45 protein-coding genes, 1 tRNA gene, 2 rRNA genes and 3 riboswitches (1 of these 51 running past the window's edge) are annotated in these 57,671 nt (G+C 37.5%); of the genes, 37 read left to right on the forward strand and 11 right to left on the reverse strand.

What is annotated here, in order from left to right; all coding sequences use genetic code 11:
* The 5 genes from rrf to DS745_RS10230 all read left to right on the forward strand — a co-directional run.
* Positions 1-109: ribosomal RNA gene (gene rrf / locus DS745_RS10210) — 5S ribosomal RNA — on the forward strand; the annotation flags it as partial.
* A 490-nt stretch (positions 110-599) separates the two neighbouring features.
* The gene (locus DS745_RS10215; RefSeq protein ID WP_129078160.1) at positions 600-1,202 is read left to right on the forward strand and encodes a YczE/YyaS/YitT family protein; all 603 of its coding nucleotides are present in this window, start codon (positions 600-602) and stop codon (positions 1,200-1,202) included.
* 127 nt (positions 1,203-1,329) lie between these two features.
* Positions 1,330-2,127: a FadR/GntR family transcriptional regulator gene (locus DS745_RS10220; protein WP_129078161.1), complete on the forward strand. Its 798-nt coding sequence runs from the start codon at positions 1,330-1,332 to the stop codon at positions 2,125-2,127.
* Between the two features lie 40 nt (positions 2,128-2,167).
* A complete protein-coding gene (locus tag DS745_RS10225) occupies positions 2,168-3,718 on the forward strand; it encodes a Na+/H+ antiporter NhaC family protein (RefSeq protein WP_129078162.1) in 1,551 nt (516 codons plus the stop codon).
* Between the two features lie 90 nt (positions 3,719-3,808).
* Positions 3,809-5,233, forward strand: a complete 1,425-nt coding sequence (locus DS745_RS10230; RefSeq protein WP_129078163.1) for an amidohydrolase family protein — start codon at positions 3,809-3,811, stop codon at positions 5,231-5,233.
* Positions 5,234-5,532: 299 nt separating this feature from the next.
* Here DS745_RS10230 and DS745_RS10235 read toward each other — a convergent pair whose 3' ends face one another.
* Positions 5,533-5,724 (reverse strand): hypothetical protein, encoded by a 192-nt coding sequence (locus DS745_RS10235; RefSeq protein ID WP_129078164.1) that lies wholly within the window; start codon positions 5,722-5,724, stop codon positions 5,533-5,535.
* A gap of 123 nt (positions 5,725-5,847) precedes the next feature.
* Here DS745_RS10235 and DS745_RS10240 point away from each other — a divergent pair, with 123 nt between their 5' ends.
* The 8 genes from DS745_RS10240 (at position 5,848) to DS745_RS10275 (ending at position 13,422) form a co-directional block, all read left to right on the forward strand.
* On the forward strand, positions 5,848-6,990 hold the full coding sequence (locus tag DS745_RS10240; protein ID WP_129078165.1) for a trans-sulfuration enzyme family protein: 1,143 nt from the start codon (positions 5,848-5,850) through the stop codon (positions 6,988-6,990).
* Between the two features lie 72 nt (positions 6,991-7,062).
* Positions 7,063-7,139: transfer RNA gene (locus tag DS745_RS10245), tRNA-Met, on the forward strand.
* A gap of 168 nt (positions 7,140-7,307) precedes the next feature.
* Positions 7,308-8,303, forward strand: a complete 996-nt coding sequence (thiL, locus tag DS745_RS10250; RefSeq protein WP_129078166.1) for a thiamine-phosphate kinase — start codon at positions 7,308-7,310, stop codon at positions 8,301-8,303.
* Position 8,304: 1 nt separating this feature from the next.
* Positions 8,305-8,763, forward strand: a complete 459-nt coding sequence (gene tsaE / locus DS745_RS10255) for a tRNA (adenosine(37)-N6)-threonylcarbamoyltransferase complex ATPase subunit type 1 TsaE (protein WP_129078167.1) — start codon at positions 8,305-8,307, stop codon at positions 8,761-8,763.
* The gene (gene tsaB, locus DS745_RS10260; protein WP_129078168.1) at positions 8,760-9,470 is read left to right on the forward strand and encodes a tRNA (adenosine(37)-N6)-threonylcarbamoyltransferase complex dimerization subunit type 1 TsaB; all 711 of its coding nucleotides are present in this window, start codon (positions 8,760-8,762) and stop codon (positions 9,468-9,470) included. Before tsaE ends, tsaB begins: the two co-directional genes overlap by 4 nt.
* 4 nt (positions 9,471-9,474) lie before the next feature.
* Positions 9,475-9,924 (forward strand): ribosomal protein S18-alanine N-acetyltransferase, encoded by a 450-nt coding sequence (rimI, locus tag DS745_RS10265; RefSeq protein ID WP_129078169.1) that lies wholly within the window; start codon positions 9,475-9,477, stop codon positions 9,922-9,924.
* Positions 9,924-10,937 (forward strand): tRNA (adenosine(37)-N6)-threonylcarbamoyltransferase complex transferase subunit TsaD, encoded by a 1,014-nt coding sequence (gene tsaD / locus DS745_RS10270; RefSeq protein ID WP_421721814.1) that lies wholly within the window; start codon positions 9,924-9,926, stop codon positions 10,935-10,937. Before rimI ends, tsaD begins: the two co-directional genes overlap by 1 nt.
* A 367-nt stretch (positions 10,938-11,304) precedes the next feature.
* Entirely contained in the window at positions 11,305-13,422 is a 2,118-nt protein-coding gene (locus tag DS745_RS10275; protein WP_129078170.1) for a hypothetical protein, read from the forward strand.
* A 52-nt stretch (positions 13,423-13,474) separates the two neighbouring features.
* Here the strand turns inward: DS745_RS10275 and DS745_RS10280 are convergent, their stop codons facing one another.
* Positions 13,475-15,403, reverse strand: a complete 1,929-nt coding sequence (locus tag DS745_RS10280; protein WP_129078171.1) for an ABC-F family ATP-binding cassette domain-containing protein — start codon at positions 15,401-15,403, stop codon at positions 13,475-13,477.
* 220 nt (positions 15,404-15,623) lie between these two features.
* Here DS745_RS10280 and moaC point away from each other — a divergent pair, with 220 nt between their 5' ends.
* From moaC to thiH, 5 genes are all read left to right on the forward strand, one after another.
* Positions 15,624-16,118 (forward strand): cyclic pyranopterin monophosphate synthase MoaC, encoded by a 495-nt coding sequence (moaC, locus tag DS745_RS10285; RefSeq protein ID WP_129078172.1) that lies wholly within the window; start codon positions 15,624-15,626, stop codon positions 16,116-16,118.
* 172 nt (positions 16,119-16,290) lie between these two features.
* On the forward strand, positions 16,291-16,926 hold the full coding sequence (locus tag DS745_RS10290; protein WP_129078173.1) for a redox-sensing transcriptional repressor Rex: 636 nt from the start codon (positions 16,291-16,293) through the stop codon (positions 16,924-16,926).
* A gap of 1,459 nt (positions 16,927-18,385) precedes the next feature.
* Positions 18,386-19,807, forward strand: coding sequence for an MDR family MFS transporter (locus DS745_RS10295; protein ID WP_129078174.1), 1,422 nt, complete (start codon positions 18,386-18,388; stop codon positions 19,805-19,807).
* An 83-nt stretch (positions 19,808-19,890) separates the two neighbouring features.
* Positions 19,891-20,002: riboswitch (TPP riboswitch) on the forward strand.
* Positions 20,003-20,125: 123 nt separating this feature from the next.
* A complete protein-coding gene (locus DS745_RS10300; protein WP_129078175.1) occupies positions 20,126-20,899 on the forward strand; it encodes a thiazole synthase in 774 nt (257 codons plus the stop codon).
* Positions 20,900-21,012: 113 nt separating this feature from the next.
* Complete coding sequence (gene thiH / locus DS745_RS10305; RefSeq protein WP_129078176.1) at positions 21,013-22,119, forward strand: 2-iminoacetate synthase ThiH; 1,107 nt, start codon at positions 21,013-21,015, stop codon at positions 22,117-22,119.
* Positions 22,120-22,153: 34 nt separating this feature from the next.
* Here the strand turns inward: thiH and DS745_RS10310 are convergent, their stop codons facing one another.
* Together DS745_RS10310 and DS745_RS10315 are read right to left on the reverse strand one after the other, a co-directional pair.
* A complete protein-coding gene (locus DS745_RS10310) occupies positions 22,154-22,345 on the reverse strand; it encodes a YdiK family protein (RefSeq protein ID WP_129078177.1) in 192 nt (63 codons plus the stop codon).
* Positions 22,346-23,059: a CPBP family intramembrane glutamic endopeptidase gene (locus DS745_RS10315; protein ID WP_129078178.1), complete on the reverse strand. Its 714-nt coding sequence runs from the start codon at positions 23,057-23,059 to the stop codon at positions 22,346-22,348.
* Between the two features lie 431 nt (positions 23,060-23,490).
* On the opposite strand from DS745_RS10315, the gene groES reads away from it, so the two are divergent.
* Both groES and groL read left to right on the forward strand, forming a co-directional pair.
* Positions 23,491-23,775, forward strand: coding sequence for a co-chaperone GroES (gene groES / locus DS745_RS10320; protein ID WP_129078179.1), 285 nt, complete (start codon positions 23,491-23,493; stop codon positions 23,773-23,775).
* A gap of 105 nt (positions 23,776-23,880) precedes the next feature.
* Positions 23,881-25,512 carry a chaperonin GroEL gene (groL, locus tag DS745_RS10325; RefSeq protein WP_129078180.1) on the forward strand — a complete coding sequence of 544 codons (1,632 nt, stop codon included), beginning with the start codon at positions 23,881-23,883 and terminating at the stop codon, positions 25,510-25,512.
* Positions 25,513-25,953: 441 nt separating this feature from the next.
* Here groL and DS745_RS10330 read toward each other — a convergent pair whose 3' ends face one another.
* Positions 25,954-28,245, reverse strand: a complete 2,292-nt coding sequence (locus DS745_RS10330; RefSeq protein WP_129078181.1) for a glycoside hydrolase family 65 protein — start codon at positions 28,243-28,245, stop codon at positions 25,954-25,956.
* A 402-nt stretch (positions 28,246-28,647) separates the two neighbouring features.
* On the opposite strand from DS745_RS10330, the gene DS745_RS10335 reads away from it, so the two are divergent.
* From DS745_RS10335 to betA, 6 genes are all read left to right on the forward strand, one after another.
* Positions 28,648-28,905 (forward strand): sulfurtransferase TusA family protein, encoded by a 258-nt coding sequence (locus DS745_RS10335; RefSeq protein WP_241657781.1) that lies wholly within the window; start codon positions 28,648-28,650, stop codon positions 28,903-28,905.
* Position 28,906: 1 nt separating this feature from the next.
* A complete protein-coding gene (locus tag DS745_RS10340; protein ID WP_129078182.1) occupies positions 28,907-29,269 on the forward strand; it encodes a DsrE family protein in 363 nt (120 codons plus the stop codon).
* Between the two features lie 19 nt (positions 29,270-29,288).
* On the forward strand, positions 29,289-30,005 hold the full coding sequence (locus DS745_RS10345; protein WP_129078183.1) for a sulfurtransferase TusA family protein: 717 nt from the start codon (positions 29,289-29,291) through the stop codon (positions 30,003-30,005).
* Positions 30,006-30,036: 31 nt separating this feature from the next.
* Positions 30,037-31,221, forward strand: coding sequence for a cobalamin-independent methionine synthase II family protein (locus DS745_RS10350; protein WP_129078184.1), 1,185 nt, complete (start codon positions 30,037-30,039; stop codon positions 31,219-31,221).
* Positions 31,222-31,225: 4 nt separating this feature from the next.
* Positions 31,226-31,666, forward strand: a complete 441-nt coding sequence (locus DS745_RS10355; RefSeq protein WP_129078185.1) for an OsmC family protein — start codon at positions 31,226-31,228, stop codon at positions 31,664-31,666.
* A 466-nt stretch (positions 31,667-32,132) separates the two neighbouring features.
* On the forward strand, positions 32,133-33,818 hold the full coding sequence (betA, locus tag DS745_RS10360) for a choline dehydrogenase (protein WP_129078186.1): 1,686 nt from the start codon (positions 32,133-32,135) through the stop codon (positions 33,816-33,818).
* Between the two features lie 219 nt (positions 33,819-34,037).
* Here betA and DS745_RS10365 read toward each other — a convergent pair whose 3' ends face one another.
* Together DS745_RS10365 and DS745_RS10370 are read right to left on the reverse strand one after the other, a co-directional pair.
* Positions 34,038-35,264: an ABC transporter permease gene (locus DS745_RS10365; RefSeq protein WP_129078187.1), complete on the reverse strand. Its 1,227-nt coding sequence runs from the start codon at positions 35,262-35,264 to the stop codon at positions 34,038-34,040.
* Complete coding sequence (locus DS745_RS10370) at positions 35,257-36,183, reverse strand: ABC transporter ATP-binding protein (RefSeq protein ID WP_129078188.1); 927 nt, start codon at positions 36,181-36,183, stop codon at positions 35,257-35,259. The genes DS745_RS10365 and DS745_RS10370 overlap by 8 nt, the downstream gene beginning before the upstream one ends.
* A 389-nt stretch (positions 36,184-36,572) precedes the next feature.
* Here DS745_RS10370 and DS745_RS10375 point away from each other — a divergent pair, with 389 nt between their 5' ends.
* The 3 genes from DS745_RS10375 to DS745_RS10385 all read left to right on the forward strand — a co-directional run bounded on the left by DS745_RS10375 (position 36,573) and on the right by DS745_RS10385 (position 39,264).
* Positions 36,573-37,406 carry an alpha/beta fold hydrolase gene (locus tag DS745_RS10375; protein ID WP_241657782.1) on the forward strand — a complete coding sequence of 278 codons (834 nt, stop codon included), beginning with the start codon at positions 36,573-36,575 and terminating at the stop codon, positions 37,404-37,406.
* A 567-nt stretch (positions 37,407-37,973) separates the two neighbouring features.
* Entirely contained in the window at positions 37,974-38,501 is a 528-nt protein-coding gene (locus DS745_RS10380) for an RNA polymerase sigma factor (protein WP_241657783.1), read from the forward strand.
* On the forward strand, positions 38,488-39,264 hold the full coding sequence (locus tag DS745_RS10385) for a hypothetical protein (RefSeq protein WP_129078191.1): 777 nt from the start codon (positions 38,488-38,490) through the stop codon (positions 39,262-39,264). Before DS745_RS10380 ends, DS745_RS10385 begins: the two co-directional genes overlap by 14 nt.
* Before the next feature lie 255 nt (positions 39,265-39,519).
* Here DS745_RS10385 and DS745_RS10390 read toward each other — a convergent pair whose 3' ends face one another.
* Entirely contained in the window at positions 39,520-40,392 is an 873-nt protein-coding gene (locus DS745_RS10390; RefSeq protein WP_129078192.1) for a glycine betaine ABC transporter substrate-binding protein, read from the reverse strand.
* Positions 40,393-40,547: 155 nt separating this feature from the next.
* Positions 40,548-41,099, reverse strand: a complete 552-nt coding sequence (cudC, locus tag DS745_RS10395) for a choline uptake/conversion transcriptional regulator CudC (protein ID WP_129078193.1) — start codon at positions 41,097-41,099, stop codon at positions 40,548-40,550.
* 251 nt (positions 41,100-41,350) lie between these two features.
* Between cudC and betB the strand changes: the two genes are divergently transcribed.
* Entirely contained in the window at positions 41,351-42,838 is a 1,488-nt protein-coding gene (gene betB, locus DS745_RS10400; protein ID WP_129078194.1) for a betaine-aldehyde dehydrogenase, read from the forward strand.
* A gap of 155 nt (positions 42,839-42,993) precedes the next feature.
* Here the strand turns inward: betB and DS745_RS10405 are convergent, their stop codons facing one another.
* Positions 42,994-44,310, reverse strand: coding sequence for a stalk domain-containing protein (locus DS745_RS10405; protein ID WP_161568232.1), 1,317 nt, complete (start codon positions 44,308-44,310; stop codon positions 42,994-42,996).
* 553 nt (positions 44,311-44,863) lie between these two features.
* On the opposite strand from DS745_RS10405, the gene DS745_RS10410 reads away from it, so the two are divergent.
* A complete protein-coding gene (locus tag DS745_RS10410) occupies positions 44,864-47,764 on the forward strand; it encodes a glycosyl hydrolase 115 family protein (protein WP_129078196.1) in 2,901 nt (966 codons plus the stop codon).
* A 647-nt stretch (positions 47,765-48,411) separates the two neighbouring features.
* On the opposite strand, the gene DS745_RS10415 is transcribed toward DS745_RS10410, so the two are convergent.
* Positions 48,412-48,924: a spore coat protein gene (locus DS745_RS10415; protein WP_129078197.1), complete on the reverse strand. Its 513-nt coding sequence runs from the start codon at positions 48,922-48,924 to the stop codon at positions 48,412-48,414.
* Positions 48,925-49,187: 263 nt separating this feature from the next.
* Here DS745_RS10415 and DS745_RS10420 point away from each other — a divergent pair, with 263 nt between their 5' ends.
* The 6 genes from DS745_RS10420 to DS745_RS10445 form a co-directional block, all read left to right on the forward strand.
* Entirely contained in the window at positions 49,188-50,138 is a 951-nt protein-coding gene (locus tag DS745_RS10420; protein ID WP_129078204.1) for an AAA family ATPase, read from the forward strand.
* Positions 50,138-51,367, forward strand: a complete 1,230-nt coding sequence (locus DS745_RS10425) for a DUF58 domain-containing protein (protein ID WP_129078198.1) — start codon at positions 50,138-50,140, stop codon at positions 51,365-51,367. Before DS745_RS10420 ends, DS745_RS10425 begins: the two co-directional genes overlap by 1 nt.
* A complete protein-coding gene (locus tag DS745_RS10430) occupies positions 51,351-53,609 on the forward strand; it encodes a DUF4129 domain-containing transglutaminase family protein (protein WP_129078199.1) in 2,259 nt (752 codons plus the stop codon). Before DS745_RS10425 ends, DS745_RS10430 begins: the two co-directional genes overlap by 17 nt.
* Before the next feature lie 135 nt (positions 53,610-53,744).
* Positions 53,745-53,846, forward strand: a riboswitch (purine riboswitch).
* Between the two features lie 293 nt (positions 53,847-54,139).
* A complete protein-coding gene (gene guaA, locus DS745_RS10435; RefSeq protein WP_129078200.1) occupies positions 54,140-55,678 on the forward strand; it encodes a glutamine-hydrolyzing GMP synthase in 1,539 nt (512 codons plus the stop codon).
* Between the two features lie 97 nt (positions 55,679-55,775).
* A riboswitch (purine riboswitch) is annotated at positions 55,776-55,877 on the forward strand.
* Between the two features lie 172 nt (positions 55,878-56,049).
* Positions 56,050-57,354: an NCS2 family permease gene (locus tag DS745_RS10440; RefSeq protein ID WP_129078201.1), complete on the forward strand. Its 1,305-nt coding sequence runs from the start codon at positions 56,050-56,052 to the stop codon at positions 57,352-57,354.
* Positions 57,355-57,649: 295 nt separating this feature from the next.
* A 16S ribosomal RNA gene (locus tag DS745_RS10445) occupies positions 57,650-57,671 on the forward strand; its annotated part runs 174 nt beyond the window's last position; the annotation flags it as partial.

The following is a 57,671-nucleotide window of genomic DNA, read 5'->3' on the forward strand; positions in this document are numbered from 1 at the left end:
GCGATAGCGAAGAGGTCACACTCGTTCCCATGCCGAACACGATCGTTAAGCTCTTCAGCGCCGATGGTAGTTGGGGGTTTCCCCCTGTGAGAGTAGGACGTTGCTAGGTAAAAAAACACATCCCATGTGGATGTGTTTTTTTTGTTTATATAAGAAGTTTAGGATAGGTTAGCTCGTATATGTGCATCTGCGTCTACTAGTAACGCTCCGAAGCAGGCTTCCTCGATGCAAAGCTGCCCGGAGTTAATCAAGGAAGTATCTCATGAAGTGAACGAGGTCAGTAGCTTTCCTGCGTCTACGAGCTATGCTCCGAAGTGTGCTTCCTCGTCGCAAAGCTGCGTTTAGGTATTCATTGAAGTTAACTCACGATGTGAACGAGGTCAGTAGCTTCGTTGCTAGGTAGAAAAAACACATCCCATGTGGTTGTGTTTTTTTATTGTTTCATATGTAATCATTTACTTTCTCTTACTTCGGCCAGTAAATCAAATACTGCTCAAAATACTTTTTCTGCCATGATCTGTCGAAATCTATTGTGCTTTTTTTGCTAGAAAAAAATATAAAATATAGTAGTCAATTACTACGAGAAAGAGGGTGAATAGGTGCAAGGATGGAAGCTAAAAGTAAATTGTTATCTAGTTGGGTTACTTATTGTTTCATTTGGGGTAAGTTTAATGGTTAACTCAAATTTAGGTGTAGGACCATGGGATGCCCTATTTGTGGGACTTGCAATGAAATTGGGGTTAACAGTAGGGAGCTGGTTAGTCATTATAGGGCTGATATTAATTTTATTAAATAGTTTCCTTTATCGAAATAAACCTGACTTTACAGCATTTCTCACAATTTTTGTACTGGGAGTACTTATTGACTTTTGGCTTATTTTCGTATTTTCAGAAATTGCAATAATTTCAATCATCGTAAGAGTAATCTTTTTACTGATTGGCATATTATTAATTGCGATAGGAATAGCTCTATACCTTCAAGCAAACTTTGCAAAGAATCCAATAGATAATTTGATGCTTGCTGTCCAATTTAGAACAGGAAAGAGCTTAACCGTTTCAAAAACAATTATTGAAGTATCTGCTCTGCTTTTAGCATTCCTTGTTGGTGGCCCAATTGGTCTTGGAACAATTCTAGTAACTTTTTTCATCGGTCCCCTTATTCAAATCTTCCATTCTCCAATCTCTAAAAACCTAAAATTCTGAATTTATAAAATTTTTTAAAAAATTAAGAGGAATAGATGTCTTAATGAAGAATATTTATTAGTAGGAGCCCCTCCTCATCAATGAGGAGGGGGATATAAATACTTAGGAGGTGTTAAGTAAAACTAAGATGAAAGGTTTATCGAAGAAAACTACTATTCTTGAGGAGTATGATTTTTTCTCTACAAAAGGTGAACTAACGGAGTTTTTATTATTAAAGAAGCTTTCTGAGACAAATGAACCGGTTGGTTCATGGGTACTAAAGACAATGTTAGAGGTGAATGGACTTGAGGTAAGCACTGCAACTGTTGGCCGAATATTAAAAACATTAGATGCGAAGAAGTATAGCAAACTTGTTGAAAATCAAGGAAGGCTATTAACTGCTAAAGGACAAACGTATATTAGTCATCTGTCCGATGAAGTAGAAAGGATGAGACTTCAACAAAATTTAATGGAAGCCTCAAAACCTGGAGATTTTGGTGAACTTCTTGATCTTATAATTGCTAGAAAAACGATTGAGTGCGAGACAGTAAGACTTGCAGCATTAAGAGCAACAGTTGATCATATTGAGGATTTATATCATTCTCTTGAAGATCATGATCATGATGTTTCCTGTAAAAAGGATCCTAATCCTGTCGCTTGTATATTTCATGAAAAGATAGCAGAGGCTTCTCAAAATCGCTTTCTGATTGCAACGTTAAATATTTTAATATATGAGGAGCTAAAACTTGAATCCAAAATCTCTGATTTAATTACCCGTGAGAAGGGTGCAGAGTATGTGCAGCACCACCGACTAATAGCGGATGCAATAAGAGATAGAAATGCAGATTTAGCTGTTCGGTATATGCAAGAACATATGGATGCCATGCTATCTGCAATTGAAGAGCAGAGTGGTGTGGTAAGTTACGGGAGTAAGAAACAAACCTAAATAAAAGGTAATCAAAAAAATCAGTGGGGTGATGATAAAAATGGAGTTCGGAATATTGGCATTAATTCCACCGCTCGTCGCAATTTTATTTGCTCTAAAAACTAAGCAGACCTTATTATCTTTATTTATTGGTGTTTGGATTGGCTCTACGATTATTTATAATTGGAATCCATTAGTAGGGTTTGTTAGTACAATTTCTGAATTTATTATTCCTTCTATTGCTGATCCTTGGAATGCTGGATTACTATTATTAGTTACTCTTGCTGGTGGATTTGTTCACGCTTTAAAAGTGTCTGGAGCAGCACAAGCATTTGCTCAAGCAGCAACAAGAAAAATTAATACAAGAAAGCGAGCACAGACTACTACTTGGGCTAGTGCATTTGCTTTTTCGTATACAGAGCCGGTTCTTATCCTAGGAACTATCATGCGTCCAATAACTGACCGGTTGAAGGTATCTCGCGTAAAGTTAGCATATATATTGGATTCAATGGGTGCCTCATTAGCTTCCATGTCTCCAATAAGTAGCTATGGTCCATTCATTACGGGTTTGATAGCTGTTCAATTAACTGCAATAGGCTTGTCTGATAATCCTTGGGGTTTATTTTTAGCGATGATCCCATATAATCTTTATGGTATTTTTGCAATGCTAACGGTACTTTTTGTTATTCGTACTGGATTAGATATCGGACCAATGTATCACGCTGAAAAGCGAGCAGTAGAAACTGGTCAGTTACTTGGGGAAAATGATAAGCCAATGATCATGGATTTAGATGAAGAAGAACTTCCAGCAGGTTATTCATTATCAATTAAAAACTTCTTAATTCCAATGGGATTACTCTTTGCTTCCATTTTTGGTGTCATTTTTTGGTCAGGCGATATCTTGGCAAATGGTTTTAGACAATCGTTTATTGAAGCAAACATCGTACTAGCAATTTGTACAGGGTTTGTGGTTGGTTCTATTGGGGCGGTCTTGGTTTCTGTTACTACTGGTCTACACAGTTTTCAAAAATCGGTTGATGAATGGACCAAGGGCATTAAAAACCTAGTAATTGTTCCTATGATCCTTATATTAGCTTGGTCCATTGGTAGTGTAGCAGGAAAGATGGGGTTAGGTGCGTATTTATCTGCCTTGGTTGATAATTATCTCGCAGCAGGAATGGTACCGGCATTAATATTCTTACTGGGGGCAATTATTGCATTTTCTACCGGGAGCTCTTGGGGTGTATTTGCAATTATGATGCCCATTGCAATTCCAATGGCAGATATGCTTGGTGTCCCACTGCCGTTAGTTATTGGTGCAGTGATTAGTGGTGGATTATTCGGTGACCATTGTTCACCAATTTCTGATACTACAATCATGGCTTCAACAGGTGCTGCCTGTGACCACATTGAACACGTAAATACTCAATTGCCATATGCAATTACTGTTGGTATTGCAGCTTTTATCGGTTTCTTAGTTGGAGGCTTTACATTACCGTGGTTAGGAATTGTTACTACAATCGTTGTCATTGTTGGTTCTCTATATTTCTTAAACAAACATGTAAGTAGAAGAGTCGACGACTCCAAAGTAGACAAAAACTTCACAGCGTAAAATCTTGTCGGAACCATATGATAGCTTGGTTCCGACTAGCTTACATAGGTACAAATATTATTAGAGATAATCTGGAGAGGAGAATTAGAAATGAAGGTCAATTATATTATTAAAAATGCTTTCGTGATGACTATGGAGGGAAAAGGCGTCGGTATGATAGAGAATGGTGCCATCGCTATAAAAGATAATAAAATTCAAGCTGTTGGTACATCAGACGATATTAGTCGTGATTATACAGCTGATGAAGTCATTGATGGAAAAAATAAGTTAGTCATGCCAGGTCTTATTGATGCACATATTCATACAGGCATTGGTATTTTGCGTGGCGTTTCTCAGGACATAAATAACTGGATGCAAGAAGGATTATGGCCATTTATGAAGCACGTTACCGTTGAAGATAACGTAAAGGGTTCTATGATGAATATTGTAGAGGGGATAAAAGCAGGAACGACAACTTTCTGTGATTATGACGGCAATATGAATCAGATTGTTGAAAATTATGTTAAGGTAGGGGCCCGTGCCCGGGTGGCAGAGCTTGTAAATGAAATACCAGAAGACATAGGTGATATACCAGTAGGAGAGTTGTATCCCTTCTACTCAGAGATTGGAAACAGAAAACTTAATAATAATATTCGCTTAATGGAAGAATGGCATGAAGCAGAAAATGGTCGCATAACTTGTATGCTAGGGCCTCATGGACCTGATATGATGAGTCTGGAATTAATGTTAGAAATGAAATCGTTAGCAGAAAAGTATGATACCAAATTGCACATGCATGTTGCACAAGGCGACCGTGAAATTGATCAAATGGTCAAACGGTATGGAAAAAGAAGTATAGCATTTTTAGATGAGATTGGTTATTTGAATGAGCGTTTACTTGCGGTTCATTTAACTGAAGCAACAAAAGAAGAGACAATGCAGGTTGCAAGAAGTGGTGCGAAAATGATTAATTGCTCGGGAAGCATTGGCATCATTGACGGCATCGTACCTCCAATCTTAGAGTTTCTAGAAGCTGGTGGAACAGCTGCTCTTGGCTCTGACCAAGCACCAGGAAATAACTGTAACAACATGTTTAACGAAATGAAATTTGTGTCTATCTTAAACAAAGTGAAAAGTCGTAATCCCTCAGTATTTCCGGCTCATCTGGCGTTACGCCTGGCAACAATTGAGTCTGCCAAAGCAATTGGATTAGAGCATGAGGTAGGTTCCTTAAAAGCAGGAAAGAAAGCTGATTTATTAATTGTAGATTTACAAGAACCGAGTATGTCTCCTATTATTACAGCACCAATTCGAAACATTGTTCCTAATCTGGTCTATTCAGCTAAAGGTAGTGAAGTAGAGGCTGTTATGGTGGATGGTAAATTTATCATGAGGGATAAGGAGATTTTAACAATTAGTGAAAAAGAGGTTGTTGAAGTAGCTCAACTAGCTGCTTACGGTATTAGTCAAAAAGCCCAAGGGGATATCTTCCCTAACAGTCCATTATTACAAAGAATGGAATCAGGAGAGCTATAATATTAAACCTCGGTGCATATACACGCACCGAGGTTTTTTGTACACAAGTATTATCCGATAACTTGGTTCAAATAGGAGTTAAATCTCAAGAGGACACCTATTCCGTTGTTTCGTCCGAATACGCCCTTTTTGAAATTTCGCGGTCACCAGTTCCGTTATTTAGCCCAAATAGCACCAAAAACACGGTTCAGAGCATAAATAAGAGGTCGTATGTCGATGAAACTCAAAATCGTCGTATTTTCATCAACGGAACTGGTGTCCGAAGCGATCATAACTACGTCATCACTATTATCGTCTAGCTACGAATTCTCATTACTCTGCTTTATTTCTTTTTCACTAAACATTTCATTCACTTCTTCAAGTTGTTTATGTTGATCAACGGAGTCGCCAGCATAATAAGGTGTAGAGTGAAAAATATCCTTAGAGTCAATATCACTTCGAATAGTAACTTCTTCTCTTTTTAAGTATTCGCCTTTATCCTTGGAACCCATTGTAAGAAAACCTCCCAATGATTATTTCTTTTTTAGTTATGCCCTATCCTTTTCCAAATACTTAATTAGTGGTAAAATCTTAATATTACATTTTAGGTTATTGATTATGTGGAGGAAGTTCATATGACATATAAATTTGGTACAAAAACTGTTCATTTTCAAAAAAAGGCTGAAGGAAGAAATGTTAGCAAAGCCCAGCCGATATACCAAACATCTGCTTTCTCATTCAAAGATTTAGATGATATGGAAGATTTTTATCAAGGTAATAAAGAATATTTATATACAAGATTTAGTAATCCTAATACAGACGATTTAGGTGAAGGTGTAGCCCAGCTAGAAGGAGCACCTAAGGGTGTAGCTACCTCTTCAGGGATGTCAGCAATATTAGCTGGTGTTTTGGCTGTTGTAAGCCATGGCGATCACATTGTTGCTTCTGAAGATATCTATGGTGGAACATACCAACTGTTTGCAAATGAATTAAAAGAATTTGGAATTGAAGTTTCTTTCGTTTCGATGAATAATTCTGATGAAATAGAGAATGCTATTAAAGTAAACACGAAGCTATTATATTCCGAGTCAGTGACAAACCCATTGTTAAGGGTTGAAGATCTACCAGCAATAATCTCACTGGCTAAGAAACATCATTTGACAACAATGATTGATAACACGTTTGCTACTCCGTTTTTACTTAAACCGTACGAATTAGGAGCAGATTTAGTTATCCACAGTGCCACAAAATATATTGGTGGTCATAGTGATGTTACAGCGGGAGTATTAGTTGGTAGGGAAGATTTAATTGCAAAAGCAAAAACAAAGGTTGTTAACTTAGGTGCAAATCTAAGTCCTTTTGAAGCATGGTTAGCATGCAGGGGTTTAAAGACGTTAGCCGTAAGAATGGAACGTCAGGTGAAAAATGCTCAAGCACTTGCTGACTTTCTAAGGCGTAACCCTTTATTAGAAAAAGTCTACTATCCAGAAGCTGTAGCTGAAAATGGCAATGGTGCAATTGTGTCAGTGGATCTTGGTGAGCAGTTTGACATTGAGACATTTTTTAAATCATTAGAATGGATTAAAATTGTTCCAACACTTGCTGGAGTTGAATCTACAGTTACTTATCCAATAAGGACTTCTCATCGTACGGTTCCAGAAGCGATCCGTAGTAAACTAGGAATTACAAGAGGATTAGTGAGAATTTCCTTAGGAATAGAGGATGCAGAAGATATTATTAAAGCTTTTGAAATTGCAATCGAAAAAGCTAAATTGTAAAAATTTGCATTAAGAAATTAGTTGTGGTATGATAACTATATATTAACCAGCTGATTAGTCAGTTGGTATTACCGCGGGGTGGAGCAGTCTGGTAGCTCGTCGGGCTCATAACCCGAAGGTCGTAGGTTCAAATCCTGCCCCCGCAACCAAAAATACATAAATCAAGCGCAGGAATGGATTATTCTTGCGCTTTTATTATTTTTGTTACTACTAGGTTTTTTAGATAAAATAAGATAAACTACTTATGATTGCCTTAGGAAGTGTTCTCCTAAGGTTTTTGAACATAATTAAATCTTTACATAGATAGGTGTGTCTTTGTGTTACGAGATGAATTTGATTTTATAAAGAAAATTAGACCTAAATATTCTTATCAATCTTCGTTAATACAAGGGATTGGTGATGATGCTGCAATTTATTGTAATGAACCTATGTTTGATGAGCTTATCTGTATGGATACAATGGTAGAAGGTGTTCATTTTACAAGACAAACAATGACTCCTTGGATGATTGGTTTTAAAGCTCTTGCAGTTAACATTAGTGATATTGCTGCAATGGGTGGAATCCCAACGTATTACTTAGTATCGATTGCCATACCAGAAGAATGGACGGAAGAGGAATTGACGCAAATATATGCTGGTATGTCTGATTTAGGCAGTAAGTATTCCATGGATTTAATTGGAGGAGACACGGTTTCTTCAAAAAAGGGCTTAATTATTACAGTCACAGTCCTTGGAAAAGTAGAGAAAGGAACTAGTCTTTTACGAAGCAATGCGAAACCAGGTGATCTTGTATTTGTTGTAGGGGACCTAGGAGCATCTGCTGCAGGTTTAGACTTATTATTAAGTACGGGCCTCAATCACCCATATACAGAATACGAAAAACATCTACTAAAAGCACATCAAGAGCCTATCCCTCAAGTAGAAGCAGGACGAATTTTAGCTTGTAGTGGTTTGAATATCTCGTTAAATGATATTAGTGATGGACTTGCAAGTGAAACAAATGAGCTAGCTGAGGCAAGCAGTGTTGATCTACATATTGAATTTGAAAAAGTCCCAAGAAATATATATTTAAATGCTTATCCAATTGAAAAACAAAAACAATGGTGTCTCTTTGGCGGTGAAGACTATCAATTGGTTGGGACAATGTCGGAAGCTGGGTTTAAACAATTAAGTCCAATCCTTAGTGAGAAAAATATAAAACTAACTGTAATTGGTGAAGTAACCGAAGGATCTGGTAACGTTTATTTATATGAAAATAAGCATAAAGAAAAGCTACTTAAAAAGGGCTTTAATCATTTTGATAAAGGTGAATAAAATGGATAACTTGAAAGTACATACATCGTCTCCTGAGCAAACCATGGAGTTGGCGGAGAGACTAGGACAATTCCTAGAAGCCGGCTCGGTGATCACGTTAGAAGGGGATTTAGGAGCAGGTAAAACACATTTTACAAAGGGCTTAGCCAAAGGTCTAGGTGTAAAAAGAAATGTTAATAGCCCTACTTTTACGATCATTAAAGAGTACCAAGGAAGAATGCCACTATATCATATGGATGTGTACCGAGTCTGTGAAGCAGATGAAGACTTAGGCTTTGATGAATACTTTTATGGTGAAGGCGTAACCGTGGTAGAATGGGCTAGTTTGATTAAAGAGCAATTACCGAAAGAACGCCTTGACATTGAGATTTACCATGCGGGTGATGATCGAAGAGAAATAGTTTTAAAACCACTAGGAGAACGGTATATCTTATTATGTAAGGAGTTACAAACAAAATGAAGGTACTTGCTATAGATACATCTACATTTGTCATGGGTGTTGCCCTACTAGATGAAGATAAGGTATTAGGTGAAGTGATTACCAACCTGAAAGAAAATCATTCAATTCGATTAATGCCTGCTGTGGAAAAGTTGATGAAGGATGCAGGAGTCCATCCGAAAGAATTACACAAGATCGTTGTAGCTCATGGACCGGGCTCTTATACAGGAGTAAGAATTGGAGTTACGACTGCAAAAACTCTAGCTTGGACATTAGGAATTCCTCTTATCGGAATTTCAAGTTTAGAGGCTTTAGCTCAAAATGGACGTTATTTTCATGGGGTTATCTCGCCTATCTTTGATGCCAGAAGAGGTCAAGTGTATACAGGACTCTACGGGAATAAAAATGGTCAGATACAGAACCTTAGGGAAGATCAAATTCTGTTACTTGAAGATTGGCTTACACAACTAAATAATGACTTTGAGAATATTCTTTTCTTAGGGAATGATGTCTCTCTGCATAGACAATTAATTATCGAGAAACTAGGGGGCAAAGCAACATTCGGATTAGTAAGTGATCATAACCCAAGACCTGCAGAACTAGCAAGGTTAGCTTTAAATATGGAATCTAAAGAGGATATACATACATTTACCCCTAATTATATTCGCTTAGCAGAAGCAGAGACAAACTGGTTAGCTAGTCAAAAAACTAAGGCCGAGCAAGGATAACTTTATGGAAGCTACTTATAAAATTCGTTATATGGTGAAAGAAGATATTGATGATGTGTTAGTAGTTGAAGAAAAGTCTTTTGCTACGCCATGGAGTCGTACAGCGTTTCTAAATGAAATTCTTCATAATCAATTTGCCCATTATCTAGTTATCGAGAATGAAGGTGAAATTATTGGTTATTGTGGAGTGTGGATCATTGTCGATGAAGCTCATATTACTAACATTGCTATTCATCCTAATTTTCGTGGCTTTAAGCTAGGAGAACAGTTGTTGGTTCATGCGATTGAATTAGCTCGAACATTAGGTGGTACGAAGATGACTTTGGAAGTTCGAGTATCAAACCATGTTGCCCAACGACTTTATAGTAAACTTGGCTTCAAGCCAGGAGGTATTAGAAAACAATATTATACAGATAATCAAGAGGATGCTCTTGTCATGTGGGTGGTCTTATAATGGAAAATAAATATATTTTAGCAATAGAAACAAGCTGTGATGAAACTGCAGCAGCTGTTATTAAAAATGGAAATGAGATCTTATCAAATGTTGTTGCCTCCCAAATCGAGAGTCATAAACGATTTGGTGGAGTCGTTCCGGAAATTGCTTCTCGCCATCATGTTGAACAGATCACGGTTATTATTGAGGAAGCAATGAAAGAGGCAGAGATTGATTATCCTGACCTGTCAGCAATAGCGGTAACAGAAGGTCCTGGGCTCGTAGGAGCTCTATTAATTGGCGTAAATGCAGCAAAAGCACTTGCATTTGCTCATGACCTACCTTTAATCGGTGTTCATCATATAGCTGGACATATTTATGCCAACCAGTTGATAACGGAGCTTAAATTTCCTTTAATGACCTTGGTTGTTTCAGGGGGGCATACAGAACTCGTCTATATGAAAGATCATGGTAGCTTTGAGGTAATCGGTGAGACGAGAGATGATGCGGTAGGAGAGGCTTATGATAAAGTAGCGAGAACGTTAAAACTCCCTTATCCAGGTGGACCTCATATTGATCGGCTAGCAGCAATTGGAACGCCTTCAATTGATCTTCCAAGAGCTTGGTTAGAGCCGGAGTCATATGATTTTTCTTTCAGTGGATTAAAATCAGCAGTTATTAACACCTTACATAATGCAAATCAAAAAGGCGTTGAAATTTCAAATGAAGATTTAGCTGCAAGCTTCCAGGAAAGCGTCATTGAGGTCCTTGTGGAAAAGTCGAAACGAGCGGCTAAAGAATATAATGTGAAACAGTTCCTAGTCGCTGGTGGAGTCGCCGCAAATAAAGGATTAAGAGAAAAGCTAACAGCTGAATTTGATAAATCGGCGATAGAGATAATTATCCCACCACTAAAGTTATGCACAGATAATGCTGCTATGATAGGTGCTGCGGCTTTCATAAAGCTAGAAAAGAAGCATTTTTCAGACTATCGATTAAATGGTAATCCAGGGTTAGATTTAGAAAAACAATAAAAGTTGTCGAAGGCTGTTCTTTAAAATTAAGGGCAGCTTTTTTATTGTCGAATTTGTCTTTATAAACAGTTTTTCAACAAAATGAGGATAAGTGTGAAGAACGTAAAGTTACCAAGGGTTTTATAAAAAAGGAAAAAGGGGAACGTAGGTACTTATTAACAACTCAATTGTGGATAATGTGGATAAGTGCTGCAAAGGGTGTCGAAATAAGGATATATAGTGTGAATAATTACTTTGGGGATAAAACTGTGGATATTGTTAATAACTTTTCATTAAGCTTGAAAATAAAGGTTTAAGTTGTGGGTAATGTTGTTGATAATGTGGATATGTCAGAAAATTTATGAATATTTCTATTCCGAGGGTGTTTATGAACATTAAAAGAAACTTGCTGTTGCTATTTATAATGTACCTGTTTATTTTATGTGGAAAACCTGTTTTTGCTGAAGAGTACTCGAAAAACCTTACAATCATTTTAGTACCAGATTTCTCTTTTCAAGAAGTTACATGGTTAATAGAGAATGGGCATGAAGATGAGTTGTGGAAAACTGGTGGAATGTCAGCAGTCAATATCCGCCCTGATGGTCCATACTCTTATTTAAATAATATTGTTAGTATTGCATCAGGCTCTCGAGGGCTAGGTGTTGAAGGCTGGAATGCGTTTGTGAAAGGTGAATTGGATAGTGGAGTATTAGTTGAAGAACTTTATCAACAATGGACGGGTAGAACTGTTGATGAAGGAAAAGTATTTCATCCCTTATTTCACAAACTTGTTGATAAAAATAAAGATACGACATATCGCACAAAAGTAGGCATACTTGGGCAAACACTAAAAGAGCATGGTGTAAACAGCTATGTTATTGGTAATAGCGACATTGGCCAAGAAAAAGTAAGATATGGACCTACGCTTATAATGGATCGAGAAGGATTTGCTCATGGTTATTTACTGGAAGGAACGAAACCGAGTAAAGGTTCTCCAGGTGGAGTGGTGATGGATGTAGATAATATCTTCACAGTTTTATCCACACCTAAAGCAGAACCGTCTCTTACTGTCATTGAATGGGGAGACTTGTATCGATTGTATAAGCAAAAAAGTAATATGGAGGCAGATTACTTTGAGAAACAATATGAAACAGCATTGTTAAACTTAGAGAAATTCCTGACGCTCCTAGTTGAGAATGGTTATACACAAAATATTATGTTGTTATCCCCAATGATGAATAGTGATGCTTACCAAAATAAAGAACGGTTAGCTCCACTATTTTATTGGAGTCATTCATCCACATTTTATTTACAGTCATCTACAACAAGACAACCGTTTGTCGTCAGCAATTTAGATATGGTACCAACTATCCTTCACTTTTTTGAGATAGAGGCTGAAGATAATTTTTTTGGGAAACCAATTCAAAGAGTAGCAACTATCGGGCCAACATTAGAAGAAGGTTTAACTAAGATTGATCTAATGTTTACAATTTTTAAAACTCGAAATGTAATCTTATCAAGCTATATTACCTTACTTGTTCTTTTATTAATTATTACTAGTGTTATTATTATGTTTAAAATACAGATTGCTTTTTGGAAAGAGATTGCAAAAATTTTGCTTATCGCCGGGATAAGTTCACCATTATGGTTACTTATCACCCCATATAGTTTGTATTACATTCAACCAAACGTCTATCTGATACTGCTAATCTTTTGTAGCTATATTACAGGTTTCCTCGTTGTAAGGTTTGTTCCTAAACCTATATTTTTCATGAGCATAGCTCTATTTTCAGCCATAACAATAGACTTGCTCATGGGAAACTTCTTTATGCAAAGATCCTATTTAGGGTATGATCCAATCATAGGCGCTAGATATTATGGGATCGGTAATGAATTTGCAGGTGTCTATTTAATTGCAGGACTTCTTCTATTAGAAAGGCCACTTTTTAGAAGATGGTTATTAGTAATCGTGTTAAGCATAAGCCAACTCTTTTTATTAAGTTCAACAAATCTAGGAGCTAACGCAGGTGCAACCATTTCTGCTGGAATTATGTTTGGTTATTACGGGTATCGCAACTATTTTCCCAATATGAATTGGCGAAAGCTTATGATGATTTTTTTATGCCTCCTAGCTGTGACTATTTTGTTTCTGTTACTTACGCAAATGAACGGGAAGGAATCGCATATTGGCTATGCATTTACAAGAATGTTCCAAGGTGACTTTCAATACATCGTTGATACGATTAAAAGGAAGCTCGAAATGAATTGGAAAATTTTTCGATTCAGTAATTGGACGCAACTGTTTGTGACAACATATCTTTTGATTGCATTATATTTATGGCGGAAAAAAGGGATTGTCAGTAGTGGGGTAAAGAGGCTTCTTATTCAAACAGGAGTTGTTGCTTCGGTTACTTTATTATTACTAAATGACTCTGGTGTCGTAGCAGCTGCTACATCGATGTTTATCATTGTTTGTACGAGCTATTATTGGGCACTAGATGAATAAAATTGTGTAAGTAGTGCATCGAAGCACTACTTACACAATTCAAAATTCACACTTATTCCTCTAGTTCACTCCACTCTTCCATGAGAGAATCTAGTTCTTGTTTTTGTTGTTCAATTTCATTGTTAAGTTGAGCTACTTGATTGTGATCTTGGTAGACCTCTGGGTCACAAAGAGCTTCTTCCTTTTCAGCAATTGATAGTTCAATTTTTTCAATGGTCTGTTCAATTTCCTCTAGACGCCTCTGACGTTGACGTTCTTTTCGTTTTGCTTCTTTGTCTTGAAGGAATGTTTGTTTATTTGGTTGTTCTTCTTGATGCTGAACCTTTACCTCTTGTTTTTCTTTTAATTCCTTGCGTTCAAGGTTCTCTTGTTTCTTCAATAGGTAGTAATCATAATCTCCAATGTAGTCGATTAGACCTTCGTAAGTCATTTCCACGACTCGTGTCGCCATCCGGTTTACAAAATAACGGTCATGGGATACAAACAGGATTGTGCCAGGATAATCTAGCAATGCACTTTCAAGAATTTCTTTGCTGTCTAGATCAAGATGGTTTGTTGGCTCGTCCAAAATTAAAAAATTAGCTTTTTGCATCATTAATTTTGCTAGTGCCACGCGAGCTTTTTCTCCGCCACTTAAATCAGAAACGCTTTTGAGCACATCGTCACCACTAAATAGGAAGTTACCTAAGATCGTTCGAATTTCTTTTTCGGGTGTAAGAGGATAATCATCCCAAAGTTCATATAATACCTGTTTATTAGAATTCAGCTTTGCTTGTTCCTGGTCATAGTAACCAATTGTGACATTACTACCGTACTTTATTGTTCCTGCTACAGGACTTAATTGCTCGGTAATGATTTTTAATAGAGTAGATTTTCCGATACCATTTGGTCCAAGTAATGCAATACTTTCTGATCGATTGACTGCCAAGGTAAGCTTTTCAAATAAAGGCTTACTATTTGGGTAGCCTCCGGAAAGTTGATCAATTCTTAATACATCATTACCAGTTTGCTTTTTAATCTCAAATGAAAAGCGAGCAGACTTTTCATCTCCTTGAGGGCGATCTAATACATCCATTCGTTCTAGTTGTTTCCGACGACTTTGTGCTCGTTTCGTGGTAGATGCTCGGGCAATATTCTTTTCAACAAATGTTCTCAGCTTATCAATTTCATCTTGTTGCTTTTCGTACTGCTTCATTTCAATTTCATAGCGCTTTGCTTTTTCATCCAAGTAATGGCTGTAGTTACCAACAAATTTCGTTGCTTTTGTTCTGGATATTTCATAGACAACATTGGCAACCTTGTCAAGGAAGTAACGGTCATGGGAAACAATTAAAATAGCGCCATCATAGTGAAGAAGATATTGTTCTAACCAGGCAAGAGTTTCTAAGTCTAGGTGGTTTGTCGGCTCGTCCAAAATAAGTAGATCAGGGCGGGTTAGTAATAGTTTACCTAATGCTAGGCGAGTTTTTTGGCCACCACTTAATGTTGAAACTTCGGTGCTATAGTCTTTATCAGAAAAGTGTAAACCCGATAGTATACCGCGAATATCAGCTTCATATTTATAACCGCCTCTTTCTTTAAAGCTCTCAGAAAGTAGATCATAATCTTTTAAAAGTTTTTCATATACTTTTTCGTCGCTAATACATTCAGGATCTGACATTTTGGCTTCCAAGTTTCGCAACTCTTTTTCCATTTGGATGAGAGGAGCAAATACGGTTAACATCTCGTCCCAGATAGAACGACTCGATTCTAAACCAGTATCTTGAGCTAAATAGCCTATCGTTACATCTTTAGGAATAATAATGTCACCAGAATTGTAAGATAGTTTTCCGGCAATAATTTTTAAAAGAGTAGATTTACCAGCACCGTTTCTACCAACGATCGCAACACGATCTTGTGAATGAACTTCTAATTTTATATTCGATAATATTGGTTCCACACCAAATGTTTTTGTTAATTGGACACACTGTAAAAGTATCATAAATTCATCATCCTAACATAAGTAGCAATCTAACGTTTATTCCATTATAATATACCGTTAGTGTACCGTAATTAATTATGGACAAGCAAATAATACTTTCAGCAATACCAATTGAATTTAAAATTAGATATTTCATTTGTGTTACAAAAAATGAAACGATTACAAATTTGACAAAATGGTGTACAATATACTTGTGACGGTTTGAAAGGGGACATTTAGTATGTCAGAATTTACTCATTTTAATGAACAAGGTCGCGCAAAAATGGTAGATATCTCAGAAAAAAATGAGACAATACGAACAGCATTAGCTAAGACTAGTGTCGAAGTAGGGAAAGAAATATACGAGAAAATTCGTCAAGGCTCCATAGGAAAAGGCGATGTACTAGCTGTTGCACAAGTGGCAGGCGTTATGGCAGCCAAGAAAACAGCAGATTGGATACCGATGTGTCATCCACTAGCATTAACAGGTGTTGATGTAACGTTTGATTGGCATACAAATGAAGATAACTATAAACTTAACATTTACGTAAAAGTAAAAACTAAAGGAAGTACCGGAGTAGAGATGGAAGCACTAACGGCAGCCTCTGCGGTAGCCCTGACAGTTTATGATATGTGTAAAGCTGTAGATAAAGGGATGGTTATTGGACCTACATACTTAATGGAAAAAACAGGCGGAAAAAGTGGAGATTTTAAAAGAGAAACAGAAATAGAATAATAAACTAAAAAAAATTTGTACCAACTAAAGGGAGAAACCAGGGGATTGTCGGTAGCATATGTGAATTGATAAACAAGAATAAGGTGTGGCTATAGAAAACAGGGGGTATAATTACTACCCTAGATTTTGTTTGCCCTTTATCCAGTTAAAAGGTACAGGTTGGAGGCAGAAAATGAATATCGATCAAACGAAAATTCCTCAAGCGACTGCAAAACGATTACCTTTGTATTATCGATTTTTAGAAAATTTACAAGCATCTGGGAAACAACGAGTATCGTCTTCGGAATTAAGTGAAGCGGTAAAAGTCGATTCTGCAACAATTCGACGTGACTTTTCTTATTTTGGAGCTTTAGGTAAGAAAGGTTATGGATATAACGTTAATTATCTACTAACTTTTTTTAGAAAAACATTAGACCAAGACGAGGTTACAAATGTAACCTTAATAGGTGTCGGGAATTTAGGGACAGCATTTTTGCATTATAACTTTTCAAAAAATAATAGTACAAAAATAGATATGGCCTTTGATGTTGATGTTAACAAAGTAGGAACAGAGATTGGTAACGTTCCAATATATCATTTAGATGATTTGGAAAAGATCCTGGATCCAAACGTTTCAGTTGCAATTCTAACCGTACCTTCTTCTGTAGCACAAAAAGTTGCAGATCGCTTGGTAGCTTGCGGTATTAAAGGTATCTTAAACTTTACTCCTGCACGTTTATCGGTTCCAAAAAACGTACGAGTTCATCACATCGATTTATCGGTAGAACTTCAATCGTTAATTTACTTCTTGAAGCATTATCCAATTTAAAGTTGAAAGGTTATCACTAAAGTGGTAGCCTTTTTTGTTTCTGGTTAGTCTTGTTAATCTAAGTGGGAAACCATGTTAAGGTAACGCAAGGTATTCTATCGTTCCCAAACCGAGCGGAGAGTGAAAGAAAAGGTAACGCAAGGTGTTCTATCGTGCCCGAACCGAGTGGAGAGTGAAAGAAAAGGTAACGCAAGAGGTGCTAACGTGCCCGAACCGAGTGGGGAGTCAAAGAAAAGGTAACGCAAGAGGTGCTAACGTGCCCAAACGGAGTGGGGAGTGAAAGAAAAGGTAACGCAAGAGGTGCTAACGTGCCCAAACGGAGTGGGGAGTGAAGGAAAAGGTAACGCAAGAGGTGCTATCGTGCCCAAACCGAGCGGAGAGTGAAAGAAAAGGTAACGCAAGAAGCGCTAACGTGCCCAAACGAAGTGGAGAGTCAAAGAAAAGGTAACGCAAGAGGTACTATCGTGCCCAAACGAAGTGGAGAGTCAAAGAAAAGGTAACGCAAGAGGCTCGATCGTGCCCGAACCGAGCGGAGAGTGAAAGAAAAGGTAATGCAAGAAGCGCTAACGTGCCCAAACCGAGCGGAGGGTGAGAGAAAAGGAACCGTAAGAAGTGCTAACGTGCCCAAACTGAGTGGGGAGTCAAAGAAAAGGAAACGCAAGAGGTGCTAACGTGCCCGAACTGAGCGGAGAGTGAGAGAAAAGGAAACGCAAGAGGTGCTAACGTGCCCAAACGGAGTGGGGAGTGAAAGAAAAGGAAACGCAAGAGGTGCTAACGTGCCCAAACGGAGTGGGGAGTGAAGGAAAAGGAAACGCAAGAGGTGCTATCGTGCCCAAACCGAGCGGAGAGTGAAAGAAAAGGAAACGCAAGAAGCGCTAACGTGCCCAAACGAAGTGGAGAGTGAAAGAAAAGGAAACGCAAGAAGCGCTAACGTGCCCAAACGAAGTGGAGAGTGAAAGAAAAGGTAACGTAAGAGGCGCTAACGTGCCCAAACGAAGTGGAGAGTGAAAGAAAAGGTAACGTAAGAGGCGCTAACGTGCCCAAACCGATTGGAGAGTGAAAGAAAAGGTAACGTAAGAGGCGCTATCGTGCCCAAACCGAGCGGGGAGTGAAAGAAAAGGAAACGCAAGAGGTGCTATCGTGCCCAAACGGAGTGGGGAGTGAAAGAAAAGGAAACGCAAGAAGTGCTATCGTGCCCAAACCGAGCAGAGAGTGAAAGAAAAGGTAACGCAAGAAGTGCTATCGTGCCCAAACCGAGCAGAGAGTGAAAGAAAAGGTAACGCAAGAAGCCCTAACGTGCCCGAACCGAGCGGAGAGTGAAGGAAAAGGTTACAGTAGGAGTCTCTACACCATTTTCAATTACCATCTGCAAGAAAATTGGAAGTGTTTTTCATTCTATTCACTAATTGAACGTGATATAGTAGTAATAGAAATTATTTCGGGAAACGAGGTATTTTTTATGAGCAAATTACTCCCTGAAAAGTGGCTAGTTGTCATAGCGGTTTTGTTAGGGACTTTTACTATTATTTTAAACAACAGTATGTTAAACCCAGCGATTCCCTATTTAATGGATGTCTTTGATGCTGATGCTGTTTCTACTGGCTGGGTAATTACTGTTTTTATGGTAACGATGGGAATTACCGTGCCGCTAACTGGTTATTTAGGCGATAAATATGGAAAGAAAAAGCTTTATCTTGCTGGCTTAGTCATTTTTATGATCGGTTCGATTTTAGGATCTTTTTCATGGGATTTAAGCTCGCTTATCTTTTTCCGTGGTATTCAAGGGATTGCAGGAGGAATTATGATGCCTTTATCAATGGCACTTATATTCGAAGTGTTCCCAAGAAATGAGCGAGGTCTTGCAACTGGAATTTGGGGAATTGCTGCAATGATGGCTCCAACGATTGGTCCTACGGTCGGAGGACTTATTATTGAAGCAGGAAGTTGGCAGTGGCTCTTCCTATTCAATGTACCAATTGGCATACTAGGAATTATCATCGGTGCCATGTATCTTAAGAACACAAATAAAGTTAGTGGAATTTCGTTTGATAAGTGGGGGTTTCTAACGGTCACAATTGGTGTGGGAGCGATATTGTATGGTTTAGGGAGAGTATCGGCGTTAGAACATCTAGTTCAACCTCTTAATCTGGTTTTATTTACTCTAGGTATGATCTCCTTACTACTGTTTGTGAAAATTGAAAATCGACATGATCAACCTTTGTTAGATTTATCAATTTTTGAAAATAAGGCATTCACATATAGTGTTTGGATAGGCATTTCTACTTCATTAGGGTTATTTGGAGCAATTTTCCTAATTCCATTATTGATCCAGCATGTGTATGGGTTAGGCCCCGTGATAACTGGGCTGGTTTTTCTACCTTCAGCTCTTTTCACCGGGATTTTTATGACCATTGGTGGAAGGTTACTAGATCGCCATGGTCCGTTATTCGTTGTAACTAGCGGTCTTGTCATTATGGCAGTCTTTACATTAGCTCTAGGATTTACGACCATGGAAACATCGCTCATAACGATCTTTGTTTTAATGGCGCTACGAGGTATTGGGCAAGGTTTCTCAACGATGCCAGCAACGACGGCTGGAATGAATTCCATTCCGGATAGGTTTATTTCTCGGGGATCAGCAATGAACAATGTTTTGCGACAGATGAGTTCTGCCTTAGGAATTGTCTTTATCTCCATTTATTATGAGGTTCGTAGAGTTCAGGTGTTTGCTACTGTAGATACGATGCAGGAAGCTAGTTTACAAGCAATACGAGAAGGGTTTTTTCTTTTAGGCATGATAGCCTTATTGACCATACCTTTGGGTTGGATGTTAGGAAAAGCTAGCAAAAATGAAGAAAGTAAAAAAACAATGACTGCGTAATGTGAGTAAAAAAAGCTTCACTAATGAAGCAATTCAGTATAGAAAATTTATTAAACTGTGTTATGATTAATACAAAGAATATGTATTACAGCTACGGGAGCCTAGAGGACTAGGCTGAGAAGAGGACTATTCCGTCACAGACCGTGTAACCTGATCTGGATCATGCCAGCGGAGGGAAGACTGTCTTGTTAATTGTTATCTTTACATGTCTTTAAGGCCGCATCTGTATGGTGGGGCTTTTTTGTTTTGTTTTCCCTGTTGTACACCGCACATTCCAGACAGAACTGTTGATATGTAAAATTAGGAGGAGAAGAAACAATGGCAAAAGATTTATTAACTATCGGTGGAGTAGAACTTAATAGTCGTTTATTAATCGGTACTGGAAAATTTAATGATGACGCCCTAATCCCAGACGTAATTAACTCTTCACAATCTCAAGTAATTACAGTCGCTATGCGTCGTGTTGATTTTAATACGAACCAAGAAAATATCATGAAATATATCCCAAAAGAGATGATTTTACTACCTAATACATCTGGAGCAAGAACAGCTGAGGAAGCAGTCCGTATTGCAAGACTGGCACGCGCAGCAGGTATGGGAAATTGGATAAAAATTGAGGTTATTTCTGACCAAAAGTACTTACTACCAGATAACTATGAAACAATTAAAGCAACTGAAATTCTAGCTAGTGAGGGCTTTATAGTCCTTCCTTACATGAGCCCAGATTTAATGGTAGCTAAAAAACTTGAAGAAGTTGGCGCTGCAGCTGTAATGCCACTTGGAGCACCAATCGGTACAAACCGTGGCTTAAAAACGAAAGAACTAATCCAAATTTTAATTGAAGAATGTGAAAAACCAGTAATCGTTGATGCAGGTATTGGTAAACCATCACAAGCGTGTGAAGCAATGGAGATGGGAGCAGATGCTGTCTTAGTCAATACCGCAATTGCTACAGCTGGAGATCCAGTGGTTATGGGGCAAGCGTTTAAATCAGCGGTAGAAGCAGGACGCCAAGCATATCTATCAGGAGTTGGTGGAGTTGCCAAACACGCGAGAGCATCATCACCATTGACAGGATTTTTACAGATCTAATTATGAATTAGGAATTTTGAATTATGAATGTTGTTTGCAGAACTACGAAGCATTACAAGCATCAATTCACAATTCAGAATTCAAAATTGACAATTAAAGAAGGGGGTTTTCCCATGAGTTTTTACTACGAATATGAAAAGTTAAAGGAACTACCTTTTGACGATATATTTCAAGGTATTACAGAAACAGATGTTAAGCGAGTCCTACAAAAACAAAGAATGAATACAGAAGACTTATTAGTTTTGCTCTCTCCAGCAGCGGAAAATCTACTTGAGGAAATGGCCCAAAAAGCGCATGAGCTAACAGTCCAACATTTTGGAAGAACAATTTTACTATTCAACCCTATTTATATTGCTGACCACTGTGTCAACGTTTGTACGTATTGTAGTTTTAGTGTTACAAACCAATTTGAACGTAAGAAGCTATCACTTGAACAAATTGAAATTGAAGCAAAGGCACTAGCGGATCAAGGGTTAAAACATATATTAGTGTTAACAGGTGAGTCAAAAACACATACACCAGTTTCGTATATAGCTGAAGCTGTAAAGGTATTGAAAAAATACTTTTCATCAGTGGCAATTGAAATTAATCCGTTAGATACTGAGGAATACAAACTATTAGCCGATGCAGGTGTTGATGGGCTAACTGTCTACCAAGAAGTATATAATGAAGAAATTTATAAATCAGTTCATGTAAAGGGACCAAAGCGTGATTATCGCTACCGCATGGATACTCCTGAACGTGGCTGTGAAGCTGGAATTCGTCAAATTAATGTTGGGGCATTATTAGGGTTAGACGAGTGGCGTAGAGAAGCGTATTTTGCAGCTATGCATGCTCACTACCTTCAATCAAAGTATTTAGACGCCGAAATTAGTTTATCGTTACCGAGAATTCGCCCACATTTAGGTGATTATCAGCCGAAATCAATCGTTGAAGATCGTCATCTCGTTCAAGCAATTACGGCGTTCCGTTTATTTTTACCGCGCTCAGGGATTACACTATCAACAAGAGAACCAGAATACTTACGTGATAATCTTATCTACTTAGGTGTAACAAAAATGTCAGCTGGCGCAAAAACTGAAGTAGGCGGATACTCTCAGTGTGAGACAGGTACAGCACAATTTCAGATTTCAGATGAACGTTCCCTTGTAGAAATTCAAAAAATGATTAGGGAAAAAGGATATCAACCAGTGTTGAAGGATTGGGAGCTGTTAGTTTAAAAAGCAAAAAGCTTGAGGGAAAAATCCTCAAGCTTTACTTTTTCTCTACTTTTGGTTTAAAAGTGAAATATCTTACTGCAACTAGAAGGTCATAAGCGGCAATGGCCATTAACACAATCGTGAACAAATCCCATTCACCGGTACGACCACGTTGTTGAATTGCAAAATAAACGAAGCTTATAGCCATAAAGAGATACACAATACCCCAAAATAATGGTGATTTCATCTAGAATAGTCCTCCAATAAACCCTTGCATTTCGTCTAACTTTCTTTGTAACTCCATTAAACGTTCACCAAAAACAACCTGAACGAGCATAACGAAGCTATTTAGAGCAACGTGTGCCATTATAGGCACGATAATTCGTTTTGTTTTTACATATAAAAAGGCAAAAACGATGCCCATAAACGTATAAACGAGAAGGTGCTCAAAGTCCATATGAACAGCAGCGAAAATAACAGAACTTATAATGGCAGCAATCCAGAAGTTAAAACGTTTGTATAGACTACCGAAGATAATCATCCTAAAAATAATTTCTTCTAAGATTGGTCCAATCACAGCAACTACTAAGATAAGGGCTGGTGTTGCCTTGGCTAACTCAACAATCATTTCTGTATTTTCCGAGCCAGGTTCAATCCCGAACACCGACATTTCAATAAGAACCGCTATGTATTGTGCCATAAACGCCATAAAGATACCGGCGATTGACCAAACGATGGCGTCACTCTTCGAACTACGTTCTGTACTCAAATGTCGGTTACTCATATCTTGTCTTAATAACAGTAAAATAATGATAAATCCTACAGAAAAACTAAATAACGTCCATACCCCAGGAATTTGTTCTCTCTCAAAGCCCAGTATCATTAATATTGGTACTCCAATAAAAGCTGATATCTGCATTAAAATGTAAGTTAGAAGCACTAACCAATATCTTTTTGTCAAAACAAAAACTCCTTTAAACTGAAGAATTTAGAAAGTTAAATACATGAACTACATTCTACATAGTACATTGTAGCATAGAAATCTATTCACTATGGTTTTGAACCCCTTACAAATATTAAATTCGCTCTGTATAAATATACTACAATAAGTCAAAAGTAATGAAGGATAATTTTTCTAGTACTATAACTATAATAGTATAAACAAAACTAGTTTATTTTCTAAATGGATGAGTAAACTTGTACGAAAAATGTAGGTTTTTCGTGGTACTTTTAGTCGAAATTCTTTTTGATAATAAACCCAAGTTTTTCTAAAAAAAATACTAAAAATACTTGCAAAATAGAATTGAAATGATTATTATAAGAATTGTGTTAGCACTCAAAGCAAATGAGTGCTAATAATAAAAATCATTTCGATGAGGGAGGTTGTTTTCCTTGTTAAGACCATTAGGTGATCGCATTGTGATCGAACAAGTAGAAACTGAAGAAAAAACTGCTAGCGGGATTGTACTTCCTGATACAGCGAAAGAAAAGCCACAAGAGGGTCGTGTTGTTGCTGTAGGTTCAGGACGTGTTCTTGAGAGCGGCGAGCGAGTTGCGTTAGAAGTAAAAGAAGGAGATAAAGTAATCTTCTCTAAGTACGCAGGCACTGAAGTTAAGCTTGATGGTAAAGAATACTTAATCCTTCGTGAAAACGACGTATTAGCGATCTTAGGCTAATCAAACGATTATTTTTTAAAAAACATAATAGCTATTCAAGATTAGTTTTTAAACATAGGTAGGGTGAGTTCCTACTACATAGAAAACTAGGAGGTAGAGTAGAAAATGGCAAAAGAAATTAAATTTAGCGAAGACGCACGTCGCTCGATGCTACGTGGTGTAGACGCTTTAGCGAATGCTGTAAAAGTTACATTAGGACCTAAGGGGCGTAATGTTGTATTAGAAAAGAAATATGGTTCACCACTTATTACAAATGATGGTGTAACAATTGCAAAAGAAATCGAATTAGAAGATGCTTTTGAAAACATGGGAGCAAAATTAGTTGCTGAAGTTGCAAGCAAAACGAATGATATTGCTGGTGACGGTACAACTACTGCGACTGTATTAGCGCAAGCAATGATCCGTGAAGGATTAAAGAACGTAACTAGTGGAGCAAACCCAATGGTTCTTCGTAAAGGTATCGAGAAAGCTACGGCTCGTGCAGTACAAGAGCTTCAAGCAATCTCTAAACCAATCGAGAGCAAAGCTTCAATTGCACAAGTTGCTGCAATTTCTGCTGCTGACGAAGAAGTAGGACAATTAATTGCTGAAGCAATGGAGCGCGTTGGTAACGACGGCGTTATCACTATTGAAGAGTCAAAAGGTTTTACAACTGAATTAGAAGTTGTAGAAGGTATGCAATTCGATCGTGGATATGCTTCTCCATACATGGTAACTGATTCAGATAAAATGGAAGCAGTTCTTGACAACCCATACGTTCTTATCACAGATAAGAAAATTGCTAGCATTCAAGAAATCTTACCAGTACTTGAGCAAGTTGTTCAACAAGGTAAGCCAATCCTATTAATTGCTGAAGATGTTGAAGGTGAAGCATTAGCAACTCTAGTTGTTAACAAACTTCGCGGAACATTCACAGCTGTTGCTGTTAAGGCTCCTGGCTTCGGTGACCGTCGTAAAGCTATGCTTGAAGACATCGCTACATTAACTGGTGGTGAAGTAATCACTGAAGATTTAGGTCTTGACCTTAAATCTACAAATATTACACAATTAGGTCGCGCTTCTAAAATTGTTGTTACGAAAGAACATACAACAATCGTTGAAGGTGCTGGTGCGTCTGATAAGATCGCAGCTCGCGTTAACCAAATTCGTGCTCAATTAGAAGAAACAACTTCTGAGTTTGATAAAGAAAAACTTCAAGAGCGTCTTGCTAAATTAGCTGGTGGAGTAGCAGTAGTTAAAGTCGGTGCTGCAACTGAAACTGAGTTAAAAGAGAAGAAGCTTCGCATTGAAGATGCTCTTAACTCAACTCGTGCAGCTGTTGAAGAAGGTATCGTAGCTGGTGGTGGTACAGCACTAGTTAATGTTATCGCAGCAGTAAGAAGCATCGAAGCTGAAGGCGACGAGCAAACAGGTGTAAACCTAGTATTACGTGCTCTTGAAGAGCCAGTTCGTCAAATCGCTCACAACGCTGGTCTTGAAGGTTCAGTAATCGTTGAGCGCTTAAAGAACGAAGAAGCAGGTATTGGTTTCAACGCAGCTACTGGTCAATGGGTAAACATGATCGAAGCTGGTATCGTTGACCCAACTAAAGTAACTCGTTCTGCACTTCAAAACGCAGCATCTGTTTCAGCTATGTTCTTAACAACTGAAGCAGTAATCGCTGATAAGCCAGAAGAAAACGCTGGCGGCGGAATGCCTGACATGGCTGGCATGGGCGGTATGGGCGGCATGATGTAATCTGCCCCTTAAACCCTTGGTATACAAGGATCCGTTGGTAAAGTGCTAACATTTTGCTAACAAAAAATAGGAAGCTTCTCATAAGTTCATTGAACTTTTGAGAGGCTTCTTTTTTCATTTCTTGGGTAACATGTAGATAGACATTTTTCGTTATTTGGTCATCCATATGGCCAAGTCGGTCCATGATTTGTTCGAGTGAGACACTTTTCTGAACCCCAAATGGTTTCTAAGGATAATGAGAACACTAAGAGAATATTCCTCATAAAAATCACCTCCTGTAAAAACATAATAAACACTGTTCATTGGCAATCTAGAAGACATTCTTCACTCAAGAGGCTTGTTCTTCTACATCCGTCAATGTACAGAGTCCTTCCTTTTTCTTGTTAAAAGTCCCGATTTTTACCTCTTTTTAAAAATCTCATGTAAATCGACTTTCCGTCCTTAGGTAAGAAGTGGTACATGAAATGATTGATTTGGGCTTAACTTTACTATTTGGTCATAAACTCTTACAGCAACATGGTCTCCTTTGTTAAGAGTAAGGGTGATTTGGTCCACGTGAATTTTTATATGTATAACCTGTTCAATGTATTTTATATTGAACTCGTATCCTGACCAATTTACAGGAAGCGACGGAGCAAGAGAAATGCCTTCTTCTTTTAGACGCAAACCAGCAAATCCAAATACGATTGCCATCCAGGTTCCTCCCATATTTGCCATATGAAGTCCGTCTTTCGTATTACCATGTGTATTGTCTAGGTCAAGACGAGCTGTTTCAATAAAATACCTATAGGCTTTATCTGCGTAACCAATCTTTGCTGCCATAATACTAAATACTGCGTAAGAAAGGGATGAGTCATGCGTTGTAACCTTCTCATAATAATCGTACGATCTTTGAATCGTGTCAAAATGTTGCTCATCCTCTAACAAGAAATGAGCAAGGACAGTATCAGCTTGTTTACAAACTTGATAACGATAAAGAGTTAGAGGGTGGTAGTGTAACAACAGAGGGTACTTTTCCCTAGGTGTATTTTCAAAATCCCAGATTGCTTTATGTAAAAATGTATCGTCCTGGGGATTAATTCCAAGTTTTTCATCATAGGGGAGATACATATCATCAGCAATCTTCTTCCATTCTAAAACCTCTTCATTTGTAACTTGTAAACGTTGTTTAAGTTCATGGAAGGTATCTTGACTCTGCTTACTTAATAAATCATAGGCCTTAAAAGCCCAACTAAGATTATGCTTTGCCATAACGTTTGTATAGTAGTTATTATTAACAAGGCAAGTATACTCATCAGGTCCTGTAACCTCATCAATTTTGAAAGCTCCTTGATCATAGTGTCCTGTATCGATCCACAAACGAGCGGTTTCAATTAATAATTCTGCACCGTATTTTTTTAGAAAATCGAAATCATTTGTGGCTAGATAATATTGAATAAAACTGTAAGCAATGTCAGCACTTATATGATATTGTGCCGTACCTGCTGGAAAGAACGGAGAGCACTCTGTGCCTGCTATTGTTCTCCACGGGAAAAGCGCTCCTTTTGAATGTCCCATCTCTCTAGCACGAGCTCTTGCCCCGTCTAATATGTAATAACGATATAGTAATAAATTTTTTGCAATCTCAGGATGGGTCATAATAAATACAGGATTTAGGTAGATTTCAGTATCCCAAAAATAATGTCCTTCATATCCTTCACCAGACAAACCTTTTGCAGCTATATTACTCTTTTGATCCCTACCAGCTGACTGTAAAAGATGATAAAGGTTAAAGCGAATTCCTTCTTGAACATGGTCATCTCCATGAATTTGAACATCAGCTGTACTCCAAAAATTATCTAGATACTGTTTTTGTTGTTCCATTAAGGAAATTACATTTTCTTCAATTATCCCATTATGAATTTTCAGTCCGGCTTGAAAAAGATCATTTTCATGCCGAAGAGTATCAGTGTACACGTTATATTTCGTTAATTGTACAGGCTTGCATAAATCAAAGGTATATACTACTTCTATAGACTTTTCTCTAGTATGTATCTTTTCCTTGTAGTCTGTATTTAAATGGTGAGAAGTAAGGCAAGATGAACTTAAATTAGACTCCATGGTTTTTACTTCAATATAGCTATAGATATCTTTTTGTTTAACCTGTTCAACAGTAAGTCGCTTTGCATGTCCAGCAGATACTCTAGGATCTTTAGGATTCGTATAATTTGCTACATCGCCATTAATAATAGAACCCAGCTCAACCTTTCCTGTAAAGTTAACCGGTTCAATTTGAATATCAATAACAAATAATTCTTTAATAGCAAAGGAAACAAATCTTCTAAAAAGAAGTTTAATTTCTTTTCCTTTTGGTGTAAGAAAATGTACTTTTCTTTCGGTAAACCCTCTATCTAGATGAAGCATGCGTTCATAAGATAAAATCTCTCCGTCAAATAAAGAAAAGAGTTCTCGGTCATCACCTTCACCTAAATAAATATAAATAGTTTGGGAGTCAATAATATTTAAAAGCTTTTGTTGAGTCTCAGGGAATGCATATAATTTTTCCCCGTATGTAATTTTTGTCACATCATGAAACGCATTAATATATGTACCCCGAACAGAGCTCATGTCATCTCCGTAGCCCTCCTCAAAATTTCCTCTTACACCTAAGTATCCATTTCCAATTGAAAATAAACTTTCTATATTCAATAATTCAATGTTTGTTAAATCATTTCTAGTGATAGTCCAGGTCATACTCCCACTCCTTCTAAAGGGTTAAATGAAATTAAGTTACTCAGTAATAAATTATCCAATGTTTACAAATGTTATTATATAGAAAACTATTATCAACCAATCTATATTTTTTAAAAGATATCTTTACAAAGGCGAAGAGACAAGTTTTCTCTTCGCCTTAAATTGTTGTAATTTCACCCTCGATTTTCTGGGAAAAGTCCAAATCATTTCTTACTTATATTACTGTTTTTAGGATAGGGTAAAGTTCCTTGTCCCCTCCCAAGTAAACTAGTGTCAATTTTGTGTCTTATTATTATAGTTATTTACTCCACTCTTTTTATAACTTAATATTATAGGTATAATTAAATTAAGTTATAAATAGTAATAAATTGGAATAATAATAGTTTAGCTTCTTTATGAGGGGTGAGAAAAATTCAGCAACAGGTAAAGGTAGACTATGTTTATGATGCAGGGCCAGCTAGTTGTGGAGAGCTTATTATGAACATCTTTTTGAAGATGAAGGGCCTACATAAAGGAGAAATCATGGAAGTGATTTCCTACGACTTAGGGGCAGTGGAAGATGTTCCGGCCTGGTGCCGCATGCAAGGACACACATTGCTTCACACTGAAGCAAAAGGCGTAATCCAAACACATTTTTATATTCAAAAGGAGAGAGATTAACATGACAAACAAATTTCTAGTAAGTTTAACAAACGGGAAAAATGATACAGACAGAGCAACAGTAGCATTTGTCGTCGCTAACGCAGCAGTAGCCTCGGGGAAGGAAGTAGTTGTATTTTTAAATATTGATGGCGCTTACTTATCTGATAAAGGTTATGCCGACGATATCCATGAAGGTGGTTTTGCTCCATTAAAAGGTTTGATGGACCAGTTTGTTGAAGCAGGTGGACTAATTTGGGTATGCAGCCCATGTCATAAGAAGCGTGAACTAAGTGAGGACAACTTGATTGAAGGAGCAACCATCGTTGGTGGTGCAAAAGTAGTGGAGTTCCTATCCGAAGGTGCGGCATCTATTACATACTAAAATAAAGGAGCAGTTTAATATGTCTCAATTTTTTGCTCATGGTATGTGTGATGGAGGAGACCTGGATTGCGGTTCGGGACTTCTCTTAATAATTAAAAAAGCAATGGACCCATTAGAGCCAGGTGAGATACTGGAGGTTCGCAGCCGAGAACGAACAGTGGCGGACGATCTTCCAGCCTGGTGCAGGATGGTCAAACATGAGTTTTTAGGATCAGAATTAGGAGAGAACTGGACGAGTTATTTTGTACAAAAAGGTGGCAAGACCGAGACCTTGGAGAAGGACTTAGAAGCGGCTAAAGGCTATCGATGGGTAGTACGAACAAGCAACGGTAACGGATTGACAGCAAAAGTCCATTCTCGCAATCACAGCTTTATTGCTGGACAACCTGCAGAATTTAGCGTAAAGGTAGAGGCACCAAGTGCTGTAGACTATCTATTAGCTTCCCTATCCTCTTGCCTTTTGGTAGGGTTTAAATCCCACGGTTCACGGCGAAATATTGTAATTGACCATATGGAACTGACTTTAAAAGGGAAACTGGATAATGTTTTATACCATATGGACCTAGATGATGTTGGAAGTCCTCGTATCATTGAGGTTCACGGCAGTTTTTATATAACTTCCCCAAATGAGGAAAGTGAATTAATGAAAGTTTGGGAAAAAACGTTAGAACGTTCTCCTATCTATCAAACGTTAAAAAATACAGTAGATATTCAATTAAAGTTTTCTATAGTATAAGATTTTCATCAAATAATAAGGTGTGATCTTCATGACTTTACCATTAATCCCAACAACGGTGGTGGGAAGTTGGCCGCGTTCTAAGGCTGTACTAAATGGCTTACGAGAAAAACGTGCTGGCCGATTGACAGAAGAGGAGTTTCATAGAATTGCAGACATAGCTGTTATCGAATGCATAAAGCTTCAAGAAGAGGCGGGTGTGGACCTCATTACCGATGGGGAACAACGTCGTGACAACTTCATTTCCTTTGTTGCTGACAAAATTGAAAATGTGAAAATGCTCTCAGTTGCTGATCTTCTTGAATATGTGGAGGATAAAGCGAGTTTTGAAGAAATACTTGGAACGTTAGACGTTCCTGCATATTCCTTAACAAACCCTGCTGCAGCTGGAAAGATTAGTCGCAAAAAGCCGATCGCATTGGATGAATATTTATTTGCCAAGCAGCATACAGACAAGGCAGTAAAAGTAGCCATTCCTGGACCTTATTTATTAACACGGTCTATGTGGGTAGAAGGTCTATCTGTGGCAACGTATCCAACGAAGGAAGATCTTGCTGAAGATATTGTGGCAGTGTTACGGGAAGAGATCGAAGAATTAATTGCCGCAGGTGTGCCGTTCATTCAATTAGATGAACCGGTTCTGACAGAACTTGTATTTACGCAGAAAAATGCAAATCGTACGTTTATGTGCGGTGCATTAACAGCAAAGGCTGATGCAGAGGAAGAACTTGCTTTTGCCATGGAACTTATTAATAAAGTGACGGACGGTATGCTCAACAAAGGCTCGAAAATCGGTCTTCATATTTGCCGCGGGAACTGGAGCACCCAAGAAGATACGCTGCTTCGTGGACCGTATTATCCATTGATGCCATACTTAGCAAAACTCAATGTGAACCAGCTAGTTCTAGAATATGCAACCCCTCGGGCTGGTGAACTTCATGCATTAGAAGTCTTTAAAGATAGAGACATGGAAATTGGTCTAGGGGTTGTGAATCCACGCATTCCTGAGGTGGAAAGGGTAGAGGAAATCATTGCTCGTGTGAAGGAAGCAGCTAAGTATATTCCTTTGGAGCGTTTGTTCCTAAATCCGGATTGCGGTTTCGGTACTTTCGCCCAACGCCCAATGAACACCCCAGAAATTTCGGTCGAAAAATTGAAAAATATAAAGAAAGCAGCAGAGGTTTTACGTACCGAACTGCAAACCCAGGAGGTTTAAAATAATGTCAACGCAGCTAACAGTGAACATCACAGGTGTAGGTGAAGGTATGAAAACGGAAGTAAAGGCGAAACAATTCGATTTCATCATAGATGAGCCACCTAGTTTCGGTGGTAAAGACGAAGGTCCAGACCCATTGTCTGTATTATTAGGTTCGTTAATTTCGTGTAAAAACGTTTTGATTAACCTTGTAGCAAAAGAAATGGGCTTCCAATTAGCGGGGGTAGCCTATGAAGCTGACGGAAACTTAGATTTGCGTGGATTAATGGGTGATCCATCAGTACGTACTTATTTTGAAACAGTCTCCTTGAAAGTGGTAGTGGATACGGAGGAACCAGAGGAGAGGTTAGCTGAACTTCAAGAGAAGGCGGAAGCCCGCTGCCCAGTATTTCAAACGTTATCAGCAGCAGGAGTCGAGCTTAACACCGAGTGGCTGAAGAAGTAATATTATAAGCAATTAAACTTGCCTGATAGGGGAAGCTTCCCACAAGTTCATTGAACTTGTGGGAAGCTTCTTTTTTACTTTCCAGTTACACGAGAGGGAAAAATATGTAAAAAAATGTTAGAGTTATAGACTTCGGTTTACAAATATGATTTGTTGTGTTAAATTTAAAATATTAAGAACGTTAAATAAAAATTTAACAAAGTTAATCAAAGGAATATATCGTTGATTGAGTAGTGGAATGGATGAGGAAATTCTCAAAGAATGAAGAATCATCAAACGGATTTTTCAGGGTATGGGAGTATAGTTGGGCTTTTCCATGAGTTAGGTAAAGAAGTACATAACCTTATCCTACTGGGTTTAGGTAAATAAACTATCAAACTATAACTAGTTTAAATAATTGAAGATGGAATTTAATGTGTTTACTTGTTTACTTATTAAATTCCAAACAACCAAGGAGGACATGAAGATGAAGAAATCATATGACTTTGTTATCATTGGCGGAGGTAGTGCAGGTTCTGTACTTGGGGACCGTCTAAGTGCAGATGGAACTCGTAGTGTTCTAGTTTTAGAGGCAGGAAGAAAAGATTTTTCATGGGATCTCTTAATTCAAATGCCAGCAGCTTTGCCGTTTCCAGCAGGGAAATCGCTCTATGACTGGAGATATGAAACCGACCCAGAACCTTTTATGAATGGACGCCGAATTAAGCATGCCCGTGGAAAAGTGCTCGGAGGTTCGGGCTCTATTAACGGCATGATTTATCAACGTGGGAATCCATTAGACTATGAACGTTGGGGAGCCGATCCAGGTATGGAAACGTGGGATTTTGCGCACTGTCTTCCTTATTTTAAGAAGATGGAAAATGCGCTAGCTGCAGACCCAGATGATGAATATCGTGGCCAAAATGGTCCTCTTAAGCTAGAACGTGGGCCAGCTACTAATCCTTTATTCCAAGCCTTCTTTGACGCAGCTGTCGAGGCTGGCTATTCTCGAACTCCGGATGTGAACGGTTATCGACAAGAAGGTTTCGGTCCGTTTGATAAACACGTATACAAGGGGCAACGGTTCTCACCATCACGAGCATATCTGCACCCAGCTATGGGACGTGAGAATTTAACTGTGGAGACTCGTGCTTTCGTTACAAGTATTGATTTCAATGGGACCAGAGCGGAAGGTGTGACATATCGAAGAAACGGGAAAACCCACCAAGTCAATGCAGGTGAGGTAATACTCGCTGGTGGTGCTATTAACACGCCGCAGCTACTCCAACTGTCGGGTGTGGGTAATGCAGACCACTTACGTTCACTTGGTATCAAGCCAGTAGTTGATCTTCCAGGTGTAGGTGAAAACCTTCAAGATCATCTTGAAATCTACATCCAACACGCTTGTCCGTTACCGGTTTCCGAACAGCCTAATTTAAATAAAGCAAAGATGCCTTGGATTGGTTTACAATGGCTACTTGGACGTACAGGTCCAGCTGCGACGAACCACTTTGAAGGTGGCGGATTCGTTCGTTCGAATGAAGAAGTTGCTTATCCGAACCTGATGTTCCATTTTCTTCCGGTAGCGGTTCGTTACGATGGACAAAAAGCAAAGACAGCCCATGGGTTCCAGGTTCACGTCGGGCCTATGTACTCTGATGCACGTGGGAGTTTGAAAATTCGTTCGACTGATCCAACTGAGCACCCGAGTATGGTCTTTAACTACCTATCTACTGAACAAGACCGTCGGGAGTGGATTGAAGCGGTAAAAGTTTCACGAGAGATCCTATCTCAGCCAGCTATGGCACCATACAATTCGGGAGAAATCTCACCAGGTCCTTCTGTTCGTACAGACGAGGAGATCTTAGAATGGGTGAAGAACGATGCTGAGACCGCACTTCATCCGAGTTGTACGGCAAAGATGGGGCCGGCTTCAGATCCAATGGCTGTTGTAGATCCGCTAACGATGAAAGTTCACGGCCTTGATAATGTCCGAGTAGTCGATGCGTCTGCCATGCCTTATGTCACTAACGGCAATATCCACGCACCAGTGTTGATGTTAGCGGAAAAGGCGTCTGACATCATCCTTGGGCTGAAACCGCTCGAGCCACTTCATCTAGACTTCTATCGTCATGAAGTGCAGTCGGCAAGGGCAGTTACAATAAAAAGTTAGCTTTCTATATGAAGGTCTCTTCCAAAAATGATTGCATTTTATCGAAGAGGACCTTCTTTTTTATAGTAGTTGATTATAGTTTCTGAAATCTAATAACCTTTGACATAGCGTTTACAATTCAGGGGAGTCTCTTAATTCGAGCGGTTTATTATTCTAGATGAAAAAGTTTTGAAATGTAAATTAGATAAAGGGCATCGCTAGCAATGACCTTTAATAAGCTTATGCACGTAACCATTTCATAATTTCTTTTGGAGAAGCATTCTTGCCATACATTAATATTCCTACTTTAAATATCTTGCCGGCTAGTTTCATAAATAACCAAGCACTAATAGCTAAAATAGCTAAAGCAATGATAATTTCGACCCAAGGCCATTCTTCCAATAATGAAAGGCGAAGAATGAGCACTCCTGGTGTTGTGAATGGTATATAGGTGCCTATTTGTGCCATAAGTCCACTTGGGTCACCAAATACTGGTCCAATAAATATAAATGGAGCAAATGGTAGCATCATAATTAGACCTTGAAAGTTACCAGCGGTACTAATGTCTGACATCGTAGCACCGACTCCTACGAATAGTGCAGCAAAGAGTAAATAACCTAATAATGCAATAATTATTAGTATCGCTAGTTCTGGAACAAATAAATACTCCATGAATGGTATATCGATTCGCCAACTAAGAACTGGAAGTACTAAAACAATAGAAACGATGGTCTGAATGATGCCTAATGCAAAATATCCAATTATTTTTCCTTGCATTAATTCGCCAGGTGTTAATGATGATAGGATAATTTCAGCAATTTTATTTTTCTTTTCATCAGATGCGCTTTGGAAAATCGCCATTCCAGTAAAAACAATTGAAAGCATAATGAATCCAGCAAAGGCCCCTGGTACCATTCGTTCTAGCTCTTTTGCTGTCATGCCACCACTAGATTCATTAGATGAGGATTCTTCAGATGTTGGCTCAATGAAGGTAATACCTTTAGTAATCAGTGCTAGTTCTTCCGTGGACACACCCAATTTCTCTATTTGCAGAGCTTGGATTGGTGTTGCTAATAGTTGAACTTGATTAACAAAAAATGAATTTATCTCATCACTCATATAAACAGGAACTATTCCTTCATTCAGTGCTCGTTCATCAATGAAAAGATATGCCGTATTTTCGCTTTCTTTTAATTCATTTTCTACCTCTGACTCGCTAATATCTGATGGTTCTAAAATCCAATTAAACTCACTACGATCAACCATTGCCTCTAATTCTGTATAAACATTTAGCTGATCATTAACCATTACTTTCGTAGATGTTGCTTCTTCTTTGTCACTAAAAAGACTGGGTACTACCATAAATAATATAAAAATCAGGGGTGTTATAAATAGGCCAATTAGAAAGGACTTATTCTTAATATTACGTTTAATTTCCCACTTAGCTACTTTAATGGTGTTACGCATTTAATTCACCTACTCTCTCCATTCCACTTTTACCTGTCGCAATATCAATGAATATTTCATGTAAGGTAATTCGATCAATGTTTAATTCATTTATAATTAACTGTTCAGGTAGATGTTTTATCCATGTGGCTGGGTTCACATTATTAGTTAAGTATAAGATCGATGTATTCCCATCTTGTTCCACTCGCTGTACTTCTGGGAGTCGCTCTAAAGTACTTTTTTCATTTTTTCCTCGGATGGTACATTTGAAATTGGCATATTCCGTTTTAACTTCATCCATCGTTCCATAGATAACTTTTTGCCCTTTGTTTATCATGAATAAGCGATCTGCTAACTCTTCTACTATATTCATTTGATGAGAGGATAATAGAATAGCGGTTCCTTTCTTGGCTAATTTACGTATTTCCTCTTTAAAGATATTTTGACTAACTGGGTCAAGGCCTGAGAATGGCTCATCCAGAATAAGGAATTCAGGTTCATGGATAATTGAAGCTACAAATTGTACTTTTTGCCCCATCCCTTTTGAAAGCTCTTCAACGGATACGTTTTCTTTTCCTTCTAGATCAAATTTTTTCAAGTAATCTAGTGCTCGTTCTTTTGCTTTCTTAAGTGGATAATCTTTGAGTTCTGCAAGGTACAATAAAATGTCCATTATTTTTACATTTTTGTATAAACCACGCTCTTCAGGCAAGTAGCCAATTTTGTTTCGTGGGATATCAAGGTGGTTGTGAAATGTAATGGAACCCTCATCCGGATACATAATTCCCATAATATTACGTATTGTAGTTGATTTTCCAGCACCATTAGGGCCTAGTATTGCCATGATTTCTCCTTTCCTAACTTCAAAGGAAATGTTTTGAAGAACCCTTACTTCTTTAAATGACTTGCCCAAATTTTCCACGGTTAACATTGTTTCCATCCAAGCACTCAACCTTTCTAATTCTTTAGTTAAAGTACAATCTACCTTTTTTTACGTAATATTGTGAAAAAGGTTTCAACATCGGGTTATAAAATAGCTCGACGCTCCCTGTTGGAATTTCTACTTCGTAGTAGACTTTATACTGTGTAGCAAGTAATTAACCCAACTACTCATAGATTGAAATTGTTAAACAATTCTTTTCACACAAAATTTGTTATTTTCTGGTATTATTTTTTTATGAGGAATCATTAGTTCGTGAAGGTTTTCACTTAAACTATCAGGCGATACTTGAAAAAATAAAATGACAATAATGAAAAATTTCAATTGAATTAATTTGTTGCAGTTAGGTTTTACTTACAAAATATCATTTTTATATGGGGGGGAAAAATTTGGGTAAAGTTAGGCAGGACTTTGTTCAAGTTAAAGGCAGGAGGATATTTATAAATATAGTAGGTGAGGGAGAAGTTATTATTTTCCTTCATGGTGGTCCTGGTAGTAATCATAAATTCTTTCTCCCCCATGTGCTACCATTATCCGAGAATTTCAAACTAGTTTTATATGATCAAAGTGGTTGTGGTAAGTCCGATCACTTAGTAAATAACGACTATTCAATGGAGGATGAAGTGGAAACTCTAGAGATGCTTAGGCAAAAGCTTAAGTTAGATAAGCTAAACTTATTTGGTGAATCTTGGGGTACAATACTTGCATTACTTTATGCCACCACGCATCCTGACAAGGTAAATAAATTATTTTTAACGGCAGCAATTGGAATTAGTTCCAATGGTTACAAACAATTCCCAAAAGAGCTATTAAAAAGAATGACGATACTAGATAAAATTAAACTTTTCATAGTCGATAAAAAAATGAAAAAAGGTAAAGCAAGTATGAAAGAAATGTTGAAAGTAATAGATCCTTATTATGTATATTCGTGCGATAATTTACAAAAGAAAGATCAGACACCTATTAATAGTGTAGTAAACAATCGCATAGGTACTGATATTAGCAATAATTATGATTTAATTCCTAAGGTACACGCGTTATCAAATATTCCTATCATTGTCGCACAAGGAAGCGATGATATTATAAAACCAACTAAAATAAAGGAGCTTCTTTTAGATTATATACCTCATGCTAGGTTAGTTGAAATTGAAAACAGTGGACACTGGACTGTTGTAGAGAAATCATCTGAACTAAATAGAATAGCAACAGAATTTTTTCAGTAATTTCACAGTTTAACTTTTTGAACTACCGAGTGCGTACTTACAGGATAAACAAAAATGGTTGATAGGATGCACCTTTTATATTTGTATATATGTTATCCAAGCAAATTGGTTTAGAACTTTCCTTGGAGCCACTGTGGGCTTGATTGGACTTGAAAGGCTGAAGCAATGATTTCGCTAGGCGAAATGTTTATCATACCAACTTCTCCAAAAAAAGTCCTATCGTTGTTTACATCTATAACCATAATTTCCTACTATATAAATCAGGAAGCAAGATAAATATAGGCTGTTTTAGTATCTATATTAACAGTAAAGTTGAGAAGCGTAGATTAAATTTAGCCAAATTATGCGTTGCTATATACAGCCAATGCATAACTTGGCTTTTTGTTTTCTAGAATTATACTCCAATTTATACATGGTTTAGTTGCCCACCAAAACATCAGGCTTGCCTCTTGCATTTTTATCATTAGTGTTTTTAATTTATATTTTTGAAAAACTGTAACTTTTGTAAAAGTAATTCGTCTTTAAAGAAACAAATTTTATAAAGTTAAGATGGGAGAGTTGAACATATTGGAAGAAGGATTAAAAAAAGAAAGATTACATGAATGGTACCATTTTTATAGTGAAGATATTTACCGATTTATCCTAATGATGTTAGGTGATGATGAACAGGCGAAAGACCTAACCCATGATACTTTTATTAAGGCATATAACAGTATGGACTTATTCAAGGGTGATGTAAACGATAAGAACTGGCTATATTTTATTGCAAGAAATATTACGATTGATTATATGCGTAAAAGAAAACCGATATTGTTTATGATCGATTCTTTTAGTGCGGTTATATCTAAAAATCATATTCCGGATAATATTGCCCTTTTAGGAGAAAGGGAAGAACAATTGTATTGTTCTTTAAGGAAGTTAAAACGTTCTTATAGAGAGTTGATTATCTTAAGAAAAATTAAAGAATTGTCAATTCGTGAAACAGCTGAAGTCTTAAATTGGAGCGAAGGAAAGGTAAAGGTTACGTTGCATCGGGCGTTGTTAGCTTTAAAAAATCAAATGGAAAAAGAGGGGTTCTATTATGAAACAATATAATGATAAAACAACTTATGAAGAGACGTTTAAACAATATAAAACTATTGATTTCCCTGACAAAAATAGAGTGTATTCAAGGATTTTAAAAACTATTGACGAGTCAAAAGACAAACAAAAATTCAATCATGTAATAAAACCTATAATCCCGACAGCAATGGCTGCTGTTCTATTAGTGTTTGTTGGTTATTTCCTAATAAATAATATTATTATAGGTGACAATCTTAATCAAAACTACGTACAAGAAGAATTTCCTAATACAGGAGAATACCAATCTCTTGAAAAGGAGTTGTCGGAAAAACTGGGAACCACTTTTCTTGTTCCTATCCACGAAAACCTTGAAATTGGAGTTGTTTTATATTTAGTTAATACTCACAAAACTCCTAGTGGAGAGATTACTGAAGAACCTTCAGGGGTCATCATTGCGTATGGATTAGAAGAAAACTTAAAAAAAGATAAGGAAGGTTTTTATCATGACCTAACCCAAATGGGAGAAATTCTTACTGCTACTTATTTAGAAGAAAAAGATGTACTGGTCAGTGTTTCAACTCTCGATTATACGGGGGTGGTATTTGACGAAATTATGGAAATAGGAGGAAAGAGTGTCCCTTACAGATATGTAAAAATGGGAAAACATGAAGAAATAAATTTTAAAGTACAAACTAGTGATATCGATTATGTTTTTATTCACAAGTTAGTTGAAGGAAATGAATTAGATGATACAATTTCTTTCATACAATCCTTTATAAAAAAGGTTGAGGGGTAGCTATTTTTCTGTGATACAAGAAATAAAGAGTATATGATGTAATCTTCATTAGGAAATTGTGAAGGATTGTACTTAAACTATCGTATTGCTTATATGTTGAAGAAGAAAAATGAAAAACCACAGATACATTTTACTGCACAGTACAACGATACTATCCAGTACAAAACTCTAATTCCAAATGGCTAGATTACGTTCGTGTGTGAATAGAAAAGAAGTTAGCCTCCCTATGAGAGACTAACTTCTTTATTTATGCATTTAATTTACCCATTCATTAATCAATTCTCGATTTTCTTCAATCCATTTTTTGGCGCCTTCAAGAGGGTCTTCGGCAGTTTCCACATAATCGATAAGCTCGCCAATTTGTTGGTCATTCATTTTCCAGTTCTTAAACCACTGGCTAACCTCTGGATAATCTTCTTCAAATCCATGCCTTGTAGCATGGTGAATTTTTTCAATTCCACCGAATGTGTTTTGCGGGTCCTCTAGGAACTTCAAATCATATCTAGAGAATACCCAGTGTGGACTCCAAAGTGGTACCACGATTGCTTCTTCTTTTCCTATGGCACTTGCAACTGCCCCTAACATTGCAGGTTCAGAGCTTGCTAGTAGATCAAACTCAAGCTGATAATCTTTTATTAGTTGTTCTGTAACTTCCATCGTACCTGCGCCAGGATCGAAACCGATAATTTTTCCATCAAACAACTCTTTATGTGCGTTTAAATGTTCGACACTATTAATCTCTTTTAAATAGGTGGGAACCACAAGTCCTACTTTGGCATTATCAAACCAAGTAGCTTCTGAGAAATTAACCGTATCTTGATATCTTTCTAGATAATTTGCATCTTGGACTGGTAACCATACCTCTAAACTAACATCTAACTCTCCACCATCTAAAGCTGACATTGTAACACCCATGTCTAATAAGTTTAATTGGACGCTATAACCTTTTTCTTCTAAAATTGCCTTCCACATATTTGTTACTGCAATATTTTCGGCCCATAATATTTGACCAATTGTTATTTCTTTTGTAGCTGTTTGTTCACTGTTCGTTTCCTGATTTGTGCTTCCACATGCTGTCAGTAAAGCAACCATTAGCAACGCAAAGATATAATTTTTCCATTTGTTCATGTAAAATCTCTCCTTTTGTTTGAAATATTTAAAACGTTAAATTAATTAAGAAAAAATTTAACGTAAGTACAACAATAAATGAAACTAGCTCTTATGAAATAGAGAAGTGAAGGGTTGTAGAGTCTATAGGCAATATATTGCCTATAGACTCGCTTCTATTCTTGAGAATCCTTAGGTATAAACTCAAATATCTTACCACTTCGGATACTTGTCACTAAGTCATCCAACCAGTGATAGTATGTCTTAGACTCTTCTAATTGATCGTAGTATTTTTTAGCCTCCGCCACAATTTCTGGCGTACTGGTGGAGTCTTTTATTACGTCGATGAAGTCTTCTTGTGCTTCCTCAATAGCTTCCATATTTGTTTTAACTTCTCGCTCCCACATCTGACAGTAAAACACCATAAATGAACGAAAGAAGTTTTTTTCAGCTACATAGGTGTGTTTCCTAGAACCGCGTGTGAATGTTTTCTTTACCATTTCTATTTCTTGGAGCTTACGTACACTCGTACTCATACTCGGTTTGCTCATTTCAAGCTCCGTTCGCATTTCATCAAGAGTCATTTGATCTTTAAAGTACATCGTTGCGTATAAATTTGCAGCAGCAGGTGTTACACCGTATAAGTCCATTGTCTCTGCAATCGCTCCAATGACTTTATCTTTTGCTTCTTCTATTTTACTTCTGGATCTTTCAGTGGATTCGCTCATAAGTTACTCCTTCAATAATAAGTTAAGCGCGTTAAAAATTTATTTAATCTTCTTTATAATTTTTACAGAATTCAGAATAAATGTCAAATAAAAAACTTTGTTTAAACTGATTATTAATTCCTGTGAACCTAGTGATATCAACATTTTGTGTTAAGTTTAAACTTTTTTTTATCTTTGACAGCCATAAAAAACCATGTTATCCTGTTCAAAAGATTAAATAAATTTTTAACAAACTTAATATATATATAAAAATGGAGTTGATAAATTTGAAGCTAAAACAACAGCAATACATTAACGGTAAATGGGTTGAGGCGATTTCTGGTAATAAGCGTGATATTATTAATCCGTTTAATCAAGAAGTTATTGCTACTGTTCCAGAAGGGGACGAAGTGGATGCAAGAGCAGCAATTGCTGCAGCAAGAGTAGCTTTTGATAACGGAGAATGGTCTTCTACTCCAGCAACAGAGCGAGGAGCTATTGTAAGGAAAATTGCTGAGTTAGTAGAACGAGATAATGAAGAACTTGCTAGATTAGAGTCATTAGATACTGGCAAAACAGTAGAAGAAAGCCGTGGAGATATGAATGATATCGCTGGGGTATTTCGCTATTATGCAGAACTTGCAGATAAAAGTGGTGGGGAACTGATTGCTTCTCCTGTGCCAAACTCTATTAGTAAAGTAGTTTACGAACCAGTTGGTGTTTGTGGTCAAATTACCCCGTGGAATTATCCATTGCTTCAAGCGTCTTGGAAACTAGCTCCAGCACTTGTGACTGGAAATACTTTAATCATGAAGCCAAGTGAAATCACACCACTTACTACTATTAAAATATTCGAACTAATGGAAGAGGCAGGTGTGCCTGCTGGCGTTGCTAACCTAGTACTTGGACCTGGTAACACAGTTGGTGCAGAGTTATCAAGTAGCATTGATGTGGACTTGATCTCCTTTACAGGTGGAATTTTTACTGGGAAGAAAATAATGCAAGCAGCAAGCAGTAATGTGAAGAAGCTTGCACTTGAACTTGGTGGAAAAAACCCTAACATTATCTTTGCTGATGCTGACTTTGAGACAGCGGTAGATCAAGCATTAAATGCGGTATTCTTCCATGCAGGACAAATTTGTTCCGCAGGTACAAGGCTAATAATAGAAGAAAATATTCACGACAAGTTCGTTCGAGCACTTGTCGAGCGAGTGAAAAAGATTAAGCTAGGAAGTGGATTTGACGAAACTACACAAATGGGCCCACTTATTTCAGCTGAGCACCTTTCGAAGGTAGAAAAGTATGTAGAAATGGGGATTACAGAAGGCGCTACACTAGCAGTTGGTGGTAGTCGACCAGAAGATCCAGAACTAAAAAACGGCTTCTTCTACCTACCTACTATTTTTACAGATTGCACAACAGATATGAGGATTGTTCAAGATGAGGCTTTTGGGCCTGTAATTACGGTTGAGAAATTCCGAACAGAAGAGGAAGCGCTGAAGCTTGCGAATGACTCTATTTACGGACTTGCTGGTGGGGTTTGGACGAACGATGTTGTCAAAGCTGAACGTTGTGTAGCCAAGATGCGCATGGGTACAGTTTGGATTAATGACTATAACGTTTACTTCCCTCACGCACCATGGGGTGGATTTAAGCAGTCTGGATTTGGACGTGAATTAGGAAGACTAGGTATCGAAGAATATACAGAAACAAAGCATATATTCCAAAACTTAAACCCTAAACCAATTAATTGGTTCTAGGCCGGACAGAGGGACAGGTACACTGTCTTAATTAATGGGACAAAAAGTCGTTGTATCCAGATGATGTAAGACGAGGGATCTGTCCCCTTGTCTTTCCTTTGTACCTTCTAGAGCATTAAACATCCCCTAGTCTGCACGACTAGGGGATGTCTTCTTTATTTATAAATTGTTACCGTTCTTGTTTGACCATTCCAATCTACTCTAGCTCCAATTTGTTCTGAGATGAAGCGAATTGGGACGAAGGTAACCCCGTTACGAATTATAGGTGCAACGTCAATGGTATGGTGTGCTTGTAAACCATTATATGTAACTGAGATAGCTGGGCTACCATCCCGAAGTGTTAGAACCTTTCCATCCATCTTAATTGTTATTACTCTAGTAGAAGAATTCCAATGCACATTGGCTCCTAGACTCTCACTAATAAACCTCAGTGGTACAAGTGTACGACCATTTGTTGTATACGGAGCCGCTGCTAAATTAACAGGTGAACCGTTCACTTGTGCAGTCGGATTATTAAGCTGCAAAATAATAGTAGGTGTTGTAGATAGCTCTAAGTAACTACTAGCTACAAAACCTGTTCTACCGTCGGTTAATTGAACTGAATACCAACCAAAGTGGTTTTTACTAAAAACATTAGATTCATAAGTAAAGCCATTTAGGATTTTTACTTTTTGATTTTTTTGTAGATTATCGATTTCGTTACTTGTGGTTGTTGGCCCCTGTCTTAATCTAACCTTGCTAGTAACTGTTGCGTAGTCACCTTTTTTAAGTAAATGTTTACTTCGTGTCAACTGACTATTGGTTGTTAAACTTCTTTTTGCAAACTTGATATTGTCACTGCTAGTAGAATCATATATGAAGTAACTACTATCAAAAGGCAAATCTCTTAATGTTAAGAAATTTTTGGTGTTTATTACTTTAAAGACTTTTTCTTGGTAGGCATCACGGTTTCTCTCACCAGTAGCTTGTACTATAGGGCTGTTTATTGGTTTTGTCCCGTTATACGCCATAACAGCGAAATACCAGTGTTCGATAAATTCTCTTTCATGGGCATTAACTTTTGGTAAATCGTTTCTTTTAAACATCGCATCTAGCATTCTAACACCTGTTTCAATGTTATACACAATATCATTTTTTAGCCTTTCTTGGTCATAAATTTGATAGAGTGTTATCTGCATTATGCCAATACCGCCATCAGCTGTAATTATTGGACTACCATCTGTGTTAAAGTGTCTCCAGTCACTGCTTTCTACTTCGGCAATACCCTTCACAACTTCAGGGGGAACATTGAAGTCAAGTGCTGTTTCTGTTAGCAAACAATTAACCATTTGATATGATGGATTTACTCCAGGCTGTTGTTTATACCCACATCTTTCTTCAACGGTACTTTTAGCAAAACCGGTAGTTGGTAGAAGGAATAGTCCAACAATAATAATTGGGATTAGTTTGTTTATTTTCAATAGCTGTTTCATCTTAACCTCCATTAAGCAATAAGTTTTTCACTAAGAATTTATTACTCTCTTTTATAGAAAAATAAGATTGTGTAAAGAGTGTAGTTAATACTTGGTACTCTATTAATTAGTATACTCTTTTCAAATAGAAGTTGATAGATTTAAACAAAATTTGGAAAGTATTGATTACTTGGAAGGTGGAAAATTGGTCACTCACTTGACTTTGCTTGGCCTCATTTTTTATGGCTAGTCTTATAGATTTCGATAATCACACTATTTGCGGTGTAAGACAAGGGACAGTCCCCTTGTCTTTTAAAGTCCTTTAATCTATTGGTGCAGAAGTATATTTTCTAAGGACGACATATAAGATGTTCAAGAGATAAAATAAGTATGATTGGGATTTTTTTATCTTTGCCATTATTCTTTACAGAATTCCTCAAGTAGAGATGAGGTAATATATACAAGAGGTTTATGTGGATGGACAGTATATTTCCGATGCAGGGTTCTAGTATGAGACGAGGAACCTGTCCCTCTGTCTCTTTATGAAAAGGTTTACATGGGAAAGGATGATTTTATGGATTTCGTAATTTGCCAAGATATGTTAAAAAATGCATCTACTAATGGTCAGTTATTTTATCAGGAGAAAGAGGCATTCAGTGGTGTAAATAAAATTGCTGGTAAGGTGATGCATGATCTGGAGTTGGTTTTCGGATACGCACCACAATCAACAAATGATAGAACAAAGCTCGGTAAACACACTATCATTTACGGAACGATCGGTCATAGTTCGATACTTCAGGAACTAGAAGAGAAGACTATGATAGATTTGTCCGAAATTACTGGAAAGAGAGAAGTGTATCTATTTCAAGTAATCAACCAACCCATTGAAGGTGTTGAAAGCGCTCTATTAATTGCGGGGAGTGATAAACGGGGGACGATCTATGGTTTATTTCATCTATCTGAACGTCTGGGTGTTTCCCCACTAGTGGACTGGAGTAGTGTAAAGCCCCAGCGTAAAGAATCATTTTCCTTGAGTGAAAACTTAAAATATATATCTAAAGAACCGTCTGTTCGTTACCGTGGCTTTTTTATCAATGATGAATGGCCAGCCTTTGGTAACTGGACGATGAAAAATTTCGGTGGATTTAATGCAGAAATGTATGATCATGTTTTTGAACTATTGTTGAGATTAAAAGGAAATTACCTCTGGCCTGCGATGTGGTCAGCTCGTTTCAGTGATGAAGGGCCGGGACTGGAAAATGCTGAGTTAGCAGATGAATACGGGGTTGTCATGGGTGCATCTCATCATGAGCCTTGCTTGCGTTATGGAGAGGAATATAAATATCTCCGTGGAGAGAATTCAATTTATGGTGATGCGTGGAATTTTAAAACGAACAGAGAAGGCATTACAAAGTTTTGGGAAGACGGTCTAAAGCGTAGCGGGAAATTTGAAAATGTCATTACTGTAGGAATGCGCGGTGAACAAGATACATCCATCATGGGGAAAAATGCTACATTAGCTGACAATATTGAATTGCTAAGAGATGTAATACAAACGCAAAATCGTTTAATACAAGAAAATGTAAATCCTAATCTCTCAGAAGTACCAAGGATGCTAGCTTTTTATAAAGAAGTAGAACCTTTCTTTTATGGAGATAAAGATACACCAGGGTTAATGAACTCAGAGGAACTTGAAGATGTGATTTTAATGCTCTGCGATGATAATCATGGAAACCTTCGAACGTTACCAACGAAAGAAATGCGTGACCATAAAGGTGGTTACGGGATGTATTATCATTTTGATTATCATGGTGGACCTATATCTTATGAATGGATTAACAGTTCTTACCTCCCGAAGATATGGGAACAGATGACGATGGCTTACGACTTTGGTATTCGCGATCTGTGGATCGTCAATGTTGGTGATGTTTGTACGCAAGAATTCCCATTATCCTATTTCCTCGATATGGCTTATGACTTTGAAAAATGGGGAACAAATGCTTTAAATAAAACGGATCTATATACTAAACAATGGATTGAAAAGCAGTTTGGTGGTGTGTTCGGTCCAAATAAAATGGAGAAGATACGTGAGCTACTGACGGGTTATACAAAGATTGCTCATAATCGTAGACCTGAGCATATGAATGCAGATGTCTACCATCCTGTGAATTACAAGGAAACGGATCAATTATTAGCTCGAATCGACTACCTTTTGGATCTTGCGGAGGAACTTTATAAGCAGGTCGATCCTGAGCATTTTCCAGCTTACTTTGCACTAGTTTATTATCCGACTGTAGGAAATCTTAATCTACAAAAGATGTGGTTACTCGCTGGAAAAAATCATTACGCTGCAAAACTAGGGAAAATGGAAGCAAATAAACTTTCTGAACAGATTAAAGAATGTCTAAAAAGAGATCGAGAGCTAGTGGAGCAGTATCATACGATTGAGGATGGCAAGTGGTACGGTATGGGACTGTCTGAACATATTGGTTTTGTTCATTGGAATGAAGATGAGTGCCAGTACCCAATCTTAATGAATGTCATGCCTGCAAGCAAGGCAAGACTGGTCGTTACAGTGGATGGTACGGATCAACATAGCGAAGGTAGCCCATGGCATAAAAACAAGTTATATTTAAATGACTTTTTAGAGCCGGATGTTGAAGAAGCTTCTTTTACAATCTCTAGTATTAGTGACCTCCAAGCTGAGTTTAAGATTACGTGCGATCATCAGTGGCTAATATGTTCTAAGACTAGCGGTACTTTAGATGGTCTCGAAAAAACAAACGAAAAAATCGATGTGAAAATTAATCGTAGTGCAATGAGTGGAGAAACAGAAGGTAGTATTGTAGTGGAAACGCCGGTAGGTACTGTTACGATCGTTGTAAACGCATCACCAATTGACGTAAGTAACTTCCCAGAAAAGACTTTCGTTGATACAAAAGGATTTATTTCTATTGAAGCAGAACACTTTATTTTAACTCAGGAAGCTAAGAGCGAGCAGGGTGATGTTCATAAATTTGAGGTGCTTCATGTTTATGGGAAAACATTATCAGCGGTGAAGGCATTCCCAACAACAGAATACTTTACTCCTGGAAAAGATGCTCCTTACCTGGAATACCAATTCGTCGTACAAGAAGCTGGAAAACATGAGTTGGAATTATACATGCAACCATCTAACCCTGTATCGAATGATTACAAAATATTATGTGGGATCCGAGTAAATGACGATGAAATTAACATCGTTAATACACTTCCAGAAGGGTATCGAGTTGATGATCACAACTGGGCAATCCGTGTGCTAGATAATATTGACAGACATGTGAGTAAAATAAATTGTCATCAAGGGATAAATACCTTACGTATATACGCAGTTAGCCCGGGATTTGTATTAGAAAAGCTCGTTATCTATCCAGAAGGAAAGAAACCTGCCAATAGCTATCTAGGACCTACAGAAACATATTATGTAGGAAGATAACTTTTTTGGGTGCCTGGCACCTTCCGTGGACATTTACGGAGAAAAGTCTATATTAGGCGGACGTTTTTAAGGTACACCGGTGGCCGTGAAAGGGATTAGAAAGAGGGACATAGTCCCTTTTTCTAATTGTAGCCATAAAGGTTAGGGCAGGAACCTGTTCCCGTGCCCCCTCATTAGAAAAATATGAGGTAAATCGGTTAGTGGAGGTTATTTGATTGGATATGTGTACGTGTGCTTATGCTAAGATAATGAAAAAAAAAGGCTTTTTTCGTAAACATTGTGGCTTTTTTACCCTAAAATAATCGGATAAATACCCTAGATGAAGATATCAGCCAATAAATTATGTAAGAAAAGAGCAATACTTACTAACTTAGTTGTGAATTCTCAGTATTTTGTGTAAAAATCCGGCTTTTGGGATTTTTACGAAAGCAACAAACTTTGCAAAAATAGCCATAAAAAAAGAGGTCTAGCAAACATAACTCGTTTGTTAGACCCCTTTTTCATGTAAACCTATCCAATAGAGGAAACGATGCATATATTCCAAACAGTGATTTCACAATCTATAATATTTATAAGGAAAAAAGATGGCGTGATTTTTCCCTTTCCCTCTGTCTTTGATAAGACAAGGAACCTGTCCCCGTGTCCCCTTACATTTGCTTACCTAGGGCCTTATTAGCTAAATTCACATCGTTTTGGAGAAGCTGAGTTAAGCTATAAGCAGGATAATAGCTTCTTTCGTGCATGTAGGCAAAGATTTTTGCATGCAAGTCAATGGCATTATTCAATTGCTTCTTTAACACTCTTCGTAATTCAGGAGTAGCTGTTTCTGTAATCGCAATACTGTAGTTTCGAACAGATGTCTTAGCTAACCCGAGAAGGTCTCCTGCATAAAATGGAAGATCATCATCGCGATACTCATCAGTTCTCTCAGGGCGAGGGGCTAAGTCAAAAAATTTAAGTAACTCTCGTATATTTGTACTTATACCAGTGATAGCTTCGGCGTAAATAGATTTTAACGTCGGACAAGAAATATCCTTATACGCTTTCTTTAGTTTCATAAGCCCACCTGCTTGAAAAGCTACTAACTCATGAATTTCCAATGTTTCGTGCCAAGCCAGGTGCCTTGGTGTAGTGCCTTTCTTTGAAAACGTTTGTTCCATTATTCTGCCTCCCTAATGAAAAAATTCTATATACCATATTCGCTCTTCAAAAATTGGTATTTTGTCTCGGTAATTTAAATATGTCAATGTGTAACTTTCTCTTTTTAAAAACGTCTTTAGTAATGTTTTCATAAGTGAAATAATACTTATGTAAAAATAAAGAAAATTTGTAACATAAATGTTATAATTGATAAAAACAATTTGAAATATTAAAAAGATACAGAATAAGAGGAGGCCTTTCAGTGCAAGAAAATCAAACATTTATGGTTAAACACCCACTTATTAATAAAGTTGTCGAGAATGTAGAGAAGGTCGTAGTTGGAAAACGAAAAGAGGTTACCTTAAGTCTTATTGCCATGTTGAGTGGTGGCCATGTTCTTTTAGAGGATGTGCCAGGAGTAGGAAAGACGATGATGGTACGAGCTATTGCTAAATCTATAGGAGCGAACTTCAAACGTATTCAGTTTACTCCCGATTTATTGCCTTCAGACGTGACAGGCGTATCTGTTTATGATCAGAAAACAATGGAATTTAAATTTCGCCCAGGTCCAATTATGGCCAATGTTGTGCTTGCGGATGAGATTAATAGAACTTCACCAAAAACACAGGCTGCTCTTTTAGAGGCTCTTGAAGAAGCCAGTGTGACAACAGATGGGGAGACTCGTCAATTAGAGAAGCCGTTCTTTGTTATGGCTACGCAAAACCCAATTGAGTATGGCGGAACTTACCCATTACCAGAGGCTCAACTAGATCGCTTTTTGTTTAAGTTTAAAATTGGTTATCCTTCTCACCAAGAGGAGATGGAAGTCTTAAATCGAGTAGAGAAACAACACCCGATTGAACAAATTGATGCAGTTCTTTCATTAGAAGACTTATTAGATATGCAAAGGGAAGTAACAGAAGTTTACGTTGATGAGTCTATTAAGTCTTATATTATCTCCATTGTAAATGAAACAAGAGATCATAACTCTGTGTATTTAGGAGCAAGTCCGAGGGGATCGATTGCCTTGATGAAAGCGGCTCAATCTTTAGCTTACGTTCAGGGTAGAGAATATGTTATCCCTGATGATATCAAGTTTTTAGCGCCTTATGCTCTAGGACACCGAATCATTTTAAATTCAGATTCAAAGTTTGCGAATGTGTCAACAAAAGTAGTCGTTAACGAGATTATTCAACGTGTGAAAATCCCAGTTAGGAAAGAAGCTGTTCGCTAATGAAAAAGTATCAGCCGATTTTAAAGGTGATTTTCCTTATATTGATTGGAATTTCAACCTTTGCTTATGCGATGTTTCAAGGTGGATTTGTAAGTTGGTTCCTATTTTACACAACGGCACTGGTTTTACTAACTACAGTTGTTTTTGCCATCATGCCTATTGGCGTAGTGACAGCAACTAGAAAAGTTAATGCTGAGAGATTAGTAGCTGGCGAGGATCTACGGGTAACCATTACCCTTTCGCGTAAATATCCCTTTCCGTTTCTCTTCTTTCTTATAGAAGACGTAATTCCTACTGATTGGAAACTTAAGAATAAGAATATTAATTCGAAGCAAATTCTTTATCCCACCTTTGAAAAACAATTAACGTATAATTATACGATTAGACAGCCTAAGCGGGGAGAATACCAATTTTCTAAGGTGAACATTCGAACAAGTGACTTGTTTGGACTTTTCACGAAAGCAAAAGAAGTACCGGTACTAACAGAAGTCGTTGTTTACCCAAGCTTCCAAGAACTTAATGATTGGGATGTCTACAATGAAAATGAGGCAGAAGCTTATATTACATCACAACGGATCATTGAAGATGTTACGTCGGTAGCAGGTTCAAGAGAGTATGTTCCAGGTGATCGTCTGACGAGTATCGATTGGAAAGTTACGGCTAGAATTAACAAGTTAATGACAAAAGAATTTGAAGAATATTTAGGTCAACGATTTTTAGTTGCATTTGACTGTTCGATTAAGGATAAGAGCGACGCAGTAGTTTTTGAAAAAGCAGTCGAATTAGCCACATCGTTTACAGTCCATAGCCATAAGCATCACTATCATCTTGGTTTACTCTCTATTGGAAATGATGTAAGTCGTTATCCAATTCACTACGGTGAAAATCACCAGGCAAGTATGTTAGAGCACCTAGCAAAACTGAATTTCCATCTGGGTAATGTCTTTGATTTTATTTTTGTAAAAGAAATTCATAAGATAACTGCTGACACAATAGTCGTTATCATTACGACGCGAATAACCGATGATTTGATTGAAAACGTACGAAGATTAAAAAAGAAGAGGGTACAAACGGCATTTTGCTTTGTATCAGGGAATCGTGATCTTACTCTTTATGAGAAACATAAGCTAGAACTGATCAGCAAACTAAGTGTTCCTTATTATGTTGTAGGGAAAAACACGTTCAAAATTGATCTGCAAGGAGGTGAAGCTGTTGCTCAAGAATCATAACATCTTCTACTTCCCGATGGCGCTCTCCTATATTCTAGGGTTTATTGTTTTATGGGAATGGCTTCGTCCGTTGCCGATTATTACTGACACAGGAAATATCTATGTGTTTGTCTGGTTTATTCTATTTTGCTTTTTTCTAATGTATATTCGATTAGTAGGTTATATCGCTATTCCTAGTATATTTATAGCGATGATGTATGGCTTACACACAATTTTCTTTGATGGTCATTTTCTCAGAGAAGGAATTGCAACCGTTGTCTGGTTTGGAGAAGACCTAGCTAGGAACATAACCTTCATAGTAGGGAATGATTTGAACGCCCTATCTTTTGAGTTTCGTAGTTTTTTATTATTTATTGTACTAGCAATTATTAGCTATCTCATCCACTTCTGGCTTTGTCATGTGAAGAGGATCTCGCTCTTTCTTTTAGTAACACTTATCTATGTAACTGTTATTGATACGTTTACTCTCTATGACGCGAGTGGTGCAATTATTCGCTTGGTGATTGCTGGATTTTTTCTAATGACGTTGTTATATAAAATGCGCTTAGAAGAAAAAGAACAAGTAAAAAGCGATTACTTCAAAGGGCAAGCGTGGATAAATAAATTAACCGTGATAATTGCAGCTGTAGCAATCATCGCTTATTTTTCACCGAAGTATGCGCCAATTTGGCCAGACCCAGTTCCGATGTTCACAAGTGCTATGGGTGGAGAAGGTGTTGGCGTAGGTACTCCAGTTCGCACGATTGGCTATGGGTATAACGACGAACAGCTAGGCGGTGGATTTACCCATGATGACACTGTTGTCTTTAGGGCTAGAGCAAAAGAAGGTCATTATTGGCGTGGAGAATCAAAAGAGGTATACACAGGTAGGGGCTGGCAGTCTGTTGATCCTCAGTTAAATAGAACGTTCCGTTATAGTGATTATTATGACAACAAAGTGGCGGTACAAATGTACGATCTAAGTGTTGCTCAGGAAACAAATGAGGCAACAATTACGATGGTTAATGACCACCGCTATTGGCATCTTTTTTATCCTGGTGAGCTTTCAAAGGTAGATCGAGATGGGATAGTCTTCTATTCGGGAGAGGAGGACTCGCAGTTTTTAATTGACTATGTCAGTGGCAAAGTAGGGACTACTACTGATGATGGGAAACCTTTATTTTTGAAGGAATATGCGCTAACCTATCAATCGCCTAAGTTTTCTGTCGGTCAGCTTAAGAATTCGTCTAATAACGATCCTGAACATATTCAGGAAGTATATTTGCAATTGCCTGAACTTCCAGAACGTATCGGAGAATTAGCTGTTGAAATCACAGGGCAGCATGATAATCGTTATGATAAAGTCAAAGCTATCGAAGGCTATTTTTCAAGAAACGGCTTTCTCTATGAAACGACAGAAGTAGCTGTACCTGCAGAAGGGCAAGATTATGTTGATCAATTTTTATTTGAAACAAAACAGGGTTATTGTGATAATTTCTCAACATCAATGGTTGTCATGCTTCGTACACTGGATATTCCCGCTAGGTGGGTAAAAGGCTTTACTCAAGGAGTACAAACTGGCCGGTTTGGTACCTATAACGAGTACGAAATTTCAAATGCCAATGCTCACTCATGGGTAGAAGTTTACTTTCCTGAAGTAGGTTGGGTGCCATTTGAACCAACTAAGGGTTTCAATTCTTCGTTTGAATTTATAGAAGATCAGCAAGAGATAGATTTAATCGGAAATAATGAAGAAAATCAACGAGAAAATATTGATAGACCGCAAATAGATCCAGAAAATCCATTTTTGCCATTAGAAGATGGGGTGGATTTAGAAGGGGGCTATGAGCCGTCTGGTGGATTAACTACTGAAGAGAACCTTAAGACATTTAAATTCCCGTATGAGGTATTCTGGATAATACTCGTGGTAACTTTTGTTGGTTTCCTTATCTATAAAAATCATCAAAAATTACTTACACTCTTCTTTTTGTATGTATTTAAACTAAAATCTAATGAAGAAGATCATTTTATAAGAGCATATGAACGATTGCTCTGGTTACTACAGCTTAATGGCTATCGACGTGATCCGGACGAGACATTACGTGAATATGCTAAACGTATTGATGAGAGATTATCAACAAGTGATATGAGTGTACTGACCCTTCGCTATGAAAAACTATATTACGGGAATGCAAAAGTTGATCATAGTTGGAGAGAAAACAAAGCTCAGTGGGAAGTTTTAGTGAAGAAATTAAGTTCTTAAACAATGTTCTAGCGATAAGAGTGTATTTTAAGTAAAAGACGAACAATATTTTACTTAAGTATTTATGATAATAGTAAAAAAATGCACTCTTGCGCTTTTTGTAGTCGACTGTTACAATAATTGCGTAATTAATGTCGAACATTGTAAAAATACCTTCGTATATCCTTAGGAATATGGCCTAAGAGTCTCTACCGGATTGCCGTAAATAATCTGACTATGAAGGCAGAACTTACTCTTTTCTTAGTATTTTGTTTAGAAACGAGACTTTGTTTTAGAAACAAAGGGTGTTTATATTAAACTAGGATTCTGCCTTTACTTGATTACTAGCCCATGAAACTTCACAGGATAACTCTCATAAGGGTTGCTTAGCTGTGAAATACTTAGTATAGGGCTTAATAGTAATCAGTTGGAGTTACTGTCTTCCTCTATTCAGGAAGTGAGTAACTACTTCGTAAAGGTTGGTTCTAGTTTTTTTGTTGTTAAAAGAGTAAGCTATAAGGAAAATTAGAGTAGAGGATGGAGTTTTGAGAATGGAAAATAGTAATGAAAAAATTGTTGTTTTGGATTTTGGTGGTCAATACAATCAATTGATTGCACGTAGAATTCGTGATCTTGGTGTTTTTAGTGAACTACATCCAAATACGATCAGTGCTTCTGAAATAAAAGCAATGAACCCAAAAGGCATTATCTTTTCGGGTGGTCCCAACAGTGCTTACGCAGAAGGGGCTCCAAAATGTGATGAGGAAATATTTGAGCTAGGTATTCCTATTTTAGGTATTTGCTATGGTATGCAATTAATGTCCCTTCATTTTGGTGGAAAAGTTGAAGCTGCTAACCACCGTGAATATGGAAAAGCGATGATTAAGGTAGTAAACCCAACTAAGTTATATGCTGATCTTCCAACGGAGCAATCTGTTTGGATGAGTCATGGTGACTTAGTAGTAGCTCCTCCAGAAGGGTTTGTTGTTGACGTTACAAGTCCATCTTGTCCGGTAGCAGCGATGAGTGATGTGTCTCGTGGTCTTTACGGAGTTCAATTTCACCCAGAAGTACGCCATTCTGAGTACGGTAATCAACTACTAGAAAACTTTGTTTATAAAATTTGTGAATGTGCAGGCAACTGGTCAATGGAAAACTTCATTGAAGTAGAAATGGCAAAAATCAAAGAACTAGTTGGTGATCGAAAAGTACTTTGTGCCCTAAGTGGTGGTGTAGATTCTTCAGTTGTAGCCGTTTTAATTCATAAAGCAATTGGTGATCAATTAACGTGTATGTTTATTGATCATGGGCTACTTAGAAAAGATGAAGCGGAAAGCGTTATGAAAACATTCTCTGAAGGCTTCAACATGAACGTTATTAAAATTGACGCTCAAGAACGCTTCTTATCTAAATTAGCAGGTGTGAAAGATCCTGAACAAAAACGAAAGATTATTGGAAATGAATTTATTTATGTGTTTGAAGAAGAGGCAACAAAGCTAGAGGGAATGGATTTCTTAGCTCAAGGAACTCTTTATACAGATATCGTAGAAAGTGGTACAGCAACAGCGCAAACAATTAAGTCTCACCACAATGTCGGTGGCCTACCAGAAGATATGAAGTTCAAATTAATTGAGCCGCTGAACACGTTATTTAAAGATGAAGTAAGAAAAGTAGGAACAGAGTTAGGAATTCCTGACGAAGTTGTTTGGCGTCAACCTTTCCCGGGACCAGGACTTGGTATTCGTGTTTTAGGTGAAATTACTGAAGAAAAATTAGAAATTGTTCGTGAAAGTGATGCAATTCTTCGTGATGAAATTAAAAAGGCCGGACTTGAACGTGAAATCTGGCAGTACTTTACGGCTCTTCCTGATATGAGAAGTGTCGGTGTCATGGGAGATGCAAGAACATACGATTACACTGTAGGTATTCGTGCGGTTACTTCTATTGATGGGATGACATCAGATTGGGCGAGAATTCCTTACGATATACTGGAAAAAATCTCAGTACGAATCGTAAACGAGGTAAAGAATGTAAACAGAGTTGTTTATGATATTACTTCTAAACCACCAGCGACTATTGAGTGGGAATAGAAAACACGAATAATTTTATCGTTTTAATATAAAAATGTTCGTTTTTGTTATTGACTTTGTCGGATTTTGTTGATAAACTCACATTGTAAGTAACTGAAATGTGAACTTAATAAGGTTTCGTATATACTCAGGAATATGGCCTGGGCGTCTCTACCGAGCTACCGTAAATAGCTTGACTACGAAGAAAGTACTTAATATATAAGCTTTTGTATATATTAAGTGATGTTTCTTGTTGTCAAAGCTCCAGGTAGATAAAACTATCTGGAGCTTCTTTTGTTTCTGAGTAAAAAAGGAATAAAAGGGAACTTAAAGCTAACGATAAATAATGTTAGCAAAATCAAAATAGAAATTTTGAGGAGGAACTATTAATAATGGATCGTTATTTTGGTTTTAAAGAGCACGGTACTTCGTATCGTCAAGAGATGGTTGCAGGTCTTACAACGTTCTTATCTATGGCTTATATTTTATTTGTAAATCCGTTAATCTTAGGTGATGCTGGCATGGATAGTGGTGCTGTTTTTACAGCGACTGCCTTAGCTGCAGCAATCGGGACGTTAATTATGGGTGTTCTTGCAAAATATCCAATCGCCTTAGCGCCGGGTATGGGGCTTAATGCATTCTTTGCTTATGGTGTTGTAATAGGAATGGGTATTCCTTGGGAAACGGCTTTATTTGGTGTATTTTTATCTGGTCTTATCTTTATTCTTATTACCGTAACTAAGGTTCGTGAAACAATTATTAATGCAATTCCAATTGAATTGAAATATGCAGCGGCAGCTGGTATTGGTTTGTTTATCGCATTTATTGGTTTAAAAAATGCAGGAATTATCCTTCCTTACCAAGCAACACTAGTGACATTAGGGGATATTACTCACGGTGCCCCGCTACTTGCGATGTTTGGTCTAGTTGTTACAGTTATCTTTATGGTTCGCGGTTATAAAGGTGGAATTTTTTACGGCATGATCCTAACTGCAATTGTTGGGGTAATTACTGGGATTGCACCAATGCCAAGTGGTATTATAGGTTCTATCCCGAGTTTAGAGCCGACTTTCGGTGCGGCATTTTCGATTAATTTTTCTGAAGTTTTTACAGTTAGTTTACTAGTTGTTGTATTAACTTTCTTATTTGTTGATTTCTTTGATACTGCAGGAACGTTATATGCGGTTGCTAATCAAGCTGGTTTTGTAAAAGACAATAAGTTACCACGTGCAGATAAAGCGTTACTAGCTGACTCGTCAGCTACATCGATTGGTGCTATCTTAGGTACATCAACAACAACCGCTTATATCGAGTCTGCATCAGGTGTTGCTGCGGGTGGGAGAACTGGATTTACTTCAGTGACTACAGCATTCTTATTCTTAATCGCGTTATTCTTCTCGCCGCTACTAGTTGTCTTTATGGAAACTCCAGCTGTTACAGCGCCAGCATTAATCGTAGTTGGGATTTTAATGGCATCTTCATTATCTTTAATTGATTGGAAGAAGTTCGAAATTGCAGTTCCTGCTTTCTTAACAGTACTAACTATGCCGTTAACTTTTAGTATTGCTCACGGTATCGCGTTAGGTTTCATTTTCTACCCAATTACGATGGTAGCGAAAGGGAAAGCGAAGGAAGTTCATCCATTAATGTATGTATTGTTCTTCGTATTCATTGCCTACTTTGTATTCTTAGACTAGAAAATAAGCTTGCTATCCTTAGTGGTAGCAAGCTTTTTATTTTTGGTTGAAAGTTTTTGAGGGAAAACGTTGACTTACTCGGATGGTGATGGTATATTAATTAAGTCGCTGATTTGAACAGCTGACAGAAACAAAAAAAGTTGTTGACATGGTCATTTGAATATGTTACAATTAAGATCTTGTTGCCGTGAAGGTAGCAGATAGTTCCTTGAAAACTGAACACACAGCCAAGCGAATTAAAGAGATAGTAAATATCTCGTCAATGAATTATTTTTTTTGAGCTATATCAAACACTTTTATGGAGAGTTTGATCCTGG

The sequence above is a fragment of the Anaerobacillus alkaliphilus genome (assembly GCF_004116265.1).
Taxonomy (GTDB): domain Bacteria; phylum Bacillota; class Bacilli; order Bacillales; family Anaerobacillaceae; genus Anaerobacillus; species Anaerobacillus alkaliphilus.

What these genes read in the sequence shown, in the direction of transcription:
- DS745_RS10345 (WP_129078183.1), top strand. Translation starts at nt 29,289, where the DNA reads ATGTCTCAATTTTTTGCTCATGGTATGTGTGATGGAGGAGACCTGGAT.
- tsaB (WP_129078168.1), top strand. Translation starts at nt 8,760, where the DNA reads ATGAAGGTACTTGCTATAGATACATCTACATTTGTCATGGGTGTTGCC.
- DS745_RS10295 (WP_129078174.1), top strand. Translation starts at nt 18,386, where the DNA reads ATGAGCAAATTACTCCCTGAAAAGTGGCTAGTTGTCATAGCGGTTTTG.
- DS745_RS10350 (WP_129078184.1), top strand. Translation starts at nt 30,037, where the DNA reads ATGACTTTACCATTAATCCCAACAACGGTGGTGGGAAGTTGGCCGCGT.
- DS745_RS10385 (WP_129078191.1), top strand. Translation starts at nt 38,488, where the DNA reads ATGAAACAATATAATGATAAAACAACTTATGAAGAGACGTTTAAACAA.
- groL (WP_129078180.1), top strand. Translation starts at nt 23,881, where the DNA reads ATGGCAAAAGAAATTAAATTTAGCGAAGACGCACGTCGCTCGATGCTA.
- rimI (WP_129078169.1), top strand. Translation starts at nt 9,475, where the DNA reads ATGGAAGCTACTTATAAAATTCGTTATATGGTGAAAGAAGATATTGAT.
- DS745_RS10235 (WP_129078164.1), bottom strand. Translation starts at nt 5,724, where the DNA reads ATGGGTTCCAAGGATAAAGGCGAATACTTAAAAAGAGAAGAAGTTACT.
- DS745_RS10290 (WP_129078173.1), top strand. Translation starts at nt 16,291, where the DNA reads ATGAATATCGATCAAACGAAAATTCCTCAAGCGACTGCAAAACGATTA.
- DS745_RS10415 (WP_129078197.1), bottom strand. Translation starts at nt 48,924, where the DNA reads ATGGAACAAACGTTTTCAAAGAAAGGCACTACACCAAGGCACCTGGCT.
- thiH (WP_129078176.1), top strand. Translation starts at nt 21,013, where the DNA reads ATGAGTTTTTACTACGAATATGAAAAGTTAAAGGAACTACCTTTTGAC.
- DS745_RS10365 (WP_129078187.1), bottom strand. Translation starts at nt 35,264, where the DNA reads ATGCGTAACACCATTAAAGTAGCTAAGTGGGAAATTAAACGTAATATT.
- DS745_RS10230 (WP_129078163.1), top strand. Translation starts at nt 3,809, where the DNA reads ATGAAGGTCAATTATATTATTAAAAATGCTTTCGTGATGACTATGGAG.
- betB (WP_129078194.1), top strand. Translation starts at nt 41,351, where the DNA reads ATGGAGTTGATAAATTTGAAGCTAAAACAACAGCAATACATTAACGGT.
- DS745_RS10275 (WP_129078170.1), top strand. Translation starts at nt 11,305, where the DNA reads ATGAACATTAAAAGAAACTTGCTGTTGCTATTTATAATGTACCTGTTT.
- tsaE (WP_129078167.1), top strand. Translation starts at nt 8,305, where the DNA reads ATGGATAACTTGAAAGTACATACATCGTCTCCTGAGCAAACCATGGAG.
- DS745_RS10410 (WP_129078196.1), top strand. Translation starts at nt 44,864, where the DNA reads ATGGATTTCGTAATTTGCCAAGATATGTTAAAAAATGCATCTACTAAT.
- DS745_RS10425 (WP_129078198.1), top strand. Translation starts at nt 50,138, where the DNA reads ATGAAAAAGTATCAGCCGATTTTAAAGGTGATTTTCCTTATATTGATT.
- DS745_RS10300 (WP_129078175.1), top strand. Translation starts at nt 20,126, where the DNA reads ATGGCAAAAGATTTATTAACTATCGGTGGAGTAGAACTTAATAGTCGT.
- DS745_RS10225 (WP_129078162.1), top strand. Translation starts at nt 2,168, where the DNA reads ATGGAGTTCGGAATATTGGCATTAATTCCACCGCTCGTCGCAATTTTA.
- DS745_RS10390 (WP_129078192.1), bottom strand. Translation starts at nt 40,392, where the DNA reads ATGAACAAATGGAAAAATTATATCTTTGCGTTGCTAATGGTTGCTTTA.
- DS745_RS10240 (WP_129078165.1), top strand. Translation starts at nt 5,848, where the DNA reads ATGACATATAAATTTGGTACAAAAACTGTTCATTTTCAAAAAAAGGCT.
- DS745_RS10280 (WP_129078171.1), bottom strand. Translation starts at nt 15,403, where the DNA reads ATGATACTTTTACAGTGTGTCCAATTAACAAAAACATTTGGTGTGGAA.
- tsaD (WP_421721814.1), top strand. Translation starts at nt 9,924, where the DNA reads ATGGAAAATAAATATATTTTAGCAATAGAAACAAGCTGTGATGAAACT.
- DS745_RS10370 (WP_129078188.1), bottom strand. Translation starts at nt 36,183, where the DNA reads ATGGAAACAATGTTAACCGTGGAAAATTTGGGCAAGTCATTTAAAGAA.
- betA (WP_129078186.1), top strand. Translation starts at nt 32,133, where the DNA reads ATGAAGAAATCATATGACTTTGTTATCATTGGCGGAGGTAGTGCAGGT.
- moaC (WP_129078172.1), top strand. Translation starts at nt 15,624, where the DNA reads ATGTCAGAATTTACTCATTTTAATGAACAAGGTCGCGCAAAAATGGTA.
- DS745_RS10220 (WP_129078161.1), top strand. Translation starts at nt 1,330, where the DNA reads ATGAAAGGTTTATCGAAGAAAACTACTATTCTTGAGGAGTATGATTTT.
- DS745_RS10420 (WP_129078204.1), top strand. Translation starts at nt 49,188, where the DNA reads ATGGTTAAACACCCACTTATTAATAAAGTTGTCGAGAATGTAGAGAAG.
- DS745_RS10310 (WP_129078177.1), bottom strand. Translation starts at nt 22,345, where the DNA reads ATGAAATCACCATTATTTTGGGGTATTGTGTATCTCTTTATGGCTATA.
- cudC (WP_129078193.1), bottom strand. Translation starts at nt 41,099, where the DNA reads ATGAGCGAATCCACTGAAAGATCCAGAAGTAAAATAGAAGAAGCAAAA.
- DS745_RS10440 (WP_129078201.1), top strand. Translation starts at nt 56,050, where the DNA reads ATGGATCGTTATTTTGGTTTTAAAGAGCACGGTACTTCGTATCGTCAA.
- guaA (WP_129078200.1), top strand. Translation starts at nt 54,140, where the DNA reads ATGGAAAATAGTAATGAAAAAATTGTTGTTTTGGATTTTGGTGGTCAA.
- DS745_RS10340 (WP_129078182.1), top strand. Translation starts at nt 28,907, where the DNA reads ATGACAAACAAATTTCTAGTAAGTTTAACAAACGGGAAAAATGATACA.
- DS745_RS10330 (WP_129078181.1), bottom strand. Translation starts at nt 28,245, where the DNA reads ATGACCTGGACTATCACTAGAAATGATTTAACAAACATTGAATTATTG.
- DS745_RS10355 (WP_129078185.1), top strand. Translation starts at nt 31,226, where the DNA reads ATGTCAACGCAGCTAACAGTGAACATCACAGGTGTAGGTGAAGGTATG.
- DS745_RS10405 (WP_161568232.1), bottom strand. Translation starts at nt 44,310, where the DNA reads ATGAAACAGCTATTGAAAATAAACAAACTAATCCCAATTATTATTGTT.